The following is a 50,127-nucleotide window of genomic DNA, read 5'->3' as shown; positions in this document are numbered from 1 at the left end:
CAGGCCGTCCTCACCCTGCACCTGGCTTGCTCAGACTGAGGGTGGAAAACGCTCAGTGCCCTGCGCGAGATGGGCGAGGCGGTAGACGTGCTTGCTGCTCTGCCAGGCCGGGTCGAGTTCGCCCAGAAGACTGCCGGAATCACGCGTTTCAACCAGAGCCCCTTCCACGCGTGGAATGCCGGTTTCCGCGAGTGCGCGATGCTCGCCCGCGGCAGCGAGTACGGCATGGCTGACGAGAACGCCCGCCGACGGGTTCAGGCATGGACGACGAGCCAGAGCGGCGAGTTCGCCGCCTACGCCGCTACCGGAGCGCGTGAAGGCATCGCATTCGCCTGTGACGCCGCCCGTGATCCGCAGAGCTTCGACCACCTCAACGACCCACCTGGCTGCGGGAGAGGTTCACCGCCGCACACGCAGAACAGGCGGTTGCCGGATGAGCGGCCCGGTCGTGCTCATCGAGCTGTATGCGAACCGCCTGGGTGGCCACCACCAGCGCACGCTGGCGGCACTCGCCCAGGCACGTCCCGGCAGCGTGATCATCGCGCCGCACGGAATCGCAGATGGGGCGGTGGCTGCCCTGCGCGGGGCCGGCGCCCTGCTGACCGCACCGGGCGGACCAGCTGCGGCCGTCCTTCTGGCCGCCTCCCGGCTGGCGGCCGGGGCTCTCCACGTTCGGGCAGCGAGCCTTTCGCTCGCGCCGCTGTCCCCCGCGCCTTCGGCGGTTGCCCCACCAGGTCACCCTCCTCGCCCGCTGCCTGACCGAAGCGTCCGCGCTTCGGACAGCCCGCCGTCAGGCGCCGAACGCCGACGCAGTGGTGATCCTGACGGCAAGCGAAGTCCTGCACGGGCTGGCCGCCTGCCTGGGCGGTCACCACGGAGGACACCGTTCTGCGGCTGGTCGGCCGGCTCGCCTGCCGAGGCGAGCACCGAGTGATCGCGGTGTACCCGACCGGCGGCCGTCGTCGACGGCGAAGGTACCCACCGCTGTGGGCACCGATGGCTGGGCATCGAGCGGTTCCTGATCGCGTTCCACTTCCCCGAGCACGTCCCCGACGTCAGACGGTACGAACTGCAGGCCGCCGTCCGCGAGCTCGGCATCACCCCCACCGGGACCAGCGCCGGCCCGTGGCACGAGCACACCAACACACAGCTCAGGGACGCCCTGCGGCACCGAGCCGGGCCCGGCTGGCACCTGCTCGCCGACGCGGACGAGTTCCAGCAGTACCCAGCCCCTCTTGCCGAGATGATCCACCGAGCCGACAGATCCGGACACGCTGTAGTCGGCGGGCTGATGATCGACCGCGTCGCTGCGAGCGGACACCTGACCGGCTGGCGACCCGAGGGCGGACTCGACTTCGCCTATCCCCTCGGCGGCCACCTCACCCATCGACTACTGCACGGCGACCCCCGCAAGATCGTCCTCGCCCGCCACGACGTCGCCGTCTCCTCCGGCAATCACCGGGCACCCGGTCACCGGCCGGATGTGGACCGTATCTGCGCGGTCCACCATTTCACGTGGCGCACGGGCGTCCTGGACGACCTCCGTCGGCGTATCCAGCACTTCACCACCGGCACCTGGCAGGAGCACACCCCGGCCGTCCGCGACGAGGCCGGCCGCCTGCTGGCCCACGTCGGCCGGCATGGCGGTGTGATCAACACCAGCGATCCGCGGTTCGCCTTCCGCCGGGTGAGCATGCACAGGATGCCGCAGGGCTGGGACTCCGAAGCGCGCGGCATCTTCACCACCTGGCGACCGTCCGCGCACACCGGCCAGGATTAGAGACGATGTCCTCGCCCGCCCTCGCTCGTCGCGGAAGGGATGGACCCGTGGCCCTCGCCGTTCTCCTGGCTGGATTGACTGGCTCCGGGAAGACCACCGTCGCCCAGGCGCTCAACCGCCACGGCTTCACCCGGCTGTCCGTTGACGAGGAGGTCCACCGCCTCCACGGCCGCTACGGCGTTGACTATCCGGAGCACACCTACTTCGAGCGTGAACGCCCCGTCGTCGAGGCGGTCCGGGCACGTTTCGTCAAGGAGTTGGAGGCCGGCAACGACGTCGTCCTGGACCACGGGTTGTGGCTTCGTGGCGATCGCGACGTCTGGCGGCATGCCGCCCTCGAAGCGGGCGGCCTGCCCCTGGTCGTCTACCTCCCCGCCGACCGCGACGAGCTATTGCGGCGCCTGGCCGAGCGCAACCAGCGCGAGGATGCCAACGCCCTCACCGTCACCCCCGAAGCCCTCGACGGCTTCATCGCCCGGTTCGATGCTCCGGCTCAAGACGAGGAAGTGATCGTCTACAGCGGGAACCTCGACGCACTCCTGGCGGGGCTGGATGTGGCCAGACTCAAACGGACCTGAATCGCTCTGCCGAGTGAGGTGTTTTCACCCAGGCTTGCCTGAGCAGTCCGTTCCCTGAGGAAGAGAATTCTGGGACCCCGCGGCCAACCAAGGGGCAAGCATTCGCATGGAGGACGCTCGCGTCAGGGCCGTCCCCACAGCGATTCACCGTGCATCAAGGCAGCCCGGTAGCGAAGTCGGAATCTCCAGGCAGGTGCTCTCCGCTAACCCGCCCTGGCGGCCACGGACGAGTGTCCCACCTTCCACCCAGCCACCGGGCACCCCGGCCGCTCGGGACGTCACACAGATCCGTTGCTGCCCGCCATGTGCACCGGTTGTGCACCGACCTGCCCGCACCAAGTCTGTCTGTGCAGGTCAGCGGCGTTGCCAACCTGGACTTCGACATCTGAGGCCGCCACGCGGCGGGGCGGGCGCTCCGCCGCGGCCGGTCGTGGCCGCCGGTCGTGTCCCTCGCCGGGGACACAGCCGGCGGCCGTTTCGGTGCGCGCGCTCGCGGCCCGGCTCGACGGCGGGCCGGAGGGGCCCGGGCTCAGGCGGTGGCCTCGCGGGCCTGGGCGGCCAGCATGCGCTCCAGGGCCAGGACCGCCCGGGGGGTGTGCCGGGTGTCGAGGCGGGCCGTGTAGAGGAAGCGGGTGAGGGCGGGGCGGGCGAGCGGCCGCGCGACGACGCCGGTGACGTGCCGGGGCAGCGCCAGGCGCGGCAGCAGGGCGACGCAGAGCCCCGCGGCCACGAAGCCGAGCACGGTGTTGAAGTCGTTCCCCTCGTACTCCAGCCGGGCGGCGAATCCGGGGACCCTGGCGAGCTGGGCGAGGAGCTCCAGATGCAGGGCGGCCTCCGGCGCCGCTATCCAGGTCTCCGAGGCGAGGCTCGCCAGCTCGACGACCTCCTGCTCGGCCAGCGGATGCCCGTGGGGCAGCACGGCGACGACCGGGTCCCGGGCGGCCAGGCTCCGGTGGAGCGCGCGGGGTGGCGGCAGCGGGAGGAAGTCGTAGTCGTAGGTGAGCACGAGGTCCAGGTCGCCCCGGTTCACCCGGGTGTAACCGGGCCCGGGTTCGAGCTGGGCGAGGCTGACCTGCACGTCCGGGTACTCCGTCTGAAGCGCGGCGAGCGCGCGGGGGACCAGGCCGTTGGCGGCGGACGCGAAGGCGCCGAGCCGTATCCGTCCGGCCGTGCCCGCGCGGACGGCGTCGAGCTCCTGCGCCGCCGCGGCCAAGGCGGTACGGACGCCCTGCTCCGCGTCGAGCAGGATCCGGCCGGCCCGGGTGGGGCGTACCGGGCGGCGTTCCAGGACCCGGAGCCCCGCGCGGCGTTCGAGCTCGGCGATCTGCTGCGACACCGCCGGGGAGGTGTACCCCAGCTCGCGGGCGGCCGCGGCGAACGAGCCGAGGCGGACGACGGCCTCCAGCGTGGCCAGCAAACGGGGGTCGACGGTCTGCATGCGGTAAGTCTGGCTTACCTCTCACGAAGATGTCATTACTTGTGCTTACTTTCGCCCGGCTGCGAGACTCACCGCGGGCGACCGGCCCGCCGTACGGCCTCCGGCAGCCGGGCCGCCCCGTCCTCGGCCTTCCCGGGCGTCGCGTACGGCGACGCCCGGGCGCCGAGGCCTCGTCACGCGTGCGCGGGAGCCACGACGTGGCCCGGTCATCGATGAGCGTGCGAACCTCCGGAGGGCACATGGCGCGGATACCCCTGATCGGCATGACGACGTATCTCGCCGACGCGCGGTGGGGAGCCTGGGAGCTGCCCGCCACACTGCTGCCCGCCGCGTACGCCCAGAGCGTCCAGGCCGCCGGCGGGCATCCCGTCCTGCTGCCACCGGGCGACCCCGCGACGGCAGCGGGCGTGGCCGCGCGGCTGGACGGCGTCGTCCTCGCGGGCGGCGAGGACGTCGACCCCGCGCTGTACGGTGCCGAACGGCATCCCCGCACCGACCCCCCGGTGCCCGTACGGGACAGGTGGGAAAGTGCCGTGCTCGCGGCCGCCCTGGAACGCGACCTCCCCGTGCTCGGCATCTGCCGGGGCATGCAGCTCATGAACGTGCACGCGGGCGGGACCCTGACCCAGCACCTCCCGGACGACGTCGGGCACCACGGCCACAACGCGCGCCCGGGGGTCTTCGCGCAGCACGTGGTCACCACGGTCCCCGGCACCCGCATCGGGGAGTTGCTGCCCGGGGCGACGGAGGTGGCGACCCACCACCACCAGGCCGTCGGCCGCCTGGGGGCCGGCCTGACGGCCGCCGCCCACGCCGAGGACGGCACCGTCGAGGCGGTGGAGTTCCCCGGGCGGACCTTCGCGCTGGGCGTCCAGTGGCACCCCGAGATGGACTCCGCCGCCCAGCCGCTGAGCGCCCTGATCGAGGCGGCCCGGCAGCACGCCACCGCCGGCCCGGAGCCGGTGCTGACCCGCTGCTGAGCCCGCGGGGCGCGGGCGAGGAGCGGTCCTCTTCGAGGAGCGGCCCTTCCGGGCGTCCCCGGTCGCCGGCTCGGCCGCCGGGCGACGGGCAGTCCGAGCACGTCGCGTGGCGCGGCCGGCCGACGGCGGTCGAGGACGGGTCGCCGTCGGCGAGGCGGGCGCGATCAGGCTTGTCGGCGACGCCGTGCCCAGGCGGCGGCAATCGCGATCGCCACGGTGGTGTGGGCAGCGGTCCAGAACACGGCCTTGGCGTTCGGCCCGTTGACCGTGCGCCTCTCTCCGTCTGCGTGGAGGCAGAACGAGTCGGGCGGGAAGTACTGCGAGACAGGACTGCTGTGCGTGCCGTAGCAGGGGGACGTGTCGGGAAACAGGCCCGGCTGCGCGCGCTGCGAGAGGGCCCAGCCGACGCACACGGTCAGCCACCCGGCCAGCAGGAACACGACCCGCATCCAGCGGGGGACCCTCGCTCGCCGCCCCAGCAGCCACACCAGGGAGGTGGGCACGAGGACGACGGCGAACGTGGCGAAGAGCAAGAGCAGAGCCTTCATGGTCCTTTGACCATACCGATCGAAGATCCGCCGGCCAGGCCCTGAGGGCCGGGACCGTGCGGGTCAGGGGTTGAGGTCGAGGGTGCGCACCGGGTGCTCTTTCCAGGCTTCCGGGGTGGTGGTGGCGATCACGGTGCCGTCGGGCCGGTCGGGGCTGGGCTGCGCGGCGTGGAGCGTGTGTGCGGACGCCCAGGTTCCGGAGCGGGCGAGGACCAGGGCGGTGGGCAGGTCGAGGTCGAGGAAGGTGATGCCGGGCAGGGCGGCGAGATGCTCGCCGGTGCCGGGACGCTGCCGGTCGGCCTCGACCAGGGCGCAGGTGGTGGCGTAGAGGAACCAGCCGGGTTCGCTCTGAGCGCGGTGGATGAGGCGGGAGGCCAGGGGGTTGCCGTGGCCTGCGGCGAGCATGGCGGAGGAGTCGAGCAGGACGTGGACGGGCTGGGTCACGCGGCGCCTGCCTGCCCGAGACGGCGGTCGAGTTCGGCGTCGAGTTCGGCCTCCTCGGCGCTCGTGGGGCCGTAGCCGTTCCAGGCGCGTAGCCGGGCGCGGGCCTGTTCGGCGCGGGCTTCCCGCTCGGCCGGGGTCAGCAGGGTCTCGCCGAGGTGGGCGAGGTAGGCGCGCAGGGACATGCCCTCGGCGGAGGCGATTTGGGCGAGGCGGTCCCGGGTCTCGGTGGGGATACGGACATTGGCGTCGGCCATTGGGGCTCCTTTCACCGCACTCGAGTATACGGGTACGTACCCGTACACCGGCGCCGGTCTCGCGCCTCCGCGGGCCGCCTTGCCGGGCGGGCGGTCAGGGCCAGCCGTGGAGGGTGAGGCGGGGGCCGCCGGTGAGGTGGTGGTGCAGGGCGCGGGCGGTGCTGGGGACGAGGGGTCCGGGGAGGTCGTGGGCGGGGGCCCAGCGGACCCGGGCGTGCTTCCCCGGCTCGCGGTTCTCGAGGTCGCCGGTCCAGGTGCGGGTGGCGAAGACCACGGTGAGGAAGCCGCTCGGGGCGTCGGCCCCGCGGGCGGCGTGCACCACGTGGACGAGTGCGAGGTCCTCGGGCCGTACGGTCAGGCCGGTCTCCTCGTGCAGTTCGCAGACGGCGGTGGCGGTGACGGGCTCCCCCGGTTCGCTCTTGCCGATCGGCAGGTCCCACATGCCGCGGCCGAAGCGGGCGCGTTCACCGCGCTGGAGCAGCACGATCCGGTCGGTGGCCGGGTCGTGCACGACGACCGCCGCGACCAGCAGGGGGGCCGCGGACGCGGTGGCCGCGGCGACGCCCGGTCCGGGCGCGGCGCGGGGCCCGGCTGCGGGCGGGCCGGTCACCGGTCCGGAAGCGGCTCCGGGTACGGAGGAGAGGCCGGTCGCGGACGGCGCGGCGGATCCGGGAGGGTCGGGCTGCCGGGCCACGGGGCTTCCTCTCATCGGCGGGGCGGGGCAGGGCGGGACGGGGCGCCGGGGCCCGTACGGACCCCGGCGTGTGCTCAGGACGGCGCCGGGGCCGCCCGGGGCGGCTCGGGGGCCGGGCCCACCAGTTCGTCGAGCACGTCCTCCATGGTGACGAAGCCGAGGACGGCGCCGTCGTCACCGGTGACCGCCGCGAGGTGGGTGCCGGTGGAGCGCATGGCGGTGAGGGCGTCGTCCAGCGGGGTGTCCCGCGGCACCCGGGTCACGGGGTGCAGGGCGGTGCGCGGGAACGGCGCGTCCCGGTCGGGGACGCCGAGGGCGTCCTTGATGTGCAGGTAGCCCAGGACCGTGCCGCCGGGCGCGAGGACGGGCAGCCTGGAGTAGCCGGCCTCGGCGGAGAGCCGCTCCAGCTCCCGCGGGGTGAGGTCCGGGCCGGCCGTCACCATGGTCTCCAGCGGGACCAGGATGCCGCCGACCGGGCGGGTGCCGAGCCGCAGGGCGTCCCGGAGGCGTTCGCCCTCCTCCGGCTCCAGCAGTCCGGCCTTACGGGAGTCCTCCACCATGCGGGCGAGTTCGTCGTCCGTGAAGACGGCGGAGACCTCGTCCCTGGGCTCCACCCGGAGCAGCCGCAGCAGTGTGTTGGCGACGGCGTTGATGCCGAAGACCACCGGGCGCAGCGCCCGGGTGACGGCGACCAGCGGCGGCCCGAGCAGCAGCGCGGTCCGTTCGGGCGCGGCCAGGGCGATGTTCTTCGGCACCATCTCGCCGACCAGCATGTGCAGGTAGGTGGCCGCGGTCAGCGCGACGAGGAAGGCGATCGGGTGCACCAGTCCGTGCGGAACGTGCGCGGCCTCGAAACCGGGCTCCAGGAGGTGGGCGATGGCGGGTTCGGCCACCGCGCCCAGCACCAGCGAGGAGACGGTGATCCCGAGCTGGGCGGTGGCCATCATCGCGGAGACGTGCTCCAGCCCCCAGAGGGTGGCGCGGGCGCGCTTCTCGCCGGCCCGGGCGCGGGGCTCGATCTGGCTGCGGCGTACGGAGATGAGGGCGAACTCGGCGCCCACGAAGAAGGCGTTGGTGAACAGCGTCAGGGCCCCGAGGGCGAGCTGCAGTGCGGTCACCGGGCCTCCTCCACGACGGGCTCCGGTGCGGCGGCGGGGGCGATGAGGCGTATCCGGTCGGCGCGGTGGTGCGCGACGCGGAGCACCTCCAGCCGCCAGGCGCCGAGTTCGACGGTGTCGCCCGCGGCGGGGATGCGGGCCAGGCGGTCCGCGACGAGTCCGGCGGCCGTCTCGTACGGTCCGTCCGGGGCGTCCAGGCCGAGCTCGGCGAGCTGGTCCAGGCGTACGCCGCCGTCTGCCTCCCAGGAGCGGTGCCCGTCCTCGGCGCCTTCCACGGGCAGCAGCCCGGGCGGTTCCTCCGGGTCGTGCTCGTCCCGGACCTCGCCGACGATCTCCTCGACGATGTCCTCCAGGGTGGCCACGCCGGCGGTTCCGCCGTACTCGTCGACGACCACCGCCAGGGTGCGGCTGTGCCGCAGCCGGTCCAGCAGCCGGTCCACCGGCAGGGTGTCGGGCACCAGCAGCGGTTCGCTCATCAGGGTGGTGACGGGGGTGGCGGCGCGCCGCTCCGCTTCCAGTGCGAGCACGTCCCGGATGTGGACGGTGCCCACGACCTCGTCGAGGGTGTCGCGGTAGACGGGGTAACGGGAGAGCCCGGTCGCCAGGGTGAGGTCCGCGGCGTCGGCGGCGGTGGCGTGGGCCTCCAGGGCCCGTACGTCCACCCGCGGGGTCATCACGTTCTCCGCGTGCAGCTCGCCGAGGCGGAGCGTACGGACGAAGAGCTCGGCGGAGTCCTGCTCGATCGCGCCCTGGGCGGCCGAGTGCCGGGCGAGGGCGACGAGTTCGCCCGGGGTACGGGCGGACGCCAGTTCCTCGGTGGGCTCCAGCCCGAAGCGGCGCACCAGGCGGTTGGCGGTGTCGTTGAGGTGGCGGATCAGCGGGGCGAACGCGGCGGTGAAGGCCCGCTGCGGGCCGGCGACCACCCGGGCGACGGCCAGCGGCCGGGAGATGGCCCAGTTCTTGGGCACCAGTTCGCCGACGACCATGAGCACGACGGTCGAGACGGTCACGCCCAGCGCCACGGCCGGCACCGGGACGGCGCCGGCGGGCAGACCCGCGGACCGCAGCGGACCGCGCAGCAGGGCCGCGAGCGAGGGCTCCGCGAGCATGCCGATGACCAGCGAGGTCACGGTGATGCCGAGTTGGGCGCCGGAGAGCTGGAAGGTGAGCCGCCGCGCCGCCTTGAGCGCGCTCGCGGCGCCGCGCTCACCCGCCTGGGCGGAGCGCTCCAGCGCGCCGCGCTCGGCGGTGGTGAGGGAGAACTCGGCCGCGACGAAGACCGCGCAGGCCAGGGTGAGGGCCAGGGCGACCAGCAGGAGCAGCACCTCGGTCACCGTGCCACCCCCGTTCGCCCGCTCGGTTCCGGCGGTCGGGGCATGGCACAGCAGGTACTCGGAGGATCGTCCATCGCGGCCCCGCGACTCCTTCTGGGTGATCGGTTTTCGGTCGGCAGCAGATGCCGTTCGGCCACATCCTAGACCGACTCCGGTGCCGGCCCGCGGGATCGCGCCGCCGGGGCCCGTGCCGGCGGCGAACGGGCGGGCGCCGCACGACCGGGGAGCGAGGGGGCCGGGTTCCCGGAAACGGCAACGCCGTTTGGCCTCCCCGCGCGCCCCGGCGCAGCCTGCACTCGGAGGTGAGCGGCATGCAGGCCGAAGCAGAGCAGCAGCGTCCGCACGCGACCGACGGGGAGCGTGCCGGATACGACGTGGTAGTGGCGGGCGGCGGCCCGGCCGGGCTGAGCGCCGCCCTGGTGCTGGCCCGGGCCCGGCGCCGGGTGGCGGTGGTCGACGCGGGGGAACCGCGCAACGCCCCCGCCGCCCGTGTGCGGGGCTTCCTGACCCGGGACGGGACGCCCCCGGCGGACCTGCGGGAGCGGGGCCGGGCGGAGGTGGCCGGGTACGGGGTGGACCTCGTCGACGGCCGGGTGGAGGACGCCCGCCCCGTCGGCGCGCCGGACGGCCCCGGCGGCCCCGGCTTCCTGGTGCGGGTGGCCGGCGGCCCGGTGCTGCGCGCCCGCCGGCTGCTGGTGACCACCGGGCTGCGTGACGAGCTCCCGCCGGTCCCGGGGGTACGCGAGCGCTGGGGGCGGGAGGTGCTGCACTGCCCGTACTGCCACGGGTACGAGGTGCGGGACCAGCCGCTGGGCGTGCTCGGCACCCACCCGGACGCGGTGCGCCAGGCGCTGCTGGTGCGCGAGTGGTCCGCGGACGTCGTGCTCTTCCCGCACCTGCTGGACCTCTCCGCGGAGGGCCGGGAGCGGCTGGCCGCCCGCGGGGTCCGGCTCGCCCCCGGTGCGGTCGAACGGCTCGTGGTGGAGGACGGCCGGCTGCGCGGCGTGGAACTGGCCGGCGGCCGTACGGTCCCGCGGAGTGCGGTGTTCGTACAGCCGCGGATGGTCCCCCGCGACGAGTTGCTGACCCGGCTCGGCTGCCCGGTGGACGAGCAGGGGCTGGTGCGCACCGACCCCCGCGGGTTCACCGGGGTGCCCGGCGTCTGGGCGGCGGGGAACGCGGTCGACCGGTACGTACAGGTGATCAACGCGGCGGCGCAGGGCTCCGCGGCGGCGATGGGTCTCCACCACGACCTGGTGGCGGAGGAGACCGACCGGGCCGTCGCGGCCCTCCGCTCCACGGGGGACGAGGGCGCCGCGGTGGCCGTGGGGTGACCCGCACCCGGAGCAAGCGCCGGCCGTCGGGAGGCCGGGCACCTGCCCCGGCCCCGGGTGACCGGCGTCATGCCCCGGAGCTCCGTCCGGCCGGTACGGTGACGGGCGCGTTCCGCGCTGCGGAACCCCCTCCGTCCCCGTCCCGGGAGGTGGCCGCCGCATGTCCGCCGAGTTCCCGTCCGTCATCGCGGCCACCGCGCAGTGGCTGCTGCGCGCCTACCCGCCCGCGCCCGGCACGGTGAACGCCGTCCTCGCGCAGGAGCAGGCCCGGCAGGCGGCGACGGTGGCCGCCTGGTTGCGCTACCCGACCCGGACCGACGCCGCGCTGCTGGGCATGGCCGGGCCGGGTGGTGCGGACCGGCTGGACGGTCTTTCCGGGCCCGGCCGGTCCGGGGACGGCACGCCCTCCGCCGGGGAATCCGCCTGGCGCACCTGGGTGGACGAGGTCGTGGCGAGCTGGGCGGCGGCGCTGCTGGCCGATCCCGCGCTGGCGGTGACGGCCGTGGCGGCGCTGGCCGGTTCGGAGCACGCCGGTGCGGTGCCGGTGGAGTTCCGCCGGCTGACCGCTCCGGACGGGGGCGACCGGGCGGCCGCGCCCTTCCTGCGGCACCCGGATCTGACCGGCGAGGTGGCCGCGTTGCACCGGGCGGAGCTGCTGGCCCGCCTCGACGCCGGCACCGTCGGCACCGCCGGCTGAGGCGACCGTTTCCGGCGGCATGCGCCGGGTACCGCGGGTCCCGGCGCCGGGCCTGCCCGGCGTCCCCGTCCCGCGCCGAGGAGGAGCCGTCGTGATCACTCGCGAGCACGTGCGCGACCTGCTGGAGTCCCCCGAGTCCGACGCCACGCTGATCGTCGTGGGCGGCCGGGCCGAAGTGGTGTCCGCCGCGGAGCTGGACTCCGATCCCTACCGCGGGGCCGTGGAGATCACCTCCCGGGACGACCTGGCCGACGAGCTGGCGGCCGGGACGCCGCCGGAGCGGGAGCTGGACGCCCTGGCGTCGCGACTGGACGCGATGGCCGCCCGCCTCGGCGCCTGAGGCGGCGACCGGACAGCCGGGGGCCTGCCTGCGGCGGCCCGGCAGCGACGGACGGGCCGACCGGGGCGGCGGCGGAGGGACGGAGGCGGCGTTTGGCCGCTCCTGCCGTCTTCCGTACGAGTGGAGCCGGGCGGTGGGGTGAGGGCGTGCCTCACGACCGTCCGCCCGGCTCCCGGTGGGTGGTTTCCGGACCGGTCAGCTGGTGGCCGCGGCCCGCTTTCCGCGCTTGCCGCGCATACCGCTCGCGGCGAGCCCCATGACCGCGAAGCCGCACAGTGCGGCCACGCCGCCGGCGATCACGTTGTTCAGGACCACGGCGGCCCTGTCCGGGGCACCGACGATCACCCACTGGGAGATGATGATCCACACACCCAGCAGCGGTGCCGTCCAGCCGAGGCGGTGCGTGCGCTCGTACGCGGAGCCGAAGCCCACGGCGAGCAGCGCGAAGGCGATACCGACGATCAGGTTGCTGGCGGTCAGCCTCGTCGACCCGTTGAAGCCCACGACCCACGGGGAGATCGCCAGGTAGACACCGGCGAGGAAGGTCAGTCCCTCGATGACCTGCGCGACCGGCGTCGATGCCGCCTCCTCGTAGCGGGCCCGCATCGCGACGAGGTCGGGATGCTGGTCGATACCGGTTGTCGGCGCTGACATTGCTGTCCTCCCTTGTGCGAGGGAGACGGGCAGGACGGGCCCGCCCGTCGTTGTGCCGTCTCCCGTGGTCACCGGTACCTCGGGGTGGTAATCCTCCGAATGGGTGCCTTATGGACACAGAGTGGGCACTTTTCGGCCACGGAAGGGATACCGGCGCGAGTCGGGCGGGGAGGGACCGGGGGAGTCCGGGGCGCGGGCCCGGGGCCTGCGGAGCCGGGGTGACGCGCCGGCCCGGGATCAGCCGCCGGCGGAGGTGTGCGCGATGTCCAGGACGACCTTGTCGTCCCACACCCGCACCCGGAACCCGGCGGGCTCCCCGTCCGGGGTGTCGATGCCGAGGCCGAGGCTGAGCTCGCCCTCGAAGTAGCCGATGTGCTTGATGCCGCGGAGGGTCGCGGTGGTGGCGTCGGTCCGCACCCGGGTGTCGCGGGGCACGCCGGACAGGACGAACTTGAGGTGGCTCTCCCCGGGCATCCGGACGGCGTCGCCGCGCCCGGGGGAACGCAGCGGTTCCTCGTACCAGGCGAACCAGCCCGGCGCCGCGTTCTCGAAGTCGAAGACCACGCGGTCGCACCGGGGGTGCGCGGCCACCCGCACCTCCTGGAGCCGCGGGACCACGCCCGCGCCGAGGCCGGCCCCGTCGCCGGACTTCCGCCCGGCGTCCAGCGCGGACGGGTCCGGGCAGATCACGTCGCCGCCCTCGGAGGGCGCGGGCGAGGAGGCGGGCCCGGAGGCGGTCGGCGCCGCGGTGGTGGCGTCCGGGCTCTCCGCGGGCGTCTCGCTCCCGGAGGCGGAGGCCGAGGGGCTGCTCGCCGGCGAGGCGGGCGTCTCGCCGCCTCCGGCGGCGTCGTCCTCCTCGCCTCCCTGGCATGCCGTGACCGCGAGCAGCACGGCGGCCAGGGCGGTCGCGGCACGGTGGCGGGGAAGATGTCTGGAGGGGCGTCTCATCGCGGCGGCTCCGATCCCGGTCGGTCTGCTGGACGAGAGCCGGGCGGGGCGGCGTACCGGGGCCGTTGCGGCGGGCCGCGCTCCTCCCGGCAGCTCTGCGGACGGGATCACCGTAACGGCTGCGGCCCGCGTGGCGGAAACGTGGCGCCCGCGGAATCCGGGCGGGGCCGCGGCGCACCGTCGCACGGGCCCGCGCACCCGCCACGCACCGGCGCACGGAGCCGTGTCACCGCCTGGCCGTGCCGGGCCCGCGCCGGACGCGCGGCCCGTCCCGCCGGGGACGTGGCGCCCCGTACGCCGGTCAGCGTCCCGGTGCCCGGAGCCACCGCACGCCGGGGTGGCCGGGGCCCGCAGGCGCCGCCGGACCCTCACCGTGGTGGGGCCCACCGTGGCGGCGGGGGCCCCGGCGGGCGGTCAGCCGTGCGGCACCGGGGCGCCGAGCAGGGTGGGGAGCAGCTCGTCGACGGCCTGCAGGGCGGGCTCGACGGCGGCCGCGACGGGTTCGGAGAGCCCCATGCCCTCGTCGAGGACGGCCGGTTCGCACCCCACCAGGAGCACCCGCCCGACCGGGCGCTCCACCCCGGTCGCGGCGGCGAGCCGCTCCAGCAGCCCCAGCACGGACGCCGGGTCCATGCCGTGCCCGTCGAGGGCACCGCCGCCGGGCGTGTCCAGGTCGTGCTCGATCCGGTAGACGGTGCCGGGCGGCCCGTCGCGGTGCACGGTGTCGACCAGCAGCAGGCCGGCGTAGCCGTCGAGCAGCCGGTAGGCCAGATGCATGCCGCGGACGCCGATGTCGGCGACCTCCACCCCGGCGGGCAGACCGCCGCGGGCGAGCAGCCGGCGGGCCACCTCGACGCCGAAGCCGTCGTCGGACCGGAAGACGTTGCCGATCCCGGCCACCAGCACCCTCGTCCGCCGGTCCCCGTCCCGCGCCGCCGGTGGCACCGGGGGTGCCACCGGCGTTTCCGGGGGCGGGTTCACCGGGCGGGCCGGGGGGTGACCCGGCCGCCGATCATCTTCCAGATCCGTACCTCGCGCACCAGCCCCGGGATCTCCCGGAGCACGATGGCGAGCCCGAGCCCGCCGATGAGCGCGGCCTCGCCGATCAGTACGCCTTTGGCCACCTTGCCTGACATGCCGTCACTCCTTCGTCCGGTCCGGTTTCTGCGTGCCTCGCTCCGTCACCCGGGGGAGACGTTCGGCATCTCCTCCGCGATGGCGTTGTGCCGCTTCCAGTGGACGCCCGTCGAGCGCCGGGCGTCCGCCTTGCCGGACTCGTGGTGCCCCGGCATGTCCTCGCGGGGGCCCTCGTTGCCCTGCCGGATGCCCTCCACGTGGGAGGGGGTGTCCGGCTTCACGTCGGGCTTGCCGATCCTGATGTTGCCCATGGTGTCCTCCTCGCTTCTCACCGACGCTCGGTCAGCTCGGTGAAGAACCGTTCGATCTCCGGCCACACCCGGTCGCCGCCGGAGAGTCCCCGCCACTCCCGGCGGACGACAGCGACCAGGCGGAAGCAGTCGTCGACCGGGACGATCCACTGTTCCCGTCGCCCGCGGGCGGTGTTGACCAGCAGCGCCTCGACGTCGGCCGTGAGCGACTCCAGCGCGGGGCAGGCGGCCACCACGTCCCGCCAGGCCGCGGGGTCGGCCTCCCACTGCGTCGCCCCGGCCGGGCTGGGGTAGTGGGCGATCACGGCGCCGTCCGCGCGCGGTACGAAGTAGGCCAGGCCGACCGGCACGCCCAGGCCGTCCGTCGGCACCGGGTCCAGCCGTACCCGCCGTTCCGGGATCAGCCGGTAGTGCCCCTCGCTGGCGGCGTCCCGCGTGAAGAGCAGCGAGCACGCCCGGCAGGCGCAGAGCGCCTCCCCGCTCTCCGTGTCGAGCAGGTGCCGGTGACCGTCGGCCACGGGGGCCCGGCAGAGGTCGCAGTGCTCGGCCGGACCGGATGTGCCGGACCGGCCGGACCGGGCCCGGCGGATGACCCGTTCCAGGGCGCCGGTGGTCACGCCGGTCCCCCGGCGGCCACCGAGGGGCGGGCCAGGGCGTCCAGCGGGACGAACGCGGCCTGCCGCTCCTCCGGCACCCGCCGGACGCCGGAGAGCTCCGGTGCCGCGGCGAGCACGGCCTCGCGGACGGCCTCCTCCACCGGGCCGGTGGAGGAGCCGCAGCCCTTGAGGGTGAGGCGCACCCGGGCCTCGCCGTCCTCGATCCCGGCGAACTCCAGCTCTCCGCCGCGTTCCCGCACGGCGTCCCGCAGGCCGTCGACGGCCCGGGCGGCCCGCTGCTCGACCGGGTCCGGGTGGAGGTCGTGCAGCACCAGCAGATGGCCGAGCAGCTCGTCCGCGAGGAACCGCTCGGCCGGCTCCGGCCCCGCGCCGCGCACCAGGTCGGCCGCCCGTGCCAGGGCCTCGCCGTAGACCTCGGTGAGGGCCTGCACGGCCTCGACCGCGGCCTCGGTCGCCGGCCCCGGCACGGTCTCGACCCGCTCCAGCAGCTCGTCGAGGCGGGCGAGCCGCTGCCCGACCTCCGCGTCGTCCAGCCGGGCCGGGTCAGCCATGGGAGGCCCCGTACGTCGGCGAGTGCATCCGCTGGAGCTGGTTGCCGTTGCCGAGGTACATGTGCACGCCGCAGGGGAGGCAGGGGTCGAAGCTGCGCACGGTGCGCATGATGTCGACGCCCTTGAAGTCGTCCGGCCCGTTCTCCTCGAAGATCGGCTGGCCCTGCACGGCGTCCTCGTACGGGCCCGGGGTGCCGTAGCTGTCGCGCGGGCTGGCGTTCCAGGGGGTCGGCGGGTAGGGGTGGTAGTTGGCGATCTTCTTGTCCTTGATGACCAGGTGGTGCGAGAGGACGCCGCGGACGGCCTCGTGGAAGCCGCAGCCGATCGCCTCGTCGGGCACCTCGAAGTCGGTGAAGACGCGGGTCTCGCCGGCCCGCACCATCTCCATGGCCTGCTCGACGAAGTGGAAGGCCATCGCGGCGGCGTACGCCACGAAGTACTGCCGCGCGCGGTCCCGCTCCAGGGTGTTGTTCCAGCGCGGGATGCGCCACTCCAGCGTCGTCTCCGGCAGTCGCTCGCTCTTGGGCAGGGAGATCCGCACGCTCTGGCCGGTCGCCTTCACGTACGGGGTGTCGACCAGCCCGTTGAGCGCCGTGGACCACAGCCGTGCCAGGGGGCCGCCGCCGGTGTCCAGGGCGAGGTGCTCGCCGGTGGCCTGGTGGTACCAGCGGGGGCTCATCACCCAGCTGTAGTTGCCCTGGAAGTCCCGCTTCTGCGGCAGCGGCACGGTGGTCTGGTTCCACGGGTGGCGCGTGTCCACCGGGTTGCCCAGCGGGTCGTGGGTGACGAACGGCTCCTCGTTCTGCCAGTCCTCGTAGTAGGAGCTGCCGAGCAGGATGCGCATGCCGAGGTTGATGTCGACCAGGTTGTTGGTGACCAGTTCCCCGTCGACGATGATGCCGGGCGTGACGTGCATGGCCCGGCCCCACTCGTTCATCGTCTCGTAGCGGTAGTCGCAGACGTCCGGGTTCTGGAAGGCGCCCCAGCAGCCGAGCAGCACGCGGCGGCGGCCGACCTCCTCGTAGCCCGGCAGGGCCTCGTAGAAGAAGTCGAAGACGTCGTCGTTCATCGCCACGGACTTCTTGACGAAGTCCAGGACCCGCAGGAGCCGGCTGAGGTAGTCGGTGAAGGTGGTGGGCTCCGGCATGGTGCCCACACCGCCCGGGTAGAGCGTGGAGGGGTGCACATGGCGGCCCTCCATGATGCAGAACATCTCCCGGGTGACCCGGCTGACCTGCAGGGCCTCCTTGTAGACCGCGCCCTCGAAGGGGTTGAACGCCCGCATGATGTCGGCGATGGTGCGGTAGCCGTGCACGTCGCCGCGGGGCGCCTGGGTGTTCTCGGCCTGGGCCAGGACGCCCGGGTTGGTGTCCTTGACCATCGCCTCGCAGAAGTCGACGAAGACCAGGTTGTCCTGGAAGATCGTGTGGTCGAAGATGTACTCGGCCGCCTCGCCCAGGTTGACGATGTGCTCGGCGAGCGGAGGCGGCTTGATGCCGTAGGCCATCTGCTGCGCGTAGTCGGAGCACGTGGTGTGGTTGTCGCCGCAGATGCCGCAGATCCGGCTGGTGATGAAGCCGGCGTCACGCGGGTCCTTGCCTTTCATGAAGACCGAGTAGCCGCGGAAGAGCGACGAGGTGCTGTAGCACTCCGCCACCTCCCGGTTGGCGAAATCGATCTTGGTGTGGATGCCGAGGTTGCCGATGATCCGGGTGATCGGGTCCCACGACATGTCGACCAGTTGCGCCGGCTTGCGCTCCCCGGCGGGGGCCCGGTCCTCGGTTGCCGTCATGTCACTTCCCTGCCCTTTCGTCGCTTCGCGGTGGTGTCGTCGCTTCGCTGGTGCTCTACGGCTCTGCCGGGCCGTTCCGGCCCGGGCCCTCCGGCCGGGGGCGGGGGGGTTCAGCCGGGTATCCGGTCGGGTCGGCCCTGGGCGCCGGCCGGGCGCCGACGGGAGGTCAGGGCCGCCAGTGCGGGTCGTAGCCGCTGGTCAGTGCGGGGTCCCGGTGGCGCCACTTCGGCTCCCGGTTCACGGCCATGTTGGTGATGCCGCGCATGCGCCGGATGAAGGCGCCGTACGGCCGGATCAGCGCCGAGGAGAGGCTGCCGCCGGTGGGTTCGTCCATGAACGGCATGAAGGCGTCCGGGAAGCCGGGCATGGTGCAGCCGATGCAGATGCCGCCGACGTTCGGGCAGCCGCCGAGGCCGTTCATCCAGCCGCGCTTGGGCACGTTGCAGTTGACCACCGGGCCCCAGCAGCCCACCTTCACCTGGCACTTCGGGGAGTTGTAGTCCTTGGCGAAGTCGGCCTGCTCGTAGTAGGCCGCCCGGTCGCAGCCCTCGTGCACGGTCTTGCCGAACAGCCACTGCGGCCGCAGGTTCTCGTCCAGCGGCGGAGGGGGCGCTGCGCCCGCGGCGTGGTAGAGCACCCAGGTCAGGGTCTCCATGAAGTTCTCCGGCTGGATCGGGCAGCCGGGGACGTTCACGATGGGCAGGCCGCCCTGGGAGCGGTACTCCCAGCCCAGGTAGTCGGCGAGGCCCATGCAGCCGGTGGGGTTGCCGGCCATCGCATGGATACCGCCGTAGGTGGCGCAGGTCCCGGCCGCCACCGTCGCCCACGCCCGGGGCGCGAGCTGGTCGATCCACCAGTTGAGGGTCAGCGGCTGCCCGGTCTCCGGGTCGTTGCCGAAGGAGGTCCAGTAGCCGTCGCCCTCGATGATGTTCTGGTTCGGGATCGAGCCCTCGATGACGAGGATGAAGGGTTCGAGTTCGCCACGGGCCGCGGCGCGGAACGGTGCCAGGAACTCCTCGCCGCCCAGGGTGGGCGACAGCACCTTGTTGTGCAGGTTGACCTTGGGCAAACCCGGGATGAGTCCGAGGACGACGTCCTCGATGGCCGGCTGCCCGGCGGCCGTCAGCGACACGGTGTCGCCGTCGCAGCTCATGCCCTCGGAGATCCAGAGAATGTGGATCTCGTCGAAGCCCTTGCGTTCCCCGGCAGCGCTCGGCTGCTCGCTGAGTGTCGTGCTTCCGCTCTCCGTGGTCATGTCCTCGGTCTCCCTTGCGGCCGGTCTCGGAATCGGTCGTGGACGGCGGCCGCCGGGCCCCCCACCGGGGTCCTCCCCGGCGGCGCTTCCGGCGGGTGCGGCCGGGGCCCGGCGGCTTCCCCGGGCGGGGCGGTCAGCGGCCTGACCTCCTCCGGGCGGAAATAGAGGAACCGGCCGTACCAGGAGTGCAGTTCGGCGGCCGGGTCGTCGTCGAGCGTGACGGCGAGCCGGCTGCTGCCGTCCACGTCGTGGAAGACCGCGCCGACGGTCGCGGTCCGGCCGGCGAGGAACATGTCCTGGGCGTCGGCACCGCGCCCCCGCGGCTCCAGCCGTACCGGGCTGCCCTTGCCCAGCGCGACGCCGTCGACGAGCACGGTGTCGGTCTCCGGACTGATCCCGTCGTCGCCGCCCTCCCGCCACCACGGGACGGCGCCCCGCGGGGGTGCACCGCCGTCGTCGCCGAAGGCCGGCCCGGGGCCGCCGGCGGGTTCCAGGGAACGGATGGCGCCGTGCAGCCGGGCGAAGACCTCCGGGGGCATCCCGTCGACCCGGTCCAGGATCTCCGCGGCGCGCGGGTCGGTGGCCCGCGCCTCGCGCTTCTCCTCGTCGGTCAGCAGCAGCGTCCGCAGCGAGAGGATCTCGTCGATCTCGGCGGCGTCGTGCAGGTCGCCGGGGCTCTCCGGGGCCACCTGCGGGTGGTCGGAGAGGATGATCGGCGAGGAGAGCATCAGGTCGCGGGAGCCCGCGTCGCCCGCCAGGACGGGGAAGGTGTACGCGTTGCGGCAGGCCCGTGCGTACGGGGCGAGCCGCCCGGGCGGGTCGGCGAGCGAGACGAACTCCGCGCCCTCGGCGCCGAGAAGGGTGTGGGTGGCGATGAGGGAGTACCGCAGCACCTCCGCGCGCGGGGTCTCCGGCGGGACGAACGGTCCGGTGTTCTCCGTTCGCACCCGCAGTCGGCAGGGGCCGGAGGACCCGCCGGGCCACTCGGCGGAGAGAGTCACCCGCGCCTCGACGGGATACCGGCGGCGCACCACCCGCCCGGCGCCGCCGGGGAGCGGCTCGGTCTCCGCGCCGCCGGGCGCGCCGGCCGGGACGGTGTGCTCCCCGGCCGGCAGCGCGGCCAGCGGGACCTCCAGTTCGGTCGCCCGCGGCACCGCCTCGTCGAAGGTGAGATGGACGGTGCCGGCGTCCTCCAGCGACGCCACGGGCTCGTGACCGCCCCCGCCCGTACGGCGCTCCACCTGCTTGTGCTGCCACTGCAGCCAGCGCAGCCGTACCCGGACGGCGGCGCCGCCGGCCGGGTCACCGGGCGGGTCGAGCAGGACCTCGGTCTGCTGGTACCACGACTCGGCCGCCCCGGTGAGGCCGGGGACGGCGGGGCCGTGCTTCTCCGCCCAGCTCCGCGGGGTGAGGATGCCGAACTGCCAGCGCACCCGGTTCTTGGGGGACGAGCGGCGGTAGGGGTAGAGCAGATACCCCTCGTAGAGGATCGCGTCGGCCACGGCCCGCACCCGCTCGAAAGCGGGGTCCGCGGGCCGCTCGCCGGTCTCGCCGCCGGGCCCGGCCACCTCCGGGTCGGTTCGCATCGGGACACCCCATCCGCCGTCCTCCGGCGCCCGGGCGGGCACCGTGCAGTGGCGCCCTCGGGCGCACTCGTCCACATTGGCACGGTTCGCCGGATATCGCCGGATTTAGGACGGCCGGCTGGTCCAGTCGCGCGACTCCCGGAGGCCGCACCGGCAGCGCGCCTCCGCCGCCGCGACGGCCCGCGTCCCGGAGGCCGGCCGGGGCGTCAGGCGGCCGCCGGGACCCGCGTACACGTGCGGGGCCCGGGGCGGTCACCGCCCCGGGCCCCGCACCGCGGACCGTCCGTCAGCTCTCCCGGCCACGCCCCGAGAGCAGGTCCCGCGCCCGGTCCACCATCCCGGCGCCCGGTGCCAGGATCTTGTTCGCCGGCGGCTCCTTGGGCGCCGACGGGTGGGGCCGGGTCGGCGCCACCTGCTTCGCCTGCCGGACCTTCTCCCCCAGCTCGTCGAGCTGCTCCCGCGTCGCCGCGTCGCGCAGCCTGGGGAAGAGGTTCTGCTCCTCGTCCTCCACATGGGAGCGGATCTCGTCCATCAGCGCCGAGATCTTCTCGTCGAACTCCGGATCGGATGCCTGCAGGCCCTCGAGCTGCTTCATCAGCCGCTCGGCCTTCGCATGGTCCTCCATCTCCTTGTCCGCGAGCGCGTCGCCGCCCTCCACCGTCTCCCGGACGGCCGGGTAGAGGTACGCCTCCTCCGCGACGGAGTGCCGGACCAGCTCGATGGTCGCCCGATCGGCGTACGTCTTCCGCTTCTCGTCCCCCGGGGACAGCGCCTCGATGCCGCCGAAGATCGCCTCCACCTCGCGGTGGTCGGTGGTCAGCTCGTCGATGACCGTTCCGCCGTGGCCCATGCCTGCTCCTTGCGTGCTCCTCGCACGACGGGCCGCGCCCGCCGCCCTGATCGGTCGCCGTCCGGGGTTCCCCGGCGGCCCGCCGGCTAACGCCCTCGACCGGCCACGGGGGTACCGGCGCGTGGAGCCGGGTACGCGCCGTCCGGCCGTTCGCGCGCCCCGCGGCCTAGGGTGGGCGCCGACCCGTGCCGACAGGGATGTCGCTGTGACGCCAGGGAGGTCGCGATGGAAACCCGCCGTACGCATACCGGGCCGGCGGCGGAGGCGCCGCCGGGCGGAGCGGCGGTGCCCCGGGACGGAACCGGGACACCGGAAGGCGGAGCGGCCCCCGGCACTGCGCCCGACGCGCGCCGCCGCATCGCCCGTACGGACGCGCTCCTCGCCGACCCCCGGCTCACGGCGGCCGCGAGCAGCCTCGGACGCGACCTGGTGAAGAGCGCGGTGACGGCGGCTCAGCAGCGGGCGCGGGCGGGCGAGATCCCGCCGGACGCGGTGGCCGACGCGGCCGTGGCGGCGCTGCCGGACACCGCCGGCGGACTGCGCCCCGTGCTCAACGCCACCGGAGTGCTGCTGCACACCAACCTGGGCCGGGCCGCGCTCTCCGGGGCGGCCAGGGAGGCGCTGCAGGCGGCCGCGGGCACCACCGACGTGGAGCTCGACCCGGCCACCGGTCGGCGCGGCCGACGGGGCCGTACCGCACGGGCCGCACTGCTGGAGCGGGTGCCCGCCGCCGAGGACGCCCATCTGGTCAACAACGGCGCCGCCGCGCTGGCGCTCGCCGCCGCGGCCCTCGCCCCCGGGCGGGAGGTGGTGGTCAGCCGCGGCGAGATGGTGGAGATCGGGGACGGCTTCCGGCTGCCCGAACTGCTGGAGTCGGCCGGGGCGCGGCTGCGCGAGGTCGGCACCACCAACCGGACGTCCTTCGCCGACTACGCCGGGGCCGTGGGCCCGGAGACCGGCTTCGTGCTGAAGGTGCACCCGTCGAACTTCCGGGTCACCGGCTTCACCCGCTCCGTCCCGGTGTCCGGACTCGCCCGGCTGGACGTGCCGGTGGTCGCCGACATCGGCTCCGGGCTGCTGGAACCGGAGCCGTTGCTGCCGGACGAGCCGGACGCGGGCACCTGGCTGCGGCAGGGCGCCGGACTGGTGACCGCCAGCGGGGACAAGCTGCTCGGGGGCCCGCAGTGCGGACTGCTGCTCGGGCGCTCGGCCCTCGTACAGCGACTGGCCCGGCACCCGCTGGCCCGGGCGTTCCGGGTGGACAAGCTGACCCTGGCCGCGCTGGAGGCCACCGTACGCGGCCCGCGCACACCCACGTGGCACGCGCTGCACGCCGGCGCGGACCGGCTGGCCGACCGCGCCCTCGAACTGGCCGGGCGGCTGCGGGCGGACGGGATCGACGCGCGGGAGGTGGCGAGCGACGCCACGGTCGGGGGCGGCGGAGCCCCCGGGGTCGTACTGCCCAGCGCGGCCGTGTCGCTTCCGGACGGCTTCGCGGAACGGCTGCGGCAGGGACGGCCCGCGGTGCTCGGCCGGGTGGCGGACGGGCGCTGCCTGCTGGACCTGCGGGCCGTGCCGGAGGAGGCGGACGACGCACTGGCGACCGCCGTCCGGGCGGCGGCCGCCGGGGAGGCCGGGGAATCCGGAGGCGCCCCCGGCGCCGGCGCGGGGTCATCCGGTGCAGGGCCCGGCGCGGCGTCCAGCGCGGTACCCGGTGCGGACGCGGACGGGGGTCCCGGTCGTGAGCACCCGTGACCGTACCGGCCGGAACGCCGCCACCACGGGCGGCGCGGGGACCGGCGGCGCCGGCGCCTCCGCGGAGGAGCCGCGGATGCACGTCGTGGCCACCGCCGGCCACGTCGACCACGGGAAGTCGGCGCTGGTACGCGCCCTCACCGGGATGGAGCCGGACCGCTGGGAGGAGGAGCGCCGCCGCGGGCTCACGCTCGACCTGGGCTTCGTGTGGACCCGGCTGCCGGCGGCCGGCGCCGCCGGGACGGGAGGCGCGTCCGCGGTTCGCGGGCCCGGAGACGGAACCTCCGGGACCCACACGTCCGGGGGACCCGGGTCCGTGGACGGCGGACCCACGGACGGCGAGTCCGGGAACCCGCACGGCCCCGAGGTGGCGTTCGTCGACGTCCCCGGGCACGAGCGGCTGGTCGCCAACATGCTGGCCGGCGTCGGCCCGGTGCCCGCCGTCCTCTTCGTGGTCGCCGCCGACCAGGGGTGGCAGGCCCAGTCCGAGGAGCATCTCGCCGTGCTGGACGCGCTCGGCGTGCGCCACGGCCTTCTGGTCGTCTCCCGCAGCGACCTCGCCGACCCGGAGCCGGCCCGCGCGGCGGCGCTGGAGCGGATCGCCCGCACCCGCCTGGGCACGGTCGAGTCGGTCGCCGCCAGCGCGGTCACCGGCCGGGGCCTGCCGGAGGTCCGGGCCGCCGTGGGCCGCCTGGTGTCCGGGCTGCCCGCCCCGGACACCGTCGCCGACGTCCGGCTCTGGGTGGACCGGGCCTTCACCGTCCGCGGCCGCGGCAGCGTGGTGACGGGCACCCTCGCCGCGGGCACCCTCCGCACCGGCGACCGGCTGGCCGTCCCGGGCCCGGACGGGACCGAGGAGACCGTACGGGTGCGCGGGCTGCAGACGCTCCAGCGGGACCGGGACGCGGTGGGCGCCGTGGCGCGGGTGGCCGTGAACGTGCACGGCGCAGCAGCCGGGCGGCTCGCCCGCGGGGACGCGCTGGTCTCCCCCGGCCGCTGGCCGCCCACCGGCACCGCGGACGTCCGGCTGCGCGGCGACCCCGCCGGCGAACTGCCCCGCCACCTCACCCTGCACGTCGGCTCCGCCGCCGTGCCCGTCGTCGTACGGCCCGTCGGCCCGGACACCGCCCGGCTCTCCTGGGACCGCCCGCTGCCGCTGCGGATCGGCGACGTGGCCGCGCTCCGGGACCCGGGCCGGCACCGGATCGCCGCCGGGATCACCGTGCTCGACGTACGGCCGCCCCGGCTGGCCCGGCGCGGTGCCGCGGCGGCGCGGGCCCGGGAGCTGGCCGGGATGTCCGGCGTCCCGGACGGCGCGGGCGAGCTGCGCCGCCGCGGCCTGGTCCGGCGGACCGCGCTGCGCGCGATGGGCGTGCCGGACCCGCCGCCCGCGGTGGCCGGCGACTGGGCCGCCGAACCGGAGCACTGGCGGGAGCTGCGCCGGCGGCTGGTCGCGGCCGTGGAGGAGCACGCCGCCCGGCGGCCCACCGACCCGGGCCTGCCGCTGGAGGCCGCCCGCCGGGCCCTGGACCTGCCGGAACGCGACCTGGTCACGGCCCTGGCCGCCACCGGCGGACCCCCGCTGCACCACCGGGACGGCAGGCTCTACGGCAGCGCCGCCCGCCCCGAGCTGCCGCCCCGGGCCCGTCAGGCCGTGGCGGAGATCAGCCGCGACCTGCATACGGCACCGTTCCGCGCCCCGGACCGCGACCGGCTCGCCGCGCTCGGCCTGGACGCCCGCCTCCAGGCCGCCGCGGCGGCGGCGGGCGCGCTGCTGCGGATCGCCGACGGGGTGCTGCTGCTGCCCGGCGCGGACCTGCGGGCGGCCCGGGTGCTCTCCGGCCTGGACCAGCCGTTCACGGCGAGCGACGCCCGCCGCGCCCTGGACACCACCCGGCGGGTGGCCGTCCCGCTGCTGGAACACCTGGACGCCCGTGGCCTGACCGTACGGCTCGACGGCTCGCTGCGCCGCTGCCCGGACCCCGACCGGGCCGCCGGGGATGCGCCGGCGCCCTGACGCCCGCAGGCTGGAGGCATGGACCCGCGTGCCCCGATCGTCGTGCACCCGCCCGCCGAGGACGGCGGGCGCCGGGTGGACGCCGACGGCGAGACCCTGGGAATCGCCTACAGCGACCGCGACCTCACCGAGTTCCTGCGCCGGGCCGGGCTCGACCCGGACTCGGTGCGGCTCGACGACCCGCTGCTGGTCGAGTGGCGCGGCGGCGGGCCCGACGCCTGGCGCTGAACACGCGGCGGTGCGCGGGGCAGCGGGCGGGGCGGTCCGCCGGCCCCGCGCCGCCCCGGCCCGGCCTGCCGGTGGTGCGGCGGACCGGCCCGCCGCCCGCCGACGGCTTGGCCCGCGCGGCGACCGGGCTCGTACGCCGTGACGGGCGGCCGCCGCCGTACGTCGCGGCCGAGGCCGCCGAGCACCGTGCCCCACCGCCGGCGCGTACGCCGTGCCCGGGCGGTCTCCGCCGTGCCCCACCCACCGCTGTCACGTACGCCGCACCTCACGGCCGGGCGCCGTGCTTGGTGTCTGACGGGAGGCGCCGTCTGCCGTGCCCCTCGACCGGCGCCGTAGGCCGCGCCCCACCGCCGGCGCGCACACCGGCCGCCGAGCGGCTCCGTAGGGCGTGCCGGGCGGTCGACGGCCGTACGTCCGCCGTGCCGTAGGTACGTCTCGTGTACGGCTCAGCTCTTCTCCGCGTGCGCCACCCGCACGTCCCGGATGGCGGCGGCCCGCCCGCCGGCCAGATCGCGTTCCCGGGGCGCGGTGCTGCCCGCCCTGGTCCGGCCCGGCCCCAGGCGGTCCACCGTCACCGCGGTCGAACCGAGCACCCGGCCGCCGGCGTCCAGGAACGCGAACCGCACCACGTAGTCCGCGGGCTCGTCCCCGCGGTTGGTGATCAGGTAGTGCACGACATAGGCGTCCGCCCCCCATACCGGGTGGTCCTCGACCCCGGCCCGGAGCACCAGCACATCGGCCGTGGCGTCCGCCACCGCCTCCCCGCCCTCGCCGGCCCCGCCGGCCGGAGGCGCGGCCGTGGCCGCCGAGCCGCCCTGCACCGCTCCCCCGCCGTCTCCCGCCCCGGCGCAGGCCACCAGCGCGGAGGCGGTCACCACCACGACCGTCAGCGCCGCGACGGTGGGCGCCCAGAACGTCCGGTGAGCCCGGTGCAGTCGGGGGTCGCGCATGGCATCCGTCCTCATCGTCGCTCTGCACAAGGACCTGCGCACCTGACGCCCGGCTCATGCACCAACCTGCCGGTAATCACCCCTTCGTGGGGCGCCTCGTCCGCCTGTGCGCTTCGCTGGGCACCTGCCGGCCGACGGGTTCGCGTGCATGTCCGCCCGGGCCCCTCCCGTGACGGAAGCCGACCGTCACGGGAGGGGCCCGGCTGCACTCACCGTGCGGCGGGGTCCGCCTCGGCTCCCCCGGTGCCGTCGAGCAGGCGCAGCAGCACGGCGGCCTCCGCCCGGAGCTGCGCGGCACGGTCGGCGTGCGCGGGTGCGGTCAGCGCCGCGGCGGCGTCCAGCCGCTCGGCGGCCTCGGCCCGTACGACGTCCTCCACACCCCGCTCGGTCAGCTCGCGCCGTGCCACCTCGGTGGCGCCGGCGCCGGCCGGCGACTCCTCCAGGGCCCGGCCGCGCAGTTCGTCCTCGTGGACGGCCGCCGCCTCGGCGTTGTCCAGCGCGGCGAGCGTCGAACGCAGGGCGCGCACCGCGGCCTTGTCGCGGGCGCGCAGGGCGTCGGGCAGGGCCTGACGCATCCGGGTACGGAGGGACATGCGCCGAGGCTACGGTCCGGCGTTCCGGGCCCACAACGGGATTTCCGCACGCATCCGCCCCGTCCCGGCCGCGGGGGCGGCTCAGCGGTGGGTCAGGACGTTGACCACCCGGCCGTTGGGGTCCCGGACGAAGAACCGGCGCACCCCCCACTCCTCCTCCTGCAGGGGGTGCACGATCTCCGCCCCGCTGTCGAGCACGGCCGCGTACACCGCGTCCACGTCCTCCACCTCGATGCTCATGTCGGGCTCGACGGGCGCCGTCTCGTCACGGCTCATCAGGATGACCTGGGCGGTGGGGTTGGAGGGTGAGGCCAGCGTCATGACCCAGCCCAGGTTCATCACCTCCTCCAGCCCCAGCAGGCCGTAGAAGTCGCGGCTCTCCTCCATGGCCCCGGAGCGGACATCGGGCACGACACGGCGGACGGACATCGGTGACTCCTTGCAGGAACGACAGCGTGCCTGGGCCTTCCCGGACACCGGCGCACACCCGCCGTGCGCGACTCCCGCCCCGGGAAGCCCGGTCAGCGTACGGCAGCCGTGTACGCGAGCACGGCGACGGCGGCACCCACCACGAGGGCGAAGCAGATCGTCCAGGCGGGGACGCCGCCGTACGACGAAGGGACGCGGCCGTACAACGAAGGGCCTCGGGAGGTCGCCGGGTTCCTCGACCGGTTCCGGCGTCAGGCAGCCACCCGTCGGTTTCCGCGTAGCCCTGGCACACCGTGCCGGCGGCTCCGTGGCGGGTTCGCCCACGGGTGTCCGGCGTCTCTTCTTCTCCCGGCCCTGGGACGAAGTACCCCTGCCCGGCCGCATGCTCCGAGAGCACTGACTGAGGCGCAGGCGGGGTGGCGGAGGCGGACGGGAATCGAACCCGCCTGTCCGAGCTGCTCGGACACCTCGGTTTTGAAGACCGGGAGGGCCACCAGGCACCCTTACGCCTCCCCGCCACGCCTCACCGTACCCGGAACGGGGGACGGCATTCCGGTGCACACGCGCCCCGGTGTGCCCTCGCTCGCGGGTGCCGCCGGTCGGGCGGCCGGGCGCGCGGCGGACATGGCGGGGACGGAATGGTGGTACGCCCGGAGGGACCACGCCGAGGCGCAGGAGGCGCGATGAGCACGACGGAGGGTGCGGCCGCCGGGACACCGGCTGCCGGGTATCCCGGGCCCGACGGCCCCGGGACGACGGGCACCGGCACCGGGGACGGGCACCCCGGGGGCGGACGGGTGCGGCTGACCCGGTACGCGCACGGGGGCGGCTGCGCCTGCAAGATCCCGCCGGGTGAGCTGGAGGAGGCCGTCGCCGGGCTGACCGGGCGGGGCCCGGCCGGTGCCGGCGCGGCGGAGCTGGTGGTGGGCCTGGACACCGGCGACGACGCTGCGGTCGTACGGCTGCCGGACAGGGGGGCGGACGACCCGTACGCCGGGCTGGCGGTCGTGACGACGGCGGACTTCTTCACCCCGGTCGTCGACGACCCGTACGACTGGGGCCGGATCGCCGCCGCCAACGCGCTCTCCGACGTCTACGCCATGGGCGGCCGGCCGCTGGTGGCCGTAAACCTGCTGGCCTGGCCGCGGGACCGGCTGCCCTTCGCGCTGGCCCGGGAGGTGCTGCGCGGCGGGCTGGACGTGGCCGCGGAGGCGGGCTGCCACACCGGGGGCGGCCACAGCGTGGACGATCCGGAGCCCAAGTACGGCATGGCGGTGACCGGCGTCGCCGACCCGGCGCGGCTGCTGCGGAACGACACCGGCGTGCCCGGCGTGCCGCTCTCCCTCACCAAGCCGCTGGGACTGGGCGTGCTGAACAACCGTCACAAGGCCACCGGCGAGGTGTTCCCGGAGGCGGTGGCCACCATGGTGCGGCTCAACCGGGAGGCGTCGGCCGCCGCGCTCGCCGCGGGGGCGGTGTGTGCGACCGACGTCACCGGCTTTGGTCTGCTCGGGCATCTGCACAAGCTGGCCCGTGCGTCCGGGGTGACGGCCGTGGTGGAGGCGGCTGCCGTGCCGTATCTGGACGGGGCGCGGGAGGCGCTGCGGGCCGGTCATGTGCCGGGCGGCACCCGGCGCAACCTGGAGTGGGTCGCCCCCCACGCGGACTTCGGCACCGCGGACGAGGAGACCCGGCTGCTGCTGGCGGACGCGCAGACCTCCGGCGGGCTGCTGGTGGCTGGGGAGGTGCCGGGCGCGCCGGTGATCGGCGAGCTCGTCCCGGCGGGCGAGCACACCGTGGTGGTGCGCTGAGCCCCCGGGGTGAGCCGCGCACCGGGGCCGCCGCGGCCCGCACCCGGCACGTCCGGGCGCAGCCCCCCGGGGCACCCGGCACGTCCGGACAGGGGGCGTCCCCGGCGCCCGGGGAGGCCCGCGGCGGCGGGGCGGCGTCAGAGGCGCTCGGCGCTGCGCGGGGCGGTGGCGTCGTAGCCGTTGCCGTCCAGGCGCGAGGTGCCGCCCTGGTCGCCGGTGGTCGGGCCGTTCACGCTCTCCCGGCTCGATGACCTTGTGCCCCTCGGTGTCGTGGCCCCTGTAGCCGGCCCACGGGGGCCGCGGCCGGGTCCCCGCCCGGCTACGGCTCCGTCCCGGTCGTCTCGTCGATGCCGGCGCGGCGCCGGTACGCCCGGAGCAGCTCGGTGGCGGCGGCGCCGCGCGGGCGCCGCCCCGGGCGGATGTCGCAGGTGAGCGCCTTCGCCTCCTGGATGTGCGTGTTCGGGTCCAGCGAGAGGTGCAGCAGTTCGTTGGCGGCGTCTCCGGTGCTGTAGCCGTTGGGCCCCCAGTGGTAGGGCAGGCCGACCTGGTGCACCCGGCGGCCGTCCACGGTCAGCGGCGCCATGCGGTCGGTGACGAGCACCCGGGCCTCCACCACGCCGCGGGCGCTGACCACGGTGGCCCACCCGCCGTGCCGGAGCCCGCGGTCGGCCGCCAGCTCCGGGGAGACCTCGCAGAAGAACTCGGGCTGGAGCTCGGCCAGATAGGGCTGCCAGCGGGACATGCCACCCGCGGTGTGATGTTCGGTCAGCCGGTAGGTGGTCACCACGAACGGGAAGACGTCCGCGCCGGGGTCGCCGGGCGAGGGATGGTAGCGGTTGTCCGGGTGCGGTGCGGGGAGGTGCCGCACCGGGTTCCGCTGCCGGTCGTACAGCAGGTTGCGGAACGGCGAGTCCTGCGGCTCGTAGTGGGTGGGCAGCGGCCCGTCGGTGAGCCCGGCGGGCACGTAGAGCCAGGCCTTGCCGTCCGCCTGCATGATGAACGGGTCGGAGCCGCCCAGCGCCTCGGCGGCCTCGGCGCCCTCCGGGGGCCGGTGGTGCGGCGGCCGCTTCGGCGGGAAGTCGGGCACGTCGTGCCCGGTCCAGCGTTCCTGCTCCGGGTCCCACCACACCAGGGCCTTGCGCGGGCTCCACGGGCGGCCGTCGGGGTCCGCGGAGGCGCGGTTGTAGAGCACGCGGCGGTTGGCCGGCCAGGCCCAGCCCCACTCCGGGGCGACCCAGTGCTGCTGCTCCCCCGGCTTCCGGCGCGCCGCCTGGTTCACCCCCTCCGCGTACACGCCGCAGTAGATCCAGCAGCCGCAGGAGGTCGAGCCGTCGTCCGCGAGCTGCTCGTACGAGGAGAGCGGGCCGCCCTGGGCGTCGTACCCGTTGATCTCGGCGAGCACCGCCTCCGCGTCGGGCTCGGCGCGCTCGCCCTTCACCGGGTAGTCCCAGGTCAGGTCGAGCACGGGGCGGTCCCGCGCGTCGGTGCTGCCGGCCAGCTTCTCCCGGATACGGAGCCCGAGGTGGTACAGGAACCACAGGTCGCTGCGGGCGTCGCCCTGCGGCGGCACCGCCTCGTGGTGCCACTGGAGCATCCGCTGGGTGTTGGTGAAGGTGCCGTCCTTCTCGGTGTGCGCGGCGGCGGGCAGGAAGAACACCTCGGTGCCGATGTCCTCGGTCGCCAGCTCACCGCTGGCGATCTCCGGCCCGTCCTTCCACCAGGTGGCGCTCTCGATCAGCGAGAAGTCCCGGACCACCAGCCAGTCGAGGGCCGCCATGCCGAGGCGCTGCAGCTTGGCGTTGGCGGAGCCGACGGCCGGGTTCTCCCCCATCAGGAAGTAGCCCTTGCACACCCCGTCGAGCTGGGCGGTGACCGTCTCGTAGGTGCTGTGCGAGCCGGTGAGGCGGGGCAGGTAGTCGAAGCAGAACTCGTTCTCCGGCGTCGCCGCCTCGCCCCACCAGGCCTTGAGCAGGCTCGCCAGGTAGGCGCGCATGTTGCCCCAGTAGCCCTTCTTCGCGGCCTCGCCCCGCACGAAGTCGTCCAGTCCCTGCTGCTCGTGGGCGTGCGGCATCGGGATGTAGCCGGGCAGCAGGTTGAACAGGGTGGGGATGTCGGTGGAGCCCTGGATGGAGGCGTGGCCGCGCAGGGCGAGGATGCCGCCGCCGGGGCGCCCGATGTTGCCCAGCAGGCTCTGCAGGACCGAGGCGGCACGGATGTACTGCACGCCGACGGTGTGCTGGGTCCAGCCGACCGCGTAGGCGAAGGCGGAGGTGCGGTCCCGGCCGGAGTTCCGCACCAGCGCGTCGGCCACGGTGCGGAACTGCTCCTGCGGGACGCCGCAGATCCGCTCCACCAGCTCCGGGGTGTAGCGGGCGTAGTGCCGCTTGAGCACCTGGAAGACGCAGCGCGGGTCCGTCATCGTCTCGTCCCGCTCCGGCTCGCCGCCGGTGAGCGGGGCGCCGCCGGAGCCGCTGGCCTCGCCGCGCCCGGCCTCGGCGAGGGACCGGCCGCCGCGGGTGCGCTGTTCGTACTGGAGGTCCCGCTTGCCGGAGGCCGCCTGCACGTTCATGCCCGCGTACTGCCAGGTGCCGGTGTCGTAGTTGCGGCCGTCCTCGGAGAGGCCGGAGAACACCCCGTCCAGGTCCTCGGTGTCCCGGAAGTCCTCGTTCAGGATCACCGGCCCGTTGGTGTACGCGGCCACGTACTCGCGGAAGTACGACCCGGTGCTCAGCACATGGTTGATGAGCCCGCCGAGGAAGGCGATGTCGGTGCCCGCGCGCAGCGGGACGTGCACGTCGGCGAGCGCACTGGTGCGGGTGAACCGCGGGTCGACATGGACCACCGTGGCCCCGCGCGCCTTGGCCTCCATCACCCACTGGAACCCGACGGGATGGCACTCGGCCATGTTGGAGCCCTGGATGACGATGCAGTCCGCGTTCTGCAGGTCCTGCTGGAAGGTGGTCGCGCCGCCGCGGCCGAACGAGGTCCCCAGACCGGGAACCGTGGAGGAGTGTCAAATACGGGCCTGATTCTCGATCTGCACCGCGCCCAGGGCGGTGAACAGCTTCTTGATCAGGTAGTTCTCCTCGTTGTCCAGGGTCGCACCGCCCAGGCTGGCCACCCCGAGGGTGCGCCGGGTGCGGACGCCGTCCGCCTCCCACTGCCAGCCGGCCTCGCGTGCCTCGATCACCCGGTCGGCGATCATGTCCATCGCCGTGTCCAGGTCCAGCGGCTCCCACTCCGTGGCGTACGGACGCCGGTACAGGACCCGGTGCTCACGCGCGGAGCCGGTGGTGAGCTGGAGGCTCGCCGAGCCCTTGGGGCACAGCCTGCCGCGGGAGACCGGGGAGTCGGGGTCGCCCTCGATCTGGGTGACCTCGCCGTCCTCGACGTAGACGTTCTGGCCGCAGCCGACCGCGCAGTACGGGCAGACCGACTTGACCACCCGGTCGGCGGTGGCCACCCGCGGGGCGAGCTCCTCACTGCCCCGGCTCTTGGCGGCGGCGCCGCGGCCCGTGGGGTCGTCGCCGCGGAGCTGCCGGTAGACCGGCCAGGATTCGATCCACTGCCGTACGCCCATGGAGTCGCCCTCCGGTGCCGCTGGTTCCGTCCGGCCGCCCGGAGTACCCCGGGCACGCCCGGGGAAACCCTCCGCCCGGCTGCACCGGTGCGCCGCCGGGCGGCCCGCTCCGTGCGGCCTTCCGGCCGCCTGCCGGGCCCGCTCCCGCGTTCCGGCCACGGAGCCCGGGACGCCGGCCCGGCGCGTCCCGGCTGCTCAGGCCTCTCCCACCTGTCCCGGCTGCTCGGCCTCCCCCGGCGGCTCCGCCCGTTCCGGCTGTTCGGCTCGTTCCGGCTGTTCGGCTCGTTCCGCGGCGCGCAGGCGTTCGCGCTGCGGTACGACGGTGTACCGGGGGTCCTCGGCGGAGGCCACCCCGGCGTGGAAGACGCCGAACCGCAGTGCCGCCGAACCGGCCAGCAGGGCCGTGCCCGCGGCGGCCGCCAGCGGGCGGGCGGCCCGGGCGAGGCCGGTGCCACGGGTGCTTGGGACGGCCCCGGCGGCGCGGGCGGCCCGCACGGCCGCGGGGACGCCCATGCGCCGCGCGACGGCCCCGGCCGTCCGGGCGGTGCGCAGGGCCCCGGGGACACCGCCACCGCCGGTACGGGCGCCCCGGGCGGCGCCGAGGGCACGGACGGTGCGCGGGACCCCGGCGGCACGGACGGCACGGGCCACCCCGGCCGCACGGACGCCACCCGTGCCCCGGCCGGACGCGGCCGCCACCCCCGCGGCCCCGGCGAGCAGCGCACCCGTGGTGGTCAGTGCCTCGGCGGCGCGCATCAGCCGGCCGGCCCGGCCCTGTGCGTAGGGCTCGGCGGCCAGGCCCATCCGGTGCCGCATCAGCCGGGTGGCTCCGAGCTCCAGGGCCCCGCCGAGCAGCGCCAGCCGCCGGGCGGGCCCGGCCTGCCCGGTGGGTGTGGCCAGCAGCCCGAGCCCGGCGGCCGCGGAGGCGCCCGAGCCGGTGAAGACGAAGGGCAGTTCGCGGTGGCCCTCGTGCCAGGAGGGCACGGCGGTGTCGGAGAGGAGCACGGCCGTGTACGCCGCCACGGCGGGGCCCAGCACGGCCGCGCCCGCGGTCGCGGCGGCCCCCGCCGGTCGCGCCCGCCCGGTCCAGTCGCTGAGCGCCGCCGCGCCGGCCAGCGGCCCGTACCCCGCGAGCAGCCAGGACCCCACGCTCATGGGCGAGGTGACCTTGGCGACCCGCAGCATGTGCAGGAAGCGGGCCGGGCGGCCCAGGTCGTGGACGAGCGCGGCCAGCGAGAGCGACACCGCACCGGCCGCCCCCGTCCGGGCGGTACGGGCCAGCGCGGGCCGGCCGGTGGCGGCGGCTCCGGCGGCGAGCACCGAGGAGGCGCCCGCCAGGCCGCCGAGGAAGAGATAGCCCGCGATGTCGAGGGGCTTCCAGACGGGCGGGTTGAGGACGGGCAGTCCGTAGTAGGACGAGTACGACGAGAATTCCGCCTCCGGCACCACCGGCTGCTCGCCGCGCCGCCTCCGGCGGCGGCTGCGGCCGGCTGCGACGCCGGTGACGGCCTCGCGGTCCGGCCGCCGGCCGCGGACTCCGTCGGGGGTGACGTCGGACTCGCTCACCGGCTCCTCCTCAGGAAGCAGACGGCCACCGAGGCGGCCAGGGTCGCGGCGGCCGCCGCGGCGTGCCGCCACATCGCGGGCAGGTCCCGGGTGGTGACCACGGGGTCGGGTGGCAGCCCGTACACCTCGGGCTCGTCGAGCAGCAGGAAGAAGGCGCCGTCGCCGCCGACGCCGTCGTCCGGGTCGGCGCCGTACAGCCGGGCGTCCGTGACGCCCGCGGCGTGGAGCTGTTCCACCCGGTGCTGTGCGCGGTCGCGCAGTTCGTCCAGCGGTCCGAACTGGATCGAGTCGGTGGGGCAGGCCTTGGCGCAGGCGGGTTCCTGCCCGGCGCCCAGCCGGTCGTAGCACAGGGTGCACTTCCAGGCGCGGCCGTCGTCCTTGCGCTGGTCGATGACGCCGTAGGGGCAGGCGGGGATGCAGTAGCCGCAGCCGTTGCAGATGTCCTCCTGGACCACCACGGTCCCGAACTCGGTGCGGAACAGCGAGCCCGTCGGGCAGACGTCCAGGCAGGCCGCGTGGGTGCAGTGCTTGCACACGTCGGAGGACATCAGCCAGCGCAGTTCGGTGCGCCCGTCGGGCTCCAGGGGCGACACCTCGCCCGCGGGCGCGCCGGCGGGCGCCGCGGCCGGGTCCGGGACGGTGGCGCCGCCGGGGCCTCCTCCGGGGGTGCCGGCAGCGGGCGCACCGGGGGCCGCCCCGGGGACGCCGAGCTGCCCGGCGGCGGCGAAGACGTCCACTCCGCTGTGGTCGACGCCGGGTTCCTGTCCGCCCAGCGGCTTGCGCTGCTCGATGAAGGCCACGTGCCGCCAGGTGTCGGCGCCCAGACCCTTGCTGTTGTCGTAGGACATGCCGGTGAACTCGAGACCGTCCTCGGGGATGGCGTTCCACTCCTTGCACGCCACCTCGCAGGCCTTGCAGCCGATGCAGATCGAGGTGTCGGTGAAGAAGCCCATCCGCGGCGGGGCGGCGGTGCCGTCGGTCATGCGCGCTCTCCCGGGGTGGGGTGACGGGGGCTCACGGCTGCAGCACGATCTTTACCGCGCCGTCGGACTTGGTCTGGAACTTCTCGTACGCCTGGGGTGCCTCGGCCAGCGGCATGTGGTGGGTGGCGAACTCGTCGACGCCCAGCACGTCCTGCTCGGTGAGGAGCGGCATCAGGTGCGGGTACCAGCGCTTGACGTTGGCCTGGCCCATCCGGAGCTGGATCTGCTTGTCGAAGAGGGTGAGCATCGGCATCGGGTCCATCGCGCCGCCGTACACGCCGGAGAGGGAGACGGTGCCGCCGCGGCGCACCATGTCGATGGCGTGGTAGAGCGCGGACAGCCGGTCGACGCCGGTCTTGGCGAGGGCCTTCTCGGCCAGCCGCCCGGGGAGCAGCCCGCCGATGGTCTGCATCAGCTTGCCGCCGGGGCTGCCGTGCGCCTCCATGCCGACGGCGTCGATCACCGCGTCCGCGCCGCGGCCCGAGGTCAGGTCCCGCACCGCCTGACCCAGGTCGTCGTGCTGGGTGACGTCCAGCACCTCCGCGCCGCGGGCCCGTACGCGTTCCAGCCGCTCCGGGACGAGGTCCAGGCCGATCACCCGCTCGACGCCCTGGTAGAGGGCGATCCGGCAGGCCATGTCCCCGATCGGGCCGAGGCCCAGCACGGCGAGCGTGCCGTTCTTCGGCGGGGCGGCGTACCCGACGGCCTGCCAGGCGGTGGGCAGTACGTCGGAGAGGAAGAGGTACCGGTCGTCGGGCGGGCCGTGTGGCACCTGGGTGGGACCGTAGTGGGCCTGGGGGACGCGGAGGTACTCGGCCTGGGCGCCGGGGACGGCGCCGTAGAGCTTGGTGTAGCCGAACAGGGCGGCTCCGGTGCCGTGCTCGCGGACCTGGGTGGTCTCGCACTGCGTCTGGAGTCCCTGCTCGCACATGAAGCAGGAGCCGCAGGAGATCTGGAAGGGCACCACGACCCGGTCCCCGGGCTTGATGCCGGTGACCTCGCTGCCGGTCTCCTCGACGATGCCCAGGGGCTCGTGCCCGAGGATGTCACCGGGCGTCATCACCGGGCCCATGACCTCGTAGAGGTGCAGGTCGGAGCCGCACAGGCCGGAGGAGGTGATCCGTACGATCGCGTCGGTGGGCTCCCTGAGTTCGGGGTCGGGAACCTCCTCGACGCGCACGTCGCGCTTGCCCTGCCACGTGACAGCCTTCATCTCTCTCACCTTTCCGCGTCGCGGGACGCCCCGGGTACCCGCACACCGGGCCGCCACTCGGGACCGGGGCGCCGGCGGGTCAGGGCGGGGGTGTCAGGACCGGGGCGTGCCGCCGGAACGGCCGCCGGGGCTGCCGATCCGGGTGCGGAGGTACCCGGAGAGCGAGGTCACCGCGGCGGCCAGGACCACGAAGTTGTAGACGATCTGCACCACCGCCACCATCCTGGCCTCCTGGCCGTGCGGGGTGATGTCGCCGTACCCGACGGTCGCGGTGGTGACGAGGGTGAAGTAGAGGGCGTCCAGCCGGGTGGTCAGACCGCGCATCTGGCCCGGGTACTGCGCGAGCGCGTAGTACGCCGAGGAGAAGACGAACAGCGACAGCACCACGAGCACCGGGATGACCAGCCCCGGGCGCCCCCGCGGGTCCTCCGTGACGGTGTAGCGGACCTGCAGGGAGAGGGTGAAGGTGAGCGCGGCCAGGGCCAGCAGGAACAGCACCCAGCTCAGCACCGGGCGCTCGGTGCCGAGCCGGTCCAGCGGGAAGAAGAAATAGCAGACGGCCAGGGCCACGGCGAGGCCGCCGTTGGCCGCCCAGGCCCAGGCGCCCGCCCGGGCGAGCTCCCGGCGCGTCCGGCCACGCCCGCCGGGGGCGTCACGCCCCCGGCCGGGCGGTCCGGAACCCGCGTCGGTCACCTCAGCAGATGCGCGGGAGCTGTTCGCCGACCGGCAGGTCGACGACGCGGGTGCCGCCCAGCCCGGTGCGGGCGACCACCATGCCCGGGTGGTCGGGGACGCACTCGCCGATCACGGCGGCCCCGGTCCCCAGGGGGTGGGCGTGCATCGCGGCCAGCACCGCATCCGCGTGCTCCCGGGGGACGAAGGCGACCAGCTTGCCCTCGTTGGCGACATAGAGGGGGTCCAGGCCGAGCATCGCACAGGCGTTCGCCACCGGCTCCGGCACCGGCAGCGACCGCTCCCGGACCACCACGCCCACCCCGGCGGCGGAGGCGATCTCGCCGAGCGCCGCCGCCACACCGCCGCGGGTCGGGTCGCGCAGCACGTGCAGGTCGGGGGTGACCGCGAGCATCGCCTCGACCAGGCCGCCCAGCGCGGCGCAGTCGCTGGCGATCTCCACGTCGAACTCCAGCCCCTCGCGGCGGCTGAGCACCGCCACGCCGTGCAGCCCGATCGGTCCGCTCACCAGCACCACGTCGCCGGGCTCGGCCCGCTGCGGGCGCAGGTCGACCCCGTCGGGTACCAGGCCGATGCCGGCCGTGTTGAGGTAGACGCCGTCGCCCCGCCCGGCCTCCACCACCTTGGTGTCCCCGGTGACGACCTCCACCCCGGCGGTACGGGCGGCCGCGCCCAGCGCCTCGGCGACCCGGGCGACCAGCGCCGTCTCGACGCCCTCCTCCAGCACGAAGCCGCAGGAGAGGTAGGCGGGCTGGGCTCCGCTCATCGCGAGATCGTTGACGGTGCCGTTGACCGCCAGGTCCCCGATGCTGCCGCCGGGGAAGAAGAGCGGCCGGACCACGAAGGTGTCGGTGGAGAAGGCGAGCCGGGCGCCGCCGAGCGTGACCGTGGCGGAGTCGGCGAGGCCGGCCAGGGCGGGGCCGCCGAAGGCGGGCGCGAAGACATGTTCGACCAGTTCGGCGGAGAGCGCCCCGCCGCCGCCGTGGCCCATCACGATCCGCGGGTGGTCGCGCAGCGGCAGCGGGCAGGTCCAGCCGGAGAAGTCGGGTGCGTCCGGGGCACCGGGGGCCGGTGTGGTGCCCCGTCCGGTGTCCGGTGCCTCCGGGCCGCCCGGCGTCTCCGGGGCGGCCGGACGGGCGGTGGTGGTCTCAGCCAACGGAGCTCGCCTCCTGGGCAGCGGGAACGGCAGGTGTCGCGGTGCCGCCGAGGCGGCGGTAGAGGTAGTACGCGGCGCAGGCGCCCTCGCTGGAGACCATGGTGGCGCCGAGCGGGGTGCGGGGGGTGCAGGTGGTGCCGAAGGCGGCGCACTCGGGCGGGGTGATGAGCCCCTGCAGGACCTCGCCGCTGCGGCAGGCCGCCGGCTCCTCGGTGGTGATGCCGGTGACCGCGAACCGGTGCTCGGCGTCGTACTCCCGGTAGCGCGGGGAGAGCCGCCAGCCGCTGCCGGGGATGGTCCCGATGCCGCGCCAGGCCCGGTCGGTCACCTCGAAGACGTCGTCGAGCATGGCGCGGGCGGCCGGGTTGCCCTCCTCCCGGACGGCCCGGGGGTAGGCGTTGTCCACGGCGTGCTCGCCCCGTTCGAGCTGCCGCACGGTGCGGCGTACGCCCTCCAGGATGTCCAGCGGCTCGAAGCCGGTGACCACGATCGGCACCCGGAAGCGCTCGGCCAGCTCCGGGTACTCGGCGGTGCCCATCACGCTGCACACGTGGCCTGCGGCCAGGAACCCCTGCACCCGGCAGTCCTCGGAGGTCATGATGGCCTCGATCGCGGGCGGGACGCGGACGTGCGAGACCAGCATGCTGAAGTTCCGCACGCCGCGCCGGCGGGCCTGGTGGACCGCCATGGCGTTGGGCGGCGCGGTGGTCTCGAAACCGATGCCGAAGAAGACCACTTCGCGCTCCGGGTGCTCCTCGGCGAGGCGCAGCGCGTCGAGCGGCGAGTACACCACCCGCACGTCGCCGCCCTCGCTGCGTACCCGGAACAGGTCCCGGTCGGTGCCGGGGACCCGCAGCATGTCGCCGAACGAGCAGAAGATCACCTCCGGCCGGGACGCGATGGCCAGGGCCTTGTCGATGACCTCCAGCGGGGTGACGCAGACCGGGCAGCCGGGGCCGTGGATCAGCCGGACCTGCTCCGGCAGGAGCTGGTCGATGCCGTGCCGGATGATGGTGTGGGTCTGACCGCCGCACACCTCCATCAGGGCCCAGGGGCGGGTGACGGTGGCGTGGATGTCGTCCAGCAGCCGCCGGGCGAGGTCCGGGTTCTGGAACTCGTCGATGTACTTCACGGACGCGCCTCCCGCCTCTCCGTCTCCGCCACCGGCCCCCGCCCTGCCGCAGGACCGGCCGCAGGGCCTCCCGCCGCGGGCGTCGCCGCGGCCTGCGCCGCGGGGACCGTGCCGGCCGGCAGCGGCGCCCCGCTCTCCTCCGCCGCCTGCTGCCAGGCGTCGCCGAACTCCTCCTCCAGCAGGCCGAGCTGCCCGAAGAGCTCCAGGGTCTGCCGGGCCGACTCCTCGTCCAGCCGCTGGAGCGCGAAGCCGACATGGACGATGGTGTACTCGCCGACCCGCAGGTCGGGCAGGTACTCCAGGCACACCTCCTTCACCACGCCGCCGAAGTCCACCTCGGCCATGCGGGTGCCGTCACGCTCGTGCACGCCGACCACTCTGCCGGGTACCGCCAGGCACATGGGTCCTCCTCGCTCTACGGGGTCGTCCCGCTTCCGGCGCCGTCCCCGGCGCCGGCACGGGCCGCCACCAGAAGCTGGCCGAGGGCCAGACCGCCGTCGTTCGGGGGTACATGACGGTGCGTCAGCACCGTGAAGCCGTCCTCGCGCAGCCCGCGGACGCAGGCTCCGGCGAGCACGGCGTTGGCGAAGACGCCGCCGCTGAGCGCCACCGTGCCGGTGCCGTGCCGTTCCCGGGCGGCCGCGCAGAGCCGCCGGACCAGGCCGGCCACCGCCGCGTGGAAGCGGGCGGCGAGGAGCCCGCAGGCCTCGCCCCGGCGCAGCCCGTCGACCAGCGCGGCCAGCAGCGGCGCCGGGTCGGCGGCGAGGTGGCCGCGCGGGGTACGGCGCAGCTCGAAGCCGCCGCCCGTGCCGGTGCCGGGCGGCTCCGGCACGGGCCCGACGGCTGCCTCGTACGCGGCGGCCGCCGCCTCCAGCTCGACCGCCGCCTGGGCCTCGTATCCGGCGTGGTGGCAGACGCCGGTCAGCGAGGACACCGCGTCGAAGAGCCGGCCCATGCTGGAGGTGGGCACGCAGTGCAGGCCGCGCTCGAGCTGCCGGGCGAGCACCAGGCGCTCGTCGAGGGCGCAGGCGGCGACGGGCGGCAGGTCCTCGTCCCAGCGCAGCCCGGCGGCGCGCAGGTGGGAGAGGGCCATCCGGTACGGGTGGCGCACGGCCGCGTCGCCGCCGGGCAGCGGCACGTAGGCGAGCTGCGCGAAGCGGCGGTAGCCGGCGTAGTCGGCGAGCAGGAACTCGCCGCCCCACACGGCGCCGTCGTCGCCGTAGCCGGTGCCGTCGAAGGCCACCCCGAGCACCTGCCGGGTACCGTCCATCCCCGACTCGGCCAGCACGGCGGCGATGTGCGCGTGGTGGTGCTGCACGGTGCGCACGGGCCGCCCGGCGGCGTGCCGCCGGGCCCAGCCGGCGCTGCGGTAGCCGGGGTGCCGGTCGGCGACCAGCAGCCCGGGCCGGACGCCGGTGAGCCGCTCCAGGTGCCGCTCGGCGGCGCCGAAGGCGGTGAGCGTCGCGAGGTCGTCCATGTCCCCGATGTGTGCGGAGAGCCAGGCTCGGCGTCCCTCGCCGAGGCAGCAGGTGTTCTTCAGGTCGCCGCCGGCCGCGAGGGCCGGGCGCACCGGGACCGGCAGCGGGACGGGGAAGGGCGCGTAGCCGCGGGAGCGGCGTACGGGCAGCGGGGCGCCGTCGACCACCCGCACCACGGAGTCGTCGCAGGGGACGTGCACGGGCCGGTCGTGGAGCAGCCAGGCGTCGGCGAGCGAGGCGAGCCGACGCAGGGCCTCGGCGTCGTCGGTGACGATGGGCTCACCGCCCAGGTTGCCGCTGGTCAGCACGAGGAGCCGGGGACCGGGCGGGTCGCCGGGCAGGCCCAGCAGCAGGTGGTGCAGCGGGGTGTACGGGAGCATGATGCCGAGATCGGCGCAGCCGGGGGCGACCTCCGCGGCCACGGCGGGGGCGTCGGACGGCCGGGCGCCGGGCGGGCGGGCGCGCAACAGGACGATGGGGCGGCGGGGGCCGGTCAGCAGTTCCCGTTCGGCGGGGCCGAGGTGGGCGAGCCGTTCGGCGTCCGCGACGTCCCGGGCCATCAGGGCGAACGGCTTGGCGGCGCGGCCCTTGCGCCGCCGCAGCAGCCGTACGGCCTCCGGGTTCCCGGCGTCGCAGGCGAGGTGGTAGCCGCCGAGCCCCTTGACCGCCACGATCGCGCCGGCGGCCAGCAGCTCCCGGGCGCGGCGGACGGGGTCGCCGGCGGCGTCGGACGGGGAGTCCGCGGCGGCGCCCGCGAAGCCGTCCATGCCGCCGTCCGGGCCGCCGCCCGCCGGGGGCAGCAGCAGCCGCAGCCGGGGCCCGCAGTCGTGGCAGGCCACGGGCTGCGCGTGGAACCTGCGGTCGGCCGGGTCGGCGTACTCCCGCGCGCACCGCTCGCACATCGGGAAGTCCGCCATGGTGGTGGCGGCCCGGTCGTAGGGCAGCCCGGTGACGATGGTGAACCGCGGGCCGCAGTGGGTGCAGGTGACGAAGGGGTGCCGGTGGCGCCGGTCGGCCGGGTCGGCCAGCTCGGTGAGGCAGGCGTCGCAGGTGGCGGTGTCCGGTGGCACCAGGGTGCGGGCGGGCCCGTCCGCGCGGGAGTCGGCGATGGTGAAGCCGCCGGGGGCCTGCGGGCCGGCGGCGGGCAGCGGTTCGCGGCCCACGGACTCCACCACGGCGAGCGGGGGCGCGTCGGAGGCGATCCGCTCGCAGAAGGCCGTGACGGCCGTCTCCTCGCCCTCGACCTCGGCGACCACGCCGCTCCCGGTGTTGGCGACGTGGCCGGCCAGGCCGAGCTCCCCGGCGAGGGCGAAGACGAACGGGCGGAAGCCGACGCCCTGCACCACGCCGCGCACCGTGACCCGGCACCGGACCCGGCCGGCCGGGGGCGGGGCGAGGGGGGCGTCCGCGGTCATCGGGGCGTGTGCTCCGCGGGCCCGGGCGCGGGGGCGGGCGCCTGGGCGGAGGCGGGGGTGTGGAGGTGACCGTGAGCCTGGCCGTTGCCGTCACCGTGCGCGTGGCCGTGACGGTGCGCGTGGCCGTGACGGTGCGCGTGGTCGTGGTCGTGGGTCTGCGCGTGGCCGTGACCGGCCGCGGGCCCGTGGTGGTGCCCGTCCATGGCGACGGTGCGGGCCATCACCGGGGCGTGCACGGTGCCGCCGTCCGCCGCGGCCAGCGCGCGGTCCAGCAGCCCGCCGCCGCCCTCGCCGGTGCGTACGGAGGTGAAGAGCACCTCGACACCCGGGTTGACCTGCCGTACGTTCCGCAGGAAGCCCTCCCGGTCGAAGTCGACCGCCTCCGCGAGGTCGTTCTTGGTGACCACCACGAGCTGGGCGAGCCCGAAGGCGGTCGGGTACTTCAGCGGCTTGTCCTCGCCCTCGGTCACCGAGGCCAGCGCCACCCGCAGCGTCTCGCCCAGGTCGTAGGAGGCGGGGCAGACGAGGTTGCCGACGTTCTCCACGAAGAGCAGCCGGGTGTCCGCAGGCAGCCAGCCCTCCAGGTGGCCGCGGAGCATGCCGGCCTCCAGATGGCACAGACCGTCCGTGTGCACCTGCCGGACCGGGAGGCCGGCGCGGGCCAGCCGTACGGCGTCGTTCTCGGTGGCCAGGTCCGCAGTGAGGGCGGCGGCGGGCACGCCCCGGCGCCGGGCGTGCTGCAGCTCGGCCTCCAGCAGCGCGGTCTTGCCGCTGCCGGGGCTGGAGAGCAGATTGACCACGGCGGTGCCGCGGGCGGCGAGTTCGGTGCGCAGGGCCTCGGCACTGCGGTCGTTCTTCGCCAGGACCGCCTGCTCCAGGTCGACGGCACGGCACATGGTCAGCCCTCCTCGGGGGCGCGGGCGGATACGGACACCGCGGGACCGGCGGCTGCGGGCTCCCCGGCCCCGGGGACCGCACCGGGCGGGCCGCCCCCGCTCTCCTCGGCATGCCCCGCGCAGTACTCGACGGCGGTGATCCGCAGTTCGCGCCCGGCCAGCAGTTCGGTGCCGGCGCCGCCGCACTCCGCACAGCACAGCCGCGGCGGCATGCCGGTCGCCCACTCCGCGCCGCAACCGGTGCAGCGGGCCCGCCCGGGCACCGCGTCGAGGTGCAGGGCGGCGCCCTCCAGGCGGGTGCCGGCACAGGCGAGGGAGAAGGAGAACTCCAGCGCGTCGGGCACCACCCCGGCGAGCTCGCCGACTTCCAGCCGCACGCTCCCGACGGACCCGGTGCCGGCCTCGTCGCCGTCCAGGGCCTCCTCGACCTGCTCCACCACCGCCAGCGCGATGGACATCTCGTGCATCGGTGGTCTCTCTCCGTGGAAGGTGCCGCCGGGCGCTGCCCTCCCCGCGGGGCGGGCTCGACGCTCCCATTAGAGAATCCGGCCTCCGCCGTCCGCCGCTGACACGCCGCCGGGCGCCGCCCCGCTCGCCCGTTCGGGCCCGCCGGCATGGGCGCGGCCGGCCCGGCTGTGCGCGGTGCGTGCGGGGAGGCGCGGCACGGGCGGCGGGAAGGGCGGCGGCTCCTTCCGTACGAAGGCGGCGCGCAGCGCGTGGTAGGGCGCTCCCGGGTCGAAGAAGACCGCGCGCATCCGGGCGAGTTCCTCGGCCCGGTGGGCGGCGAGCGGCTTGCGGGCCTGCTCCTCCTCCAGCGCGGCCTTCTTGGCGGCCACCCGCCGGTGGGTGCCGGGATCCTGGGCGGTGCGGACGGCCAGTGCGGCGACCTCGCCGGCGAAGGCCTGCGGGCCGCACTCCAGCAGCCGGTCGACCAGGCCGAGCCGGCGCGCGGCGGCGGCGCTCACCGGCAGTGCGTCCTCGGTGAGGGCCCGCGCGGTCTCCGCGCCGACGCGGCGCGGCAGGGTGCAGGTCCAGTACTCGGAGCCGGGCAGCCCCATCAGCCGGTAGTGCGGGTTGAGCACCGCGCCGCGCCGGCACCACACCTCGTCGGCGGCGAGCGCCAGCATGGCGCCGCCGGCCGCGGCGTTGCCGCCCAGGGCGGCGACGACCAGCCGGTCGGTGGTGGTGAGGACCGCCTCCACGAGGTCGTCCATGGCGACGATGTTCGCCCAGGACTCCCCCGCGGGATCGGCGGCCGCCTCGATGACGCCGAGGTGGATGCCGTTGGAGAAGAAGTCCCGCACGCCGCCGAGCACCAGCACCGAGGTGGGACGTTCGCAGGCCCGGCGGTAGGCCGCGAGCAGCCGACGGCACTGCCCGGTGCTCATCGCCCCGCCCGGGAAGGAGAAGCGCAGGAAGCCGACGGCACCGGACTCCGCGTACCGGATGTCCGCCCAGGTGCGGCGGCCCTCCTGGTCCGGCCACGCCGGGGCGGGGTCCTCCGGCAGCGGCGGCAGCCGGTCCCCCAGCGCCTGCACGGCGGGCAGGGTGATGCCGCGCCGCCCGTCCGGGCTGCGCTCCCGCAGCGCGGGCAGCCACACCGCGCCGTCGGCGGTGGCCCGGCAGACCGCGCCGGTCCGGGTCGCCAGCAGGTCGCCGGGGCGGCCCCGCAGCCGGTCCTCGGGGTGGCCGCCGTGCAGGTGGAAGACGCCGCCGAGAAGCTCGTCTCGCACGCCCGGCTGCGAGTCGGCCGCGCGCAGCTTCCGCAGCACCGTGGTGGTCGGGTCGTGCCGCCAGTCGATGAGCCGCTCCCGCTGCCGCAGGTACGGCCGGGACCGTACGGCGGCCCGCAGTCCGGGGTCGTCCTGGCGTCGCGGGTTGCCGCTGCCAGAGGCGTAGCGGCTCACCGCGAGCAGCAGGGCCTCCAGCGCGGCGTCGGCGATCTCGTTGCGGTACAGGTCGCTCTTGCCGACCGGGGGGACCGTGCAGGAGGCCGAGGCCCACACCGCGCCGGCGTCCAGTTCCTCCTCGGCCTGGAGGACCGTCACGCCCCAGCGGGTGGCGCCCTCCTGGACCGCCCGGTCCAGCGAGGAGGGACCGCGGTCGCCGACCGGACCGGGGTGCACGACGAGACAGGTGTGCGCCCGGTGCACGTCCGGCGGGATCACCGCCTTCAGCATGGGTGCCAGCACCAGCTCCGGCGTGTGCCGCCGCACCGCGGCGCGGACGGCCGCGCCGTCCGGCACCGTCTCCGCCGCCACCTCGTGCCCGCGGTCGCCGAGCTCGGCGAAGACGCGCTGCGTGAGGCTGTTGAACGCCGTCGCCACCAGCAGGATGCGCATCGGGACCTCCCAGCCGCCCGGCGCGTCGGAGGTGGGTGGCGGGGCGCCGGGACCCCGGTCAGCGACGATCATCCGGGCCGGGTGCCGGTGCGGCGCGCGGCCGCGCCGCGCGTCCGCGGGCGGGTCACCCGTTTCGCGGTGCGGCGCCTCGCGGGCAGGGGGCGGGACGAGCCGGACCGCGGTGTGCGGAACGCCGACACCCGGGCCGATTCTTCGGCCGATCGCACAACGCCGGGGTCCCACCGCGCCCGTACGGTTCCCCGAACACACGTCCAGGGCTCGCGGGCGAGGGCCGGGGGATCCCGTCCGGGCCCGGGAGAAGGGGACCACCATGGCTCTGAGACAGACACTCGCCCAAGGGGCGGAGAGCGGCTTCCTCGGCAGGATCGAGGAGCGGATCAACGCCGTCTTCGACCCGATCGCCACCGGGCTCGGGGACTTCGTCTTCGGCGAGGTCACGGTCTTCGGGACGACCTTCCCGTGGATCGTGGCCTGGCTGGTGCTGGCCGGCGCGGCCTTCACGCTCTACTTCGGGTTCGTGCAGGTGCGCGGCTTCCGGCTGGCCCTGCGCATCCTCCGCGGGCGGCACAGCAGCCCGGACGACCCGGGCGAGATCACCCACTTCCAGGCGCTGACCTCCGCGGTCTCCGGCACCGTGGGCCTGGGCAACATCGCCGGTGTGGGTGTGGCCGTCACCATCGGCGGCGCAGGGGCCACCTTCTGGATGGTGCTCTGCGGCCTGCTGGGGATGTGCAGCAAGTTCGTGGAGTGCACGCTGGGCGTGCGCTACCGCGACGAGCACCCGGACGGCACGGTGTCCGGCGGCCCGATGCAGTATCTGAGCAAGGGCCTCGCGGAGCGGCTGCCGGGCGCCGCGGGCCGGTACGCCGGGAAGATCATGGCCGCGCTGGCCGCCGTGATGATCCTGCTCTTCGGCATCGGCGGCGGCAACATGTTCCAGGCCAACCAGACCGTCATCCAGCTCCGGGACGTCACCGGCGGCGAGGACGGCCCGCTGGCCGGGGACGGCTCGGCGCTGCTGGCCGGGCTGGTGCTCGCCGCAGTCGTCGGTTTTGTGATCATCGGCGGCATCCGGTCGATCGGGCGGGTGACCAGCCGGCTGGTGCCGGCCATGGGCCTGCTCTACGTCGGCGCCTGCGCCCTGGTCATCCTGTTCAACCTCACCAGCGTGCCGGACGCGGTCGGCACCATCGTGAGCGGTGCCTTCACCGGCGAGGGCGTGGTCGGCGGCACCATCGGCGCGCTGATCGTCGGCTTCACCCGGGCGGCCTTCTCCAACGAGGCGGGGCTCGGCTCCGCCCCCATCGCGCACTCCGCCGTGAAGACCCGCTACCCGGCCACCGAGGGCCTGGTGGCACTGCTCGAACCCTTCATCGACACGGTCGTGGTGTGCACCATGACCGCCCTGACCATCGTCATCGCCGACACGGCGTTCTGGCGCGACGCCCAGGCGGAGTACGCGGCAGAGGGCGTCACCCCGGACGGCGTCACCGTGACCTCCGAGGCGTTCGAGACGGTGCTGCCCTGGTTCCCGGTGCTGCTGACCGTCGCGGTGGTGCTCTTCGCGGTCTCCACGATGATCACCTGGGCGTACTACGGGCAGAAGGCCTGGACCCATCTCTTCGGCCGCAGCCGGGTCAGCGAGCGCGTCTACCAGGGGGTGTTCTGCTCCTTCATCGTCATCGGCGCGGTGCTGACCTTCGGCAGCGTCCTCGCCTTCACCGACGCCGTGCTGTTCCTGCTGGCGCTGGTGAACATCATCGGCCTCTACCTGCTGGCGCCGGTGGTCAAGCGGGAGCTCGCACGGTTCACGCGTTCCCTGAAGGCCCCGGACGCGCGGCAGGAGGGGGCGGAGGCGGCCTCCACGGAACGGGGCTGAGCGCCTCCCCGCACCGGGCCCGTTCCGGGCCTCCGGACGGGGACCGCCCCGGGCCGCCGGGCCCGGGGCGGTCCCCGCGCCACTCCCGGTCACCGGACCGGCGGCCGGTCACCGGGCACGCGGCCGCCGGGACGCCGGTCGCCGGGCCGCGGCAGCCGTCAGGACGCCCGGGCACCGCCGTCCGGTCCGGTCGCCGTACGAGCCGGCGGCGAGCCGGTCTCCAGCAGCAGTTGCAGATGCGAGAAGAGGCACTGGTGCCCGTCGTCCAGATCGATGCCGCTGACGGCCTCGGCCCGCTTCAGCCGGTACCGCAGCGTGTTCGGGTGCACATGCAGCGACGCGGCGGCGGAGCGGACGTTCCCCAGCGCGCCCAGATAGGCCAGCACCGAACGGACCAGGCCGGAGTCGTGCTCCGCGTCGTAGTCGGCGAGAGCGGTGACCCGCGGGTCGCGGATCCGCGGATGCTGTTGCAGCAGCCCGAGGGCGTCGCTGAGCAGCACCTGGGACCGTACGTCGTCCATGGTGGCCACCCGGCGCTCACCGCCCCGCACCAGGATGTCCAGCACCCGGTCCGCCTCGGTCTTGGAGTCGGCGATCGCGTCCAGCCCGGGCACCGCCGAGCCGACGGCCGCGCACACGTCGAGCTGGAGCCGCTGGCCGGCCGCCCGCACGATCTCCGAGGCGAGCCCGGCGGCGAGGTTCTCACCGGACCGCTCGGGGAGGCCCGGCAGCAGCATGTACACCCGGGTGTCCACGCTGGTGACCAGGGACCGGCGCCGGTAGGCGGCGGCGTGCACCGAGATCAGGCTGGTCATGGTGGCCCGGCGGAGCTCGAAGGCCGGGCGGCCGGCGTCCCCGGAGCCGGCGTTCAGCGCGAACGCCGTGACCAGCGCCGGCTCGTCCAGCCCCGCGCCGATGTGGTCGGCGAAGGTGCGCGGGTCGACGTGCCCGTTCAGCATCCGGCTGAGCAGACTCTGCTCGAACTCCAGATCGGGCGAGATGCCGGTACGGCGGCGTACGAGCTGCAACGCCGCCGCCCGTGCGGCGCCGAGCAGCGCCTTGTCCGCCTCCTCGGCGAGCGGCTTGTCGCCCTCCTGCACCCAGATCGACCCGAGCAACTGCTCGTCGACCCGGATGCCGATGGCCAGCCGGCGCCGGATGCCGCGCTCCGGGCGCTCGTCGATGTGCACCACGTCGTCGCCGGCGCGCAGCCGCTCGTAGACACCCCACCGCTTCAGCAGCGCCAGGTACTCGGCGGGCCCCTGCCAGCCGAGGATGGACCGGCGGCGCAGCTCGTCCACCTCGTCGTCCGAACGCGAGTACGCCACGACGCGGTTGGCGTTGTCCTCGATGCTCACGATGCCGCCGGTGAGCGCGGCGACGGTCTGCGCCAGCGCGTAGAGGTCGGCGGGCCGCCCCGCCTCCGGGACCACCGCCACCCGTGCGTCGGCGACGACTCCGCGCGCCATCGAGTCGAGCTGGGCCCAGCGCATCTCGGGCCGCACCCCGAGCACCACCGCTCCGGTGTCGGCCGCGATGGCCCGCAGGTCCGCCAGATCGTCCCCGTGGTCCATCTTGACCGCCACCGCGGCCGCGCCCCGCGCGGCCGCCGCCCGGGCCAGCCGGTGCACCCGGCGGCCCCGGGAACCGATGATGAGCACCAGATCGCCGTCGTAGGAGTCCGGCTCGTCGTCGGCGTCCAGGATCACCACGTCGTTGATCGCGACGTCGAGGCCCTCGGGTGCGGCCACCAAGCCGATCACCGGGTCGCCGAGAGCGAGCAGCAGTTGCCGCAGCCGCGCGCCGGAGGGCCGGGCCTTGTCGTCGGCGGCGCCGGCGTCGTGCACGGGGTCCGCCGGCCTGGCCGTCTCGTCCACTGTTACCACCTGTCCCGCGCGCGGACCCGGTCGGTCCGGTCCGCGCGCCGACGTGTCACTGACGGTACTCGCTGGTGAGAGACCCATACAACAGTCCGGAGGCGCCGCGGGCCGTTGTCGCATCGGCCAACACCGCTCCCGGCGTGCTGGCGAACCGCACAACGGTGCGGCGGCGCCCGGGGGCCTACCGTCACAGGGAACCCGGCGGCCCGCCGCACGGCGGCCGGCGGCGAGCAGCAGCGCCCCTGTCCACCGGCGAAGAGCGAGGAGACCCCCGTGCGTGTCCCCGGACCGGGCGACGGCGGCCCCGGCACCCCAGGAGACGGCGGCCCGCCGTCCGGCGGCAGACGGCTGCTGCTGCTCGGCGACGACGAGCCCGCCGCGGCGGTCGCCGCCTTCGCCACGGAGTGGGGCGCGAGCGTACGGCGGCTGCCCGCCCCGGACGCCGCGGAACTCGCCGCCGCGCTGGCGGGGGAGGCCGGAGGCGTCGACATGGTGGTGATCGTCTTCCGGGAGGACGTCCGGGCCCTGCGCTACGCGCTGCTGGCCGAGCACGCCCGCCCCGGGGTGCCGCTGCTGGTCACCCTCTTCGACCGCACGGTGGCCGGCGAGGTGGTGCGCTCGGTGCCCAACTGCACCGTGCTCGGCATGACCGACGCGCTCGTCCCCGCACTGCTGGGCCCCTGCCTGGAGGAGCGGCTGCTGACGCTCTGCCGTACGCCGGACGGGCAGCGGCTGGGCGTGGTGGACGGCCCGGACGGTCCGCGCGTCGAGCGGTCCCCCACGGCGCGGCCGCCCGCCGGGCACCGGCTGCGGCACTGGCTGCACGCCCAGGTCCGGCCGCTGGAGGGCACCACCCGGGCGCTGCTGACGGGACTCTGCGGGCTGCTCGGCGTCTTCCTGCTCGACACCGTGCTGGGCATGCTGGTCCTG

At 75.4% G+C, this 50,127-nt stretch carries 46 protein-coding genes, 1 tRNA gene and 1 pseudogene (1 of these 48 only partly in view); 12 read left to right on the top strand and 36 right to left on the bottom strand.

Going from position 1 to position 50,127, the window contains the following annotated elements; translation table 11 throughout:
- Positions 1-30 precede the first annotated feature (30 nt).
- Positions 31-369 (bottom strand): hypothetical protein, encoded by a 339-nt coding sequence (locus tag HOY81_RS02470; RefSeq protein WP_237317523.1) that lies wholly within the window; start codon positions 367-369, stop codon positions 31-33.
- A gap of 922 nt (positions 370-1,291) precedes the next feature.
- Between HOY81_RS02470 and HOY81_RS02465 the strand changes: the two genes are divergently transcribed.
- Together HOY81_RS02465 and HOY81_RS02460 are read left to right on the top strand one after the other, a co-directional pair.
- Positions 1,292-1,780, top strand: a complete 489-nt coding sequence (locus HOY81_RS02465; RefSeq protein ID WP_237317521.1) for a hypothetical protein — start codon at positions 1,292-1,294, stop codon at positions 1,778-1,780.
- A 47-nt stretch (positions 1,781-1,827) separates the two neighbouring features.
- A complete protein-coding gene (locus HOY81_RS02460; RefSeq protein WP_237317519.1) occupies positions 1,828-2,358 on the top strand; it encodes an ATP-binding protein in 531 nt (176 codons plus the stop codon).
- A gap of 529 nt (positions 2,359-2,887) precedes the next feature.
- Here the strand turns inward: HOY81_RS02460 and HOY81_RS02455 are convergent.
- On the bottom strand, positions 2,888-3,796 hold the full coding sequence (locus HOY81_RS02455) for a LysR family transcriptional regulator (RefSeq protein WP_237317517.1): 909 nt from the start codon (positions 3,794-3,796) through the stop codon (positions 2,888-2,890).
- A 239-nt stretch (positions 3,797-4,035) separates the two neighbouring features.
- Here HOY81_RS02455 and HOY81_RS02450 point away from each other — a divergent pair, with 239 nt between their 5' ends.
- The gene (locus HOY81_RS02450; protein ID WP_237317515.1) at positions 4,036-4,776 is read left to right on the top strand and encodes a gamma-glutamyl-gamma-aminobutyrate hydrolase family protein; all 741 of its coding nucleotides are present in this window, start codon (positions 4,036-4,038) and stop codon (positions 4,774-4,776) included.
- A 164-nt stretch (positions 4,777-4,940) separates the two neighbouring features.
- On the opposite strand, the gene HOY81_RS02445 is transcribed toward HOY81_RS02450, so the two are convergent.
- From HOY81_RS02445 to HOY81_RS02420, 6 genes are all read right to left on the bottom strand, one after another.
- Positions 4,941-5,324: a hypothetical protein gene (locus tag HOY81_RS02445; RefSeq protein ID WP_237317513.1), complete on the bottom strand. Its 384-nt coding sequence runs from the start codon at positions 5,322-5,324 to the stop codon at positions 4,941-4,943.
- 63 nt (positions 5,325-5,387) lie between these two features.
- Entirely contained in the window at positions 5,388-5,768 is a 381-nt protein-coding gene (locus HOY81_RS02440) for a hypothetical protein (protein ID WP_237317511.1), read from the bottom strand.
- The gene (locus HOY81_RS02435; RefSeq protein ID WP_237317509.1) at positions 5,765-6,022 is read right to left on the bottom strand and encodes a hypothetical protein; all 258 of its coding nucleotides are present in this window, start codon (positions 6,020-6,022) and stop codon (positions 5,765-5,767) included. The genes HOY81_RS02440 and HOY81_RS02435 overlap by 4 nt, the downstream gene beginning before the upstream one ends.
- A 94-nt stretch (positions 6,023-6,116) precedes the next feature.
- Positions 6,117-6,554: an NUDIX domain-containing protein gene (locus tag HOY81_RS02430; protein WP_237317558.1), complete on the bottom strand. Its 438-nt coding sequence runs from the start codon at positions 6,552-6,554 to the stop codon at positions 6,117-6,119.
- Between the two features lie 236 nt (positions 6,555-6,790).
- The gene (locus HOY81_RS02425) at positions 6,791-7,834 is read right to left on the bottom strand and encodes a hemolysin family protein (RefSeq protein WP_237317507.1); all 1,044 of its coding nucleotides are present in this window, start codon (positions 7,832-7,834) and stop codon (positions 6,791-6,793) included.
- Positions 7,831-9,168, bottom strand: coding sequence for a hemolysin family protein (locus tag HOY81_RS02420; protein WP_237317504.1), 1,338 nt, complete (start codon positions 9,166-9,168; stop codon positions 7,831-7,833). Before HOY81_RS02420 ends, HOY81_RS02425 begins: the two co-directional genes overlap by 4 nt.
- A gap of 311 nt (positions 9,169-9,479) precedes the next feature.
- Here HOY81_RS02420 and HOY81_RS02415 point away from each other — a divergent pair, with 311 nt between their 5' ends.
- The 3 genes from HOY81_RS02415 to HOY81_RS02405 all read left to right on the top strand — a co-directional run bounded on the left by HOY81_RS02415 (position 9,480) and on the right by HOY81_RS02405 (position 11,539).
- Positions 9,480-10,502: an NAD(P)/FAD-dependent oxidoreductase gene (locus tag HOY81_RS02415; RefSeq protein ID WP_237317503.1), complete on the top strand. Its 1,023-nt coding sequence runs from the start codon at positions 9,480-9,482 to the stop codon at positions 10,500-10,502.
- A 160-nt stretch (positions 10,503-10,662) separates the two neighbouring features.
- Entirely contained in the window at positions 10,663-11,199 is a 537-nt protein-coding gene (locus HOY81_RS02410; protein ID WP_237317501.1) for a hypothetical protein, read from the top strand.
- Positions 11,200-11,290: 91 nt separating this feature from the next.
- Positions 11,291-11,539, top strand: a complete 249-nt coding sequence (locus tag HOY81_RS02405; protein ID WP_237317499.1) for a hypothetical protein — start codon at positions 11,291-11,293, stop codon at positions 11,537-11,539.
- A gap of 195 nt (positions 11,540-11,734) precedes the next feature.
- Here HOY81_RS02405 and HOY81_RS02400 read toward each other — a convergent pair whose 3' ends face one another.
- The 11 genes from HOY81_RS02400 to HOY81_RS02350 all read right to left on the bottom strand — a co-directional run bounded on the left by HOY81_RS02400 (position 11,735) and on the right by HOY81_RS02350 (position 21,180).
- Positions 11,735-12,193 carry an SPW repeat protein gene (locus HOY81_RS02400; RefSeq protein ID WP_237317497.1) on the bottom strand — a complete coding sequence of 153 codons (459 nt, stop codon included), beginning with the start codon at positions 12,191-12,193 and terminating at the stop codon, positions 11,735-11,737.
- Positions 12,194-12,430: 237 nt separating this feature from the next.
- Positions 12,431-13,141: a hypothetical protein gene (locus HOY81_RS02395; RefSeq protein WP_237317494.1), complete on the bottom strand. Its 711-nt coding sequence runs from the start codon at positions 13,139-13,141 to the stop codon at positions 12,431-12,433.
- A gap of 414 nt (positions 13,142-13,555) precedes the next feature.
- A complete protein-coding gene (locus HOY81_RS02390; protein ID WP_237317492.1) occupies positions 13,556-14,098 on the bottom strand; it encodes a hydrogenase maturation protease in 543 nt (180 codons plus the stop codon).
- A gap of 20 nt (positions 14,099-14,118) precedes the next feature.
- Positions 14,119-14,277: a hypothetical protein gene (locus tag HOY81_RS02385; protein WP_237317490.1), complete on the bottom strand. Its 159-nt coding sequence runs from the start codon at positions 14,275-14,277 to the stop codon at positions 14,119-14,121.
- Positions 14,278-14,322: 45 nt separating this feature from the next.
- The gene (locus HOY81_RS02380; RefSeq protein ID WP_237317488.1) at positions 14,323-14,529 is read right to left on the bottom strand and encodes a hypothetical protein; all 207 of its coding nucleotides are present in this window, start codon (positions 14,527-14,529) and stop codon (positions 14,323-14,325) included.
- A gap of 17 nt (positions 14,530-14,546) precedes the next feature.
- On the bottom strand, positions 14,547-15,146 hold the full coding sequence (locus HOY81_RS02375) for a DUF5947 family protein (protein ID WP_237317486.1): 600 nt from the start codon (positions 15,144-15,146) through the stop codon (positions 14,547-14,549).
- Positions 15,143-15,697 (bottom strand): NifU family protein, encoded by a 555-nt coding sequence (locus HOY81_RS02370; protein ID WP_237317484.1) that lies wholly within the window; start codon positions 15,695-15,697, stop codon positions 15,143-15,145. The genes HOY81_RS02375 and HOY81_RS02370 overlap by 4 nt, the downstream gene beginning before the upstream one ends.
- Positions 15,690-17,489, bottom strand: coding sequence for a nickel-dependent hydrogenase large subunit (locus HOY81_RS02365; protein ID WP_237317482.1), 1,800 nt, complete (start codon positions 17,487-17,489; stop codon positions 15,690-15,692). Before HOY81_RS02365 ends, HOY81_RS02370 begins: the two co-directional genes overlap by 8 nt.
- Positions 17,490-17,655: 166 nt before the next feature.
- Positions 17,656-18,744, bottom strand: coding sequence for a hydrogenase expression protein HypE (locus HOY81_RS02360; protein WP_237317479.1), 1,089 nt, complete (start codon positions 18,742-18,744; stop codon positions 17,656-17,658).
- Positions 18,741-20,330 (bottom strand): hypothetical protein, encoded by a 1,590-nt coding sequence (locus tag HOY81_RS02355; protein ID WP_237317477.1) that lies wholly within the window; start codon positions 20,328-20,330, stop codon positions 18,741-18,743. Before HOY81_RS02355 ends, HOY81_RS02360 begins: the two co-directional genes overlap by 4 nt.
- A gap of 286 nt (positions 20,331-20,616) precedes the next feature.
- On the bottom strand, positions 20,617-21,180 hold the full coding sequence (locus HOY81_RS02350; RefSeq protein WP_237317475.1) for a hemerythrin domain-containing protein: 564 nt from the start codon (positions 21,178-21,180) through the stop codon (positions 20,617-20,619).
- A gap of 225 nt (positions 21,181-21,405) precedes the next feature.
- Here HOY81_RS02350 and selA point away from each other — a divergent pair, with 225 nt between their 5' ends.
- From selA to HOY81_RS02335, 3 genes are read left to right on the top strand one after another with little or no spacing between them, the layout of a single operon-like run.
- Complete coding sequence (gene selA / locus HOY81_RS02345) at positions 21,406-22,935, top strand: L-seryl-tRNA(Sec) selenium transferase (protein WP_237317473.1); 1,530 nt, start codon at positions 21,406-21,408, stop codon at positions 22,933-22,935.
- Positions 22,922-24,952, top strand: coding sequence for a SelB C-terminal domain-containing protein (locus HOY81_RS02340; RefSeq protein ID WP_237317471.1), 2,031 nt, complete (start codon positions 22,922-22,924; stop codon positions 24,950-24,952). The genes selA and HOY81_RS02340 overlap by 14 nt, the downstream gene beginning before the upstream one ends.
- Before the next feature lie 18 nt (positions 24,953-24,970).
- Positions 24,971-25,180 (top strand): hypothetical protein, encoded by a 210-nt coding sequence (locus HOY81_RS02335; protein WP_237317468.1) that lies wholly within the window; start codon positions 24,971-24,973, stop codon positions 25,178-25,180.
- 446 nt (positions 25,181-25,626) lie between these two features.
- Here HOY81_RS02335 and HOY81_RS02330 read toward each other — a convergent pair whose 3' ends face one another.
- From HOY81_RS02330 to HOY81_RS02315, 4 genes are all read right to left on the bottom strand, one after another.
- Positions 25,627-26,130 (bottom strand): FxLYD domain-containing protein, encoded by a 504-nt coding sequence (locus HOY81_RS02330; protein WP_237317466.1) that lies wholly within the window; start codon positions 26,128-26,130, stop codon positions 25,627-25,629.
- Positions 26,131-26,339: 209 nt separating this feature from the next.
- Complete coding sequence (locus tag HOY81_RS02325; RefSeq protein WP_237317556.1) at positions 26,340-26,681, bottom strand: hypothetical protein; 342 nt, start codon at positions 26,679-26,681, stop codon at positions 26,340-26,342.
- A gap of 123 nt (positions 26,682-26,804) precedes the next feature.
- Positions 26,805-27,152: a VOC family protein gene (locus HOY81_RS02320; protein WP_237317464.1), complete on the bottom strand. Its 348-nt coding sequence runs from the start codon at positions 27,150-27,152 to the stop codon at positions 26,805-26,807.
- A 417-nt stretch (positions 27,153-27,569) separates the two neighbouring features.
- Positions 27,570-27,665: transfer RNA gene (locus tag HOY81_RS02315), tRNA-Sec, on the bottom strand.
- A 170-nt stretch (positions 27,666-27,835) separates the two neighbouring features.
- Here HOY81_RS02315 and selD point away from each other — a divergent pair.
- Positions 27,836-28,963 carry a selenide, water dikinase SelD gene (gene selD / locus HOY81_RS02310; RefSeq protein WP_237317463.1) on the top strand — a complete coding sequence of 376 codons (1,128 nt, stop codon included), beginning with the start codon at positions 27,836-27,838 and terminating at the stop codon, positions 28,961-28,963.
- A 319-nt stretch (positions 28,964-29,282) separates the two neighbouring features.
- Here selD and fdh read toward each other — a convergent pair whose 3' ends face one another.
- From fdh to HOY81_RS02250, 12 genes and pseudogenes are all read right to left on the bottom strand, one after another.
- Entirely contained in the window at positions 29,283-32,543 is a 3,261-nt protein-coding gene (gene fdh / locus HOY81_RS02305) for a formate dehydrogenase (protein WP_237317461.1), read from the bottom strand.
- Positions 32,544-33,254: 711 nt separating this feature from the next.
- A pseudogene (gene nrfD, locus HOY81_RS02300) lies at positions 33,255-34,109 on the bottom strand (NrfD/PsrC family molybdoenzyme membrane anchor subunit); the annotation flags it as partial.
- On the bottom strand, positions 34,106-35,092 hold the full coding sequence (locus HOY81_RS02295; RefSeq protein WP_237317458.1) for a 4Fe-4S dicluster domain-containing protein: 987 nt from the start codon (positions 35,090-35,092) through the stop codon (positions 34,106-34,108). The pseudogene nrfD and the gene HOY81_RS02295, both read right to left, overlap by 4 nt.
- 31 nt (positions 35,093-35,123) lie before the next feature.
- A complete protein-coding gene (locus HOY81_RS02290; RefSeq protein WP_237317457.1) occupies positions 35,124-36,305 on the bottom strand; it encodes a zinc-dependent alcohol dehydrogenase in 1,182 nt (393 codons plus the stop codon).
- Positions 36,306-36,398: 93 nt separating this feature from the next.
- Entirely contained in the window at positions 36,399-36,998 is a 600-nt protein-coding gene (locus tag HOY81_RS02285) for a potassium channel family protein (protein WP_237317455.1), read from the bottom strand.
- A 1-nt stretch (position 36,999) separates the two neighbouring features.
- The gene (gene hypE / locus HOY81_RS02280) at positions 37,000-37,989 is read right to left on the bottom strand and encodes a hydrogenase expression/formation protein HypE (protein WP_237317554.1); all 990 of its coding nucleotides are present in this window, start codon (positions 37,987-37,989) and stop codon (positions 37,000-37,002) included.
- 157 nt (positions 37,990-38,146) lie between these two features.
- The gene (hypD, locus tag HOY81_RS02275; RefSeq protein ID WP_237317453.1) at positions 38,147-39,286 is read right to left on the bottom strand and encodes a hydrogenase formation protein HypD; all 1,140 of its coding nucleotides are present in this window, start codon (positions 39,284-39,286) and stop codon (positions 38,147-38,149) included.
- On the bottom strand, positions 39,283-39,687 hold the full coding sequence (locus HOY81_RS02270) for a HypC/HybG/HupF family hydrogenase formation chaperone (RefSeq protein WP_237317451.1): 405 nt from the start codon (positions 39,685-39,687) through the stop codon (positions 39,283-39,285). The genes hypD and HOY81_RS02270 overlap by 4 nt, the downstream gene beginning before the upstream one ends.
- Before the next feature lie 14 nt (positions 39,688-39,701).
- Entirely contained in the window at positions 39,702-42,179 is a 2,478-nt protein-coding gene (hypF, locus tag HOY81_RS02265; RefSeq protein ID WP_237317449.1) for a carbamoyltransferase HypF, read from the bottom strand.
- The gene (hypB, locus tag HOY81_RS02260) at positions 42,176-43,075 is read right to left on the bottom strand and encodes a hydrogenase nickel incorporation protein HypB (RefSeq protein WP_237317447.1); all 900 of its coding nucleotides are present in this window, start codon (positions 43,073-43,075) and stop codon (positions 42,176-42,178) included. The genes hypF and hypB overlap by 4 nt, the downstream gene beginning before the upstream one ends.
- A 2-nt stretch (positions 43,076-43,077) precedes the next feature.
- Positions 43,078-43,542 (bottom strand): hydrogenase maturation nickel metallochaperone HypA, encoded by a 465-nt coding sequence (locus HOY81_RS02255; protein ID WP_237317446.1) that lies wholly within the window; start codon positions 43,540-43,542, stop codon positions 43,078-43,080.
- 69 nt (positions 43,543-43,611) lie between these two features.
- On the bottom strand, positions 43,612-45,417 hold the full coding sequence (locus HOY81_RS02250) for an enoyl-CoA hydratase-related protein (protein ID WP_237317552.1): 1,806 nt from the start codon (positions 45,415-45,417) through the stop codon (positions 43,612-43,614).
- 331 nt (positions 45,418-45,748) lie between these two features.
- Here HOY81_RS02250 and HOY81_RS02245 point away from each other — a divergent pair, with 331 nt between their 5' ends.
- Positions 45,749-47,317, top strand: coding sequence for a sodium:alanine symporter family protein (locus HOY81_RS02245; RefSeq protein WP_237317443.1), 1,569 nt, complete (start codon positions 45,749-45,751; stop codon positions 47,315-47,317).
- Positions 47,318-47,475: 158 nt separating this feature from the next.
- Here HOY81_RS02245 and HOY81_RS02240 read toward each other — a convergent pair whose 3' ends face one another.
- Complete coding sequence (locus tag HOY81_RS02240; RefSeq protein ID WP_237317441.1) at positions 47,476-49,194, bottom strand: helix-turn-helix domain-containing protein; 1,719 nt, start codon at positions 49,192-49,194, stop codon at positions 47,476-47,478.
- 276 nt (positions 49,195-49,470) lie between these two features.
- Here HOY81_RS02240 and HOY81_RS27245 point away from each other — a divergent pair, with 276 nt between their 5' ends.
- Positions 49,471-50,127 carry the start of an NAD(P)-binding protein gene (locus HOY81_RS27245; protein WP_237317439.1) on the top strand. The gene runs 861 nt beyond the window's last position, so 657 of the gene's 1,518 nt are visible here — the first part of the coding sequence; the start codon lies at positions 49,471-49,473; its stop codon lies beyond the right edge, outside the window.

The organism is Streptomyces sp. JJ36, from assembly GCF_021696945.1.
In the GTDB taxonomy this organism is placed as follows: domain Bacteria; phylum Actinomycetota; class Actinomycetes; order Streptomycetales; family Streptomycetaceae; genus Streptomyces.
Note: the sequence above shows the minus strand (reverse complement) of the source record. Positions and strands in the feature narration are given on the sequence as shown.

Excerpts from the sequence above, each read along its gene's own strand:
- HOY81_RS02450 (WP_237317515.1), top strand. The coding sequence starts at position 4,036 with ATGGCGCGGATACCCCTGATCGGCATGACGACGTATCTCGCCGACGCG.
- HOY81_RS02255 (WP_237317446.1), bottom strand. The coding sequence starts at position 43,542 with ATGCACGAGATGTCCATCGCGCTGGCGGTGGTGGAGCAGGTCGAGGAG.
- selD (WP_237317463.1), top strand. The coding sequence starts at position 27,836 with ATGAGCACGACGGAGGGTGCGGCCGCCGGGACACCGGCTGCCGGGTAT.
- HOY81_RS02320 (WP_237317464.1), bottom strand. The coding sequence starts at position 27,152 with ATGTCCGTCCGCCGTGTCGTGCCCGATGTCCGCTCCGGGGCCATGGAG.
- HOY81_RS02290 (WP_237317457.1), bottom strand. The coding sequence starts at position 36,305 with ATGAAGGCTGTCACGTGGCAGGGCAAGCGCGACGTGCGCGTCGAGGAG.
- HOY81_RS02370 (WP_237317484.1), bottom strand. The coding sequence starts at position 15,697 with ATGGCTGACCCGGCCCGGCTGGACGACGCGGAGGTCGGGCAGCGGCTC.
- hypF (WP_237317449.1), bottom strand. The coding sequence starts at position 42,179 with ATGACCGCGGACGCCCCCCTCGCCCCGCCCCCGGCCGGCCGGGTCCGG.
- HOY81_RS02355 (WP_237317477.1), bottom strand. The coding sequence starts at position 20,330 with ATGCGAACCGACCCGGAGGTGGCCGGGCCCGGCGGCGAGACCGGCGAG.
- hypE (WP_237317554.1), bottom strand. The coding sequence starts at position 37,989 with ATGGGCCACGGCGGCGGCGGGGCGCTCTCCGCCGAACTGGTCGAACAT.
- HOY81_RS02410 (WP_237317501.1), top strand. The coding sequence starts at position 10,663 with ATGTCCGCCGAGTTCCCGTCCGTCATCGCGGCCACCGCGCAGTGGCTG.
- HOY81_RS02465 (WP_237317521.1), top strand. The coding sequence starts at position 1,292 with ATGATCGACCGCGTCGCTGCGAGCGGACACCTGACCGGCTGGCGACCC.
- HOY81_RS02270 (WP_237317451.1), bottom strand. The coding sequence starts at position 39,687 with ATGTGCCTGGCGGTACCCGGCAGAGTGGTCGGCGTGCACGAGCGTGAC.
- HOY81_RS02335 (WP_237317468.1), top strand. The coding sequence starts at position 24,971 with ATGGACCCGCGTGCCCCGATCGTCGTGCACCCGCCCGCCGAGGACGGC.
- HOY81_RS02385 (WP_237317490.1), bottom strand. The coding sequence starts at position 14,277 with ATGTCAGGCAAGGTGGCCAAAGGCGTACTGATCGGCGAGGCCGCGCTC.
- HOY81_RS02365 (WP_237317482.1), bottom strand. The coding sequence starts at position 17,489 with ATGACGGCAACCGAGGACCGGGCCCCCGCCGGGGAGCGCAAGCCGGCG.
- HOY81_RS02445 (WP_237317513.1), bottom strand. The coding sequence starts at position 5,324 with ATGAAGGCTCTGCTCTTGCTCTTCGCCACGTTCGCCGTCGTCCTCGTG.
- HOY81_RS02380 (WP_237317488.1), bottom strand. The coding sequence starts at position 14,529 with ATGGGCAACATCAGGATCGGCAAGCCCGACGTGAAGCCGGACACCCCC.
- HOY81_RS02360 (WP_237317479.1), bottom strand. The coding sequence starts at position 18,744 with ATGACCACGGAGAGCGGAAGCACGACACTCAGCGAGCAGCCGAGCGCT.
- HOY81_RS02250 (WP_237317552.1), bottom strand. The coding sequence starts at position 45,417 with ATGCGCATCCTGCTGGTGGCGACGGCGTTCAACAGCCTCACGCAGCGC.
- HOY81_RS02245 (WP_237317443.1), top strand. The coding sequence starts at position 45,749 with ATGGCTCTGAGACAGACACTCGCCCAAGGGGCGGAGAGCGGCTTCCTC.
- HOY81_RS02435 (WP_237317509.1), bottom strand. The coding sequence starts at position 6,022 with ATGGCCGACGCCAATGTCCGTATCCCCACCGAGACCCGGGACCGCCTC.
- HOY81_RS02330 (WP_237317466.1), bottom strand. The coding sequence starts at position 26,130 with ATGCGCGACCCCCGACTGCACCGGGCTCACCGGACGTTCTGGGCGCCC.
- HOY81_RS02395 (WP_237317494.1), bottom strand. The coding sequence starts at position 13,141 with ATGAGACGCCCCTCCAGACATCTTCCCCGCCACCGTGCCGCGACCGCC.
- selA (WP_237317473.1), top strand. The coding sequence starts at position 21,406 with ATGGAAACCCGCCGTACGCATACCGGGCCGGCGGCGGAGGCGCCGCCG.
- HOY81_RS02415 (WP_237317503.1), top strand. The coding sequence starts at position 9,480 with ATGCAGGCCGAAGCAGAGCAGCAGCGTCCGCACGCGACCGACGGGGAG.
- HOY81_RS02295 (WP_237317458.1), bottom strand. The coding sequence starts at position 35,092 with ATGACCGACGGCACCGCCGCCCCGCCGCGGATGGGCTTCTTCACCGAC.
- HOY81_RS02350 (WP_237317475.1), bottom strand. The coding sequence starts at position 21,180 with ATGGGCCACGGCGGAACGGTCATCGACGAGCTGACCACCGACCACCGC.
- HOY81_RS02455 (WP_237317517.1), bottom strand. The coding sequence starts at position 3,796 with ATGCAGACCGTCGACCCCCGTTTGCTGGCCACGCTGGAGGCCGTCGTC.
- HOY81_RS02400 (WP_237317497.1), bottom strand. The coding sequence starts at position 12,193 with ATGTCAGCGCCGACAACCGGTATCGACCAGCATCCCGACCTCGTCGCG.
- hypB (WP_237317447.1), bottom strand. The coding sequence starts at position 43,075 with ATGTGCCGTGCCGTCGACCTGGAGCAGGCGGTCCTGGCGAAGAACGAC.